The organism is Georgenia wangjunii, assembly GCF_036421975.1.
GTDB lineage: Bacteria > Actinomycetota > Actinomycetes > Actinomycetales > Actinomycetaceae > Georgenia_A > Georgenia_A wangjunii.
In genome coordinates, this window is sequence record NZ_JAZGON010000002.1 from 449,294 (window position 1) to 501,048 (window position 51,755).

The following is a 51,755-nucleotide window of genomic DNA, read 5'->3' on the forward strand; positions in this document are numbered from 1 at the left end:
GTCGGTGTCGCCGCGGCCGGGTTCATCAGCCCCCGCCGGGACGGCGTCGTCTTCGCGCCCAACATCGCGTGGCGCGACTACCCCCTGCGCGAGCGGCTGGCGCGAGCGATCGACCTGCCCATCGTCATCGAGAACGACGCCAACGCCGCGGGCTGGGCCGAGTTCCGGTTCGGCGCCGCACGCGACGCGCACTCGATGGTCATGCTCACCGTCGGCACCGGCCTCGGCGGGGCGATCGTCATCGACGACCTGCTCGTCCGCGGCGCCTTCGGCGCGGCGGGGGAGATCGGGCACATGCGCGTGGTGCCGGACGGGCACTACTGCGGCTGCGGGCACGAGGGCTGCTGGGAGATGTACGCCTCGGGGAGAGCCCTCACCCGAGCCGCCCGGATGGCACTCGTCACGGACGGCGACCGGGCTGAGCGGCTGCGCGCCCTCGCCGCGGCGTCGGGGACCAAGGTCCGCGGCCAGCACGTGACTGCCGCCGCCCAGGAGGGCGACGAGCTCGCCCTCGAGCTCGTCGCGGACCTCGGCAGGTGGATCGGTGCGGGCATCGCCGACCTCGCCGCCGTCCTCGACCCGGAGATCGTCGTCATCGGCGGGGGTGTGGCCGACGCCGGAGAGATGCTCCTCGAGCCGGCGCGTCGCGCCTTCCTCGCGCAGCTGTCGGCGCGCGGGTTCCGCCCCGAGGCGCAGATCGAGATCGCGCGGCTGGGGAACGAGGCCGGCATCGTCGGCGCCGCTGACCTCGCCCGTCACTGACCCGTGCGCCCCCTCGTCCGCTCACGCGTCACGGCGACCGTCGTGGCGGGCGCCGTCATGGGCCTGGTCGCGGGTTGCGACGGGGGAGCGGTCGTCGAGGCCGGCGACGTCACCGTCCTCGTGTCGGAGCCGCTGGGCTACGGCATGGACGCACTCCTCGTAGGGCGGCTCGAGGTCGTCGGCGGGTGCCTGGGAGCAGGCGGCTCCGTCGTCGTCTGGCCGGAGGGCACGCAGGTGGTGAACGAGGACCCGGTGACGATCAGCATCCCCGGGGAGGGGACCTTCACGGTGGGCGACGACGTGGAGGTCGGGGGCGGCTACGTCCACGAGCCCGGGGCCGGCACCTCGGGGTCCGGGCCCTCCGAGGTCGGTGGGGTGGGTGTGCCCGCGGCGTGCGCCGCGCACGGTGTCTTCCTGGCGTCGCCGGGTCGCTGAGCGCGGTTGCGCGCGCGCCACGCCGGCCGCTGAGCCGCTGCGAGCACGTAACGCGCGGCTGCTGAGCGCTGCGCGGACATCGCGGAGCGTTCCCGGTGAGCGGGACCAAGAGCGGGACCGGGAGCGGGACGAGGCCCACGGCGCGCGGCCAGGACCCGCTCCAGGGCACGACCGGGCCGCGGGGAGTGCCTACGGTCAGACGACCGCGCCGTCGTCGTAGTCGTCGGCGTCGCGGCCGGCGGGCATCTGCCACAGGAGGAGCGCCGAGCCGCCGAGGAGCGCGGCGCCCGAGACGACCCACACGAGGCCCGGGGCGCTGCGCCAGACGACGGCGCACAGCACCATGACGACGATCGACGCCGCGACCGCCGACCATCCGAGCGCGACGACGGGGTGCGCGCCGCTGAGGGGCTCAGGGTCCGGCTGCTGGAACCCGTCGACGAGATCGCGCCCGGGGTCGTCGTCGTCCTCGTCGTCCGGGCCCGGCTCGCGCGGCGAGAAGTCACGCGGGCCGGGGACGGGCGGGGTGTACGCCGCGGGAACGGCCGGGGGGTCGTCCTCCTCGCCCGGCGCGGGCGGCAGGTGCAGCTCGCCGAGCCGTGCGGTGAGGTCCGCCCACTGGGCGGCGATGTCGTCCTCGCGGGGGTCCTCGGCTGCTCCGCCGTCGGTACCGCCGTCGCGGGTAGGTCCTGCCATGCCGAGCACTCTAGAGTGCTCGGTGCAGCCGGACGCCCGGGTGCGGGCGAGACGGCGGAGGTGACTGCGTGTTCTACGGGTTCATGAAGGCGACCCTGGGCTCGGTCCTCCGCGTCTTCTACCAGCCGTGGGTCCGCGGCGCGGAGAACGTGCCGGAGTCCGGCCCCGCGATCCTCGCGAGCAACCACCTCGCCGTCATCGACTCCTTCTTCCTCCCGCTCATGCTGCCGCGCAGCATCGTCTTCCTCGGCAAGCAGGACTACTTCACCGGTCGGGGCGTCAAGGGCAAGGTCGTCGCCTCGTTCATGCGTGGCGTCGGGACGATCCCCGTCGACCGCACCGGGGGCCGGGCCAGCGAGGCCGCCCTCGCCACGGGCGTGCGGCGACTGTCCGAGGGGGGACTCTTCGGGATCTACCCCGAGGGCACTCGCAGCCCCGACGGCCGGCTCTACCGCGGCAAGACCGGCGTCGCGCGGCTCGCGCTCGAGTCCGGCGCCCCCGTCATCCCCGTCGCGATGGTCGGCACCGACATCGCGCAACCGATCGGCAAGCGGATCCCGAGCCTGCACCGCATCGGCATCGTCATCGGCGAGCCGCTCGACTTCAGCCGGTACGCCGGGCTGGAGAACGACCGGTTCGTCCTGCGGTCCATCACCGACGAGATCATGTACGAGATCATGCGGCTGTCCGGCCAGGAGTACGTCGACACCTACGCCGCGACGATGAAGGCCCGCCTGGCGGCGAAGAAGGACGGACCCACCCCCGCCCGGCCCGCGCCTGCGGGGCGCGTCGCTCCCGGCGGCCGGCCCACGCCCGGTGTCGTCGCCCCCGTCCCCACGGACGCCGAGCTCGCCGCCGGCAAGGAGCTCCTCGAGGCCGCCGCGGCTCGCGCCGGCGTCGAGGGCGAGCCGGGCAACGCCGACGGCGTCGCCGGGACGAGCGAGAGCGCCGCCGGCCCGGCACCCGGCCCGGCGACCGGGCCCGCCGCCGGCCCCGAGGGCGGCGCCACGCCGACCGCGCCGACGCGCGGCACTGACGGGCCCGACGGCCCCGGCGACGCCCCGGGGCGCCGTCACTAGACTTGCGCCGGGTGCCGAGGCGCCTGCGTACCCGCGGCCACCCACCGGTGGCCCCTCCCTCAACGAAAGGTTGCCGATGTCGGTCCGTCGTGTCGCCCTGCTCACCGCTGGCGGTTTCGCCCCCTGCCTCTCCTCCGCCGTCGGCGGACTCATCGAGCGGTACACCGAGGTCGCTCCCGACGTCGAGATCATCGCCTACCAGTACGGCTACCACGGCCTGCTCACCGGCACGAAGGTCGTCGTCGACGACGAGGCACGGGCCAAGGCCGGCGTCCTCCACCGCTTCGGCGGCAGCCCCATCGGCAACAGCCGCGTCAAGCTGACGAACGCGAAGAACCTCGTCGAGCGCGGCCTGGTCAAGGAAGGCGACGACCCGCTCAAGGTCGCGGCGGAGCAGCTCCGGGCCGACGGCGTCGACGTCCTCCACACGATCGGGGGCGACGACACGAACACGACGGCGGCGGACCTCGCCGCCTACCTCGAGGCCAACGGCTACCACATGACCGTCGTGGGCCTGCCGAAGACGATCGACAACGACATCGTGCCGATCCGGCAGTCGCTCGGCGCCCTCACGGCCGCCGAGCAGGCGAGCGAGTTCGCCCAGAACATCATCGGTGAGCACCGCTCAAACCCGCGCATGCTCATCGTCCACGAGGTCATGGGCCGGCACTGCGGGTGGCTGACGGCGGCCGCCGCGGCGAAGTACCGCGAGTGGCTCGAGACGCAGGAGTGGGCCCCGAGCATCGGCCTGACGAAGGAGCGGTGGGACATCCACGCCGTCTTCCTGCCCGAGCTGGCGCTCGACCTCGAGGGCGAGGCCGGCCGCCTGCGCGCCGTCATGGATGAGATCGGCAACGTCAACATCTTCCTCTCCGAGGGGGCCGGCGTGCCGGAGATCGTGGCCGAGCTCGAGGCCAAGGGCGAGGAGGTCCAGCGTGACCCGTTCGGCCACGTCAAGCTCGACACGATCAACCCGGGCCAGTGGTTCGCCAAGCAGTTCGCCGAGCTCATCGGCGCCGAGAAGGTCATGGTCCAGAAGAGCGGGTACTTCTCCCGCTCGGCCGCGCCGAACGACGAGGACCTCGCCCTCATCAAGTCGATGACGGACCTCGCCGTGTCCTCGGCCCTCGCGGACGTCTCCGGCGTCATCGGCCACGACGAGGAGAACGGCGACGAGCTGCGCGCCGTCGAGTTCCCGCGCATCGCCGGTGGCAAGTCGTTCGACATCAGCCAGGAGTGGTTCGGCGACCTCATGGGCAAGATCGGCCAGCCGGTCGTCGCGGCGGAGCCTGCCGCGCACTGACCACTCGCTGAGTGGTCCGCACGGGCGAGGGCCCGGGGTACGCACCCCGGGCCCTCGCCCGTTCTCGCCCCGCAGGCCGCGCCGACCTGCACGACAGGCCCTCGGCACGACACAGGCGCCCCTGAACGCCCCGCCTGGCGGCCCGCCCCGGAGGTCGCGCCCGGACGACCACGCAAGGAGGTCGCGCCCGGGACGACCACGCGAGGAGGTCGCGCCCGGGACGACCACGCGAGGAGGTCGCGCCCGGGACGACCACGCGAGGAGGTCGCGCCCGGACGGCCACGCGAGCTCCTTCTCCCTGAGCGAGGCGTCTTCGGGCTGATCCCGGCCGTCTCCCCAGGCGCCCGGTCCGTCGACGTTCGTCTAGAGCCCCGTCCCCGGGGCCACCGGATTTTGACCGCGGGAACGGCACCGCACAGACTGCGAGCGAGAGCCGCAGCCGCCTCCGGCGCCTGCGACCTGCTTGCAGACCGGAAGGAACGCTGTTCATGAAGAGGTCAGTCCTCGCCGCGGGGGTGAGCCTGGCGCTGGCCGGCGCCGGCGCCGTCGCACTGCCGTCGCCAGTCCCGGCGGCCGCCGCCCTGCCCGCACCGGAGGTCGTGCCGACGCCGGCGCAGGCCTCCTACACCGGGGAGTCGGTCGCCCTGCCCACGGCCGTCGAGGTCGTCACGGGCCCCAGCACCGACCCGGCCGCGCTCGGCGCGCTCGTCGAGGTGCTCGGCGTGAACGGCGTCACCGACGTCGACGTGCTCGAGCCGGGCGAGGAGGCCTCCGGTTTCGCCGTCGTCCTCGCCGGTGCGGACGACGCGGCGCTCGTGGGCGCGCTCGGCGCGGCCGACGTCCCCCAGGGCGACGAGTCCTACGCCCTCGCCGTGCGCGAGGACGGCGCCGCCGTCGGCGGACGGGACGGTGCCGGCCAGTTCTACGGCGTCCAGACCCTCGCCCAGCTGGCCGGCACGGTCGACGACGCCGCCCACCTCGCCGTCGCGACGATCGAGGACCACCCGGCGATGTCGCTGCGCGGCACGATCGAGGGCTTCTACGGCGAGCCGTGGACCCACGCCGAGCGCCTCGACCACCTCGACTTCCTCGGGTCCGTCAAGGCGAACACCTACATCTACGCGCCCAAGGACGACCCGTACCACCGCGACCAGTGGCGCGAGCCGTACCCCGCGGAGGAGCTCGCCGAGCTCGGCGAGCTCGTCGCACGCGCGGACGCCAACCACGTCCAGCTGACGTTCGCCGTCTCGCCCGGCGTCTCCATCTGCTACTCCGACCCCGAGCACCGGGCGGACCTCAAGGCCAAGCTCGACTCCATCTACGACCTCGGCGGGCGCTCGTTCTACGTCGCGCTCGACGACATCGCGTACACGAGCTGGAACTGCGCGGGCGACGAGGAGACGTACGGCGCCGCCGGCCGGGCGACCGCGGCGGCGGCCCAGGTCGACCTCCTCAACGACGTGCAGCAGACCTGGGTGGCCGAGCGTGAGGGCGTACGCCCGCTGCAGATGGTCCCCACCGAGTACGGCGACCTCGCGGCCACCGCGTACAAGGACGTCATCCGCGAGACGCTCGACCCCGCCGTCGTCATCCAGTGGACCGGCACCGACGTCGTGCCGCGCTCCATCACGAACGCCGACGCGCAGACGTTCGCCGAGCTGTACGGCCGCAACGCCTTCCTCTGGGACAACTACCCGGTCAACGACTTCGGTGACACCGCGGGCCGTCTCCTCCTCGGGCCGTACGCCTACCGCGACAACGGGCTGTCGGAGCACCTGACGGGCATCGTCTCCAACCCCATGAACCAGCCGCACGCCTCGGACCTCGTCGTCGCGAGCGTCGCGGACTTCGCCTGGAACGACACGGCGTTCGACGCCGAGACCTCCTGGCGCAACGTCATCGCGCTCCTCGCGGGGCACGACGCCCGGCTCGCCGCCTCGCTCGAGGTCTTCGCGGACCTCAACCGGCTCGCGCCCACGTTCGGGTCGCAGCCGTGGCAGCCGCAGGCTCCCGCCCTGGCCGCCGTGGCTCGCGAGTTCTGGGCCGGCTGGGACGCCGGGCAGGGTGGCGACGCCCTCGTCGCCCTGGCGGCCTACGCCGACGAGCTCGCCGCGGCACCCGGGGTCATCCGTGCCTCCGCCGACGCCGGGTTCGTCACGGACGCCGACAACTGGCTCGACGCCGCCGAGCTGTGGGGCGACGCGCTCACGCAGGCCATCGCCTCGATCGAGGCCCGCATGGCCGGGGACGCCGCCGGGGCGGACGAGCTCGCCGCGGCCGCCGAGGCCAGCGCGAGCGCCGCCGCGGACGTCCGCGTGGACCCGCTGCGCAACCGCTGGCCCGCGAGCAGCCGCGTCAAGGTCGGCGACGGGGTCCTCGACGTGCTCGTCGCGGACCTGCTCGAGCTCGGCAGCGAGGACGTGAGCGTCACGGCGCCGCAGCGCGTCCTCATCGACGCCGACGGCGCCGCCCGTGTGCCGGTCACCGTCGCCAACCGTTTCGCCACCGGCGGCACCGGCTTCACGGTGACGCTCGCCGTGTCCGACGGTGCGACCGTCGTCCCGGTCGAGGTCGCCATCGGCGACCTCGCGGTGGGCGAGTCGACGACGACGACCGTCGACGTCACCTGGCCCGGCGCGCCGGCGGCCCGCGCCGTCGTCGTCACCGCGACCGTCGACTGGGAGGCGGGCGAGGCCCCCGTGACGACGACGGTCGAGGTCCCGCTCCAGGCGTCGTGCGCGCGCACCGGCACGAGCCCCGTCGGGGTCCACGGGGTGAGCAGCGAGGAGACCGAGGGCGAGGACGCCGGGGCGGTCAACGCCATCGACGGCGACCCGACGACGTTCTGGCACACCGCGTGGTCGGCCTCCGAGCCCACCCACCCGCACACGATCGACCTCGACCTCGGCGAGGTCACGGACCTGTGCGCGCTCACCTACCAGCCGCGTACGGACGCCAGCAACGGCCAGATCGACGAGTTCGAGGTGTACCTCAGCCGCGACGGCGAGAGCTGGGGCGAGCCCGTCGCCGGCGGGAGCTTCGGCGCCGGGCTCGAGGCGCGCTGGGTGCCGTTCCAGGTGAGCACGGCGCGTTACGTCCGGCTCGTCGCGCTCTCCGAGGTCGAGGGCCGCGCCTGGGCGACGGCGGCGGAGATCACCGTCGACGTCGCGGAGCCCGCCCCGGCGCCGACCGAGGAGCCGACGGAGCACCCGACGCCTGCGCCGACGCAGGAGCCGACGGGCGAGCCGACGCAGGAGCCGACGGACGGCCCGACCGGTGCTCCGACCAACCCGGTCCCAGCGCCGACCGGGGCCCCCGCCCCGACGAGCGGTCCCGGCGGGGACCTGCCGAGCACAGGCGCCGGCGGCGCCGGACCCTACGTGGGCGGCGCCCTCGCTCTGCTCCTCGCCGGCCTGGCCGGAGTCGGCGTCGCGCGACGCCGGGCGCAGACGGGCCCCAGCGCGTAGGGCCGCGTCCCCGCGGTCCGCGCGCCGCACGGGCACGCCGTTCATCGACGGGCCCCCTTCCCACCGGCTGGACCGGTGGGAAGGGGGCCCGTCGCGCTCCCGTATCCTTCCGATGTGAGCGTTCAGGCAGATCCCGAGGTCCTCGCCGGTCTAGAGCGGTGGCGTGCGCTCGACGCCACCCAGCAGCCCGCCTGGCCCGACCCCACCGAGCTCCGGCAGGTGACGGCGGAGCTCGCCGTCGCGCCGCCGCTCGTCTTCGCCGGGGAGGCCGACCACCTGCGTGAGCAGCTGGCCCGCGCCGCCCGTGGCGAGGCGTTCCTGCTTCAGGGCGGCGACTGCGCGGAGACCTTCGCGGAGTCGACGGCGGACAACATCCGGAACAAGATCCGCACCATCCTGCAGATGGCGGTCGTCCTCACGTACGGCGCAAGCCTGCCCATCATCAAGATGGGCCGGATGGCGGGGCAGTACGCCAAGCCCCGCAGCAACGACCTCGAGGAGCGCGCGGGCGTGACGCTGCCCGCCTACCGCGGCGACGCCGTCAACGGCCACGCCTTCACCCCCGAGAGCCGGATCCCGGACCCGCGGCGCCTCATGCGGGCCTACCACTCCTCGGCGACGACCCTCAACCTCATCCGCGCCTTCAGCGGCGGCGGGTTCGCCGACCTGCGCCGCGTCCACGAGTGGAACCGCGGCTTCATGGCGAACCCGGCCTACAAGCGCTACGACGCCATGGCGAACGAGATCGACCGCGCCATCCGGTTCATGGCCGCCGCCGGCGCGGACTTCGACGCCCTGCGCACCGTCGACTTCTACTCCAGCCACGAGGCGCTGCTCCTCGACTACGAACGGGCCATGACGCGGATCGACTCGCGCACCGGCGACCCCTACAACACGTCCGCCCACTTCCTGTGGATCGGTGAGCGCACCCGCGACATCGACGGTGCGCACGTCGACCTCCTCTCCCGGGTTCGCAACCCCATCGGGGTCAAGCTCGGCCCGACGACGACGGCGGACACGGCGCTGGCCCTCATGGACAAGCTCAACCCCGCCGGCGAGCCCGGCCGGCTCACGTTCATCACGCGGATGGGCGCGAACAAGATCCGCGACGTCCTGCCCTCGCTCCTCGAGCGCGTCAGCGCCGAGGGCGGGCCGGTGACGTGGGTGTGCGACCCCATGCACGGCAACACCTTCGCCTCGCCGAGCGGGTACAAGACGCGCCAGTTCGCCACGATCCTCGACGAGGTCGCCGGCTTCTTCGAGTCCCACACCGCTGCGGGCACCGTGCCCGGCGGGCTCCACGTCGAGCTCACCGGCGACGACGTCACCGAGGTCCTCGGCGGCAGCGAGGAGATCGACGAGGGGGCGCTGAGCCGCCGGTACGAGACGCTCGTCGACCCCCGGCTCAACCACCAGCAGTCCCTGGAGATGGCCTTCGCGGTCTCGGAGATGCTCCGGAGCCGCTGAGCATGACCTCCCTGCCGACCGGGCCCGGCGGCATCGAGGTGCCGCCGGAGCGCAGCCTGCCCCCCGGTCAGCACCTCCTGCCCGAGGCGCCGGTCATGCACTACGGACCGGTCCCGCGGCGGCGCCCCGAGCGGTGGCGCTTCACGGTGGGGGGCGCCACCGCGGACGGGCGCGAGCACGCCCTCACCTTCGCGGAGGTGCTCGCCCTGCCGCACGTCGACGTCCTCGCCGACCTGCACTGCTCGACCCGGTGGAGCACGCTCGACGAACGGTGGTCGGGGGTGGCCGCCCGGGCCGTCCTCGAGGCCTTCCCGCCCGCCCCCGGCGTCACGGACGTCGTCGTCTTCGCGGAGTACGGCTACGCGGCCAACGTGCTCGTCGAGGACCTCTCCTCACCGCGCGCGGTGCTGGCGACCCACCACGACGGCGCCGAGCTCACCGACGAGCGCGGCGGGCCGATGCGGCTCGTCGTCCCGCACCTGTACAGCTGGAAAGGCCCCAAGTGGGTCCGGGGCTGGAACTACGTCACGGAGGCGGAGCGGGGCTTCTGGGAGTCGCGCGGGTACCACCTGCGCGGAGACGCCTGGCGCGAGGAGCGGTACTCCTACCAGGAGTAGCGGCGCCTGCTCAGCCTCGGCGGTGGGGCGGACCCGGGACTGTGCCGCCCTCAGACGACGGTGAGGACGATCGTCGTCCCCGGGACCGCCGTCTCGCCGGCGGCGGGCGACATCTGGCGCACCGTGCCGAAGAAACCGCCGAGGACCTCGCGGATCTCGACCTCGAAGCCGGCGCCCTCGAGCTGCTCCGTGGCGGGACCCGCCTGCTGGCCGACGACGTCGGGGATCTCGACCGGTTCCGGGCCGAGGGAGACGACGACCGTCACCTCGTCCCCGCGGTAGAGCTGGACGCCGTCGCCGGGGGAGGGCGTCTGGCTGATGACGCGGCCCACCGCGACGGTGGGGGAGTAGGCCTCCTCGATCACGGGGACGAGCCCCGCGGCGTCGAGGTCGTTCTGAGCCGTCTCGGTGGTGGCCCCGACGACGGAGACGAGCCCGACGGGCTCGCGACCCGCGGAGACGACGAGGTTGATGGTCTGCGTGTGCGGCACGACCTGGCCCGCGGCCGGGTCGGAGGACATGACCGTGCCGGCGGGGACGTCGTCGTTCCACGGCTCGTCGACGGCACCGACCTCGAGGCCGGCCTCGGCGAGCGCAGCGACGGCGGCGTCCTCGTTGAGGTCGGCGACGGTCGGGACCTCCACCATGAGGATGCCCTCGGAGACGCGCACGGTGACGGTGCCGTCGCGACGGACTCGCTCCCCGGGGGCGGGCTCCGCCGCGAAGACCTCGCCGCTCGGGGCGGTGTCGTGGTTCTCCCGCTGGACGTCGATGGCGAGGTCGGCGTCGGTGAGGAGCGCGACCGCGCTGTCCTCGTCCAGCCCGACGATCGCGGGGACGGGCGTGTAGGCGCCCGGTCCGGCCTGGAACCACCAGAACGACCCGCCGACGGCGATCGCGGCGAGCAGGGCGAGAACGACGAGCGCGAAGGTGCGCCGCCGCCGGCGGCGCCTGACCGGGCCGACCTGCTCCCCCTCCGGCGCGGGCAGGGAGATCGCGCCGATGGGGAGCGCGACGGTCCCGTGCCCCGTCCCGACGAGGTCGACGCGCGTGGAGTTCGGGTCGTCCTCGACGTCGGCGGGGCTGTCCGGCGACGGAGCGGCGGGCGCGACGTCGGCGCTGCGGGCGAGGGTCACGTCGTCGAGCTCCGCGCGGGTGCGACGCAGGAGCTCGAGGGCGGCACCAGCGTCCGCGGGACGCTCCTCGAGGTCGCGGGCGGTCAGGGCCCCGACCAGCTCGTCGACCTCGACGGGGAGCCAGCGGACCGCGTCGGAGGGCGCCGGGGTGTCGGAGTGGACGTGCTGGTAGGCGACGCGGATGGGCGCGTCACCGCTGAAGGGCTGCGAGCCGGTGATGAGCTCGTAGAGGAGCACGCCGCACGCGTACACGTCGGCGCGCGCGTCGGCGATGCCGGAGGTGACGATCTCCGGGGCGAGGTAGGCGACGGTGCCGAGGACGGTGCCGGTCGAGGCGGCAGTCGCCTCGGTCACGGCCCGCGCGAGGCCGAAGTCGGCCACCTTGGGCCGTCCCGCTTCCGTCATGAGGACGTTCTCGGGCTTGACGTCGCGGTGGACGAGCCCCGCCCGGTGCGCCGCCGCGAGGGCGTCGAGCACGCCGTCCATGACGTCGAGCGCCTCGCCGACGGCGAGCGCGCCCCGCTCGCGCAGGACGGCACGCAGGTTGGGGCCGTCGACGAACTCCATCGTCAGGTACGTCGTCTCGCCCTCGTAGCCCTGGTCGAAGATCCCGACGATCCCGGGGTGGCTGAGCCGTGCGGCGGCGCGGGCCTCCCGGCGGAAGCGGGCGACGAAGTCCGCACCCTCGGCGAGGTGCGGGTGCATGATCTTGAGCGCGACGGGCCGGTCGAGGCGGCGGTCGACGGCCCGGTAGACCGTGGCCATGCCGCCGCGCGCCACCCGCGAGTGCACCTCGTACCGGCCGTCGACGAGACGGCCGATCATGGGGTCCGAGACGGCGGGCTGCACGGTCCGGAGTCTATGGGGCGCGCACGCCAGGGCCGCCGATGACGACGCCGCGGGACCGGGCGTGTTCTCCCGGTCCCGCGGCGCCGTCACATACCGGCCAGGGCGTCTCAGCGGTACTGCGCCATGAGCGCCTGGATCTTGGCGACGTAGTTGCGCGTGTCCGGGTACATCCCGTTGCGCGTCACGCCGGCGAGCCCCTGGTAGTACCCCGCGATCGCCGTCGCCTGGTTCGGCGCGGCGCGGAGGAGCTGGCGCAGGATCGCCACACCGGCCACGACGTTGTCGTCGGGGTCGAGGAGGTTGAGGTCGCGCCCGACGAGGTCGGACGCCCACTCACCGGAGCTGGGGATGACCTGCATGACGCCGATGGCGTTGGCCGGGGAGACGGCGCGCGCGTCGAACCCGGACTCGGTCTGCGCGACGGCGAGAGCGAGCGCGGGGTCGACGCCCATGCTGCGGGCCGTGCTGGCCACGCGGGCGCGCATCTCGTCCCGGGACGGGACCGGCAGCGACAGGAGCGTCGCCTTGTTGACGTTCGCGGCGCCGACGACGTGCTGGGGGTAGGTGCGCCCGAGGAACGTGTCACCGACGAGGCCGGTCGGCGCCGACGCGCTCGGTGCGCTGGGCGCCGACGGCGCGGATGCCCCGGGGATCGTCAGGCGCTGCCCGACCATGATGAGCGCGCGCGAGTTGAGGCTGTTCGCCGAGACGATCGCCGAGACGGACGTGCCGTAGCGCTTGGCCAGCCCGGAGACGGTCTCGCCGCGGGCGACGGTGTGCGTGCCCGTGGTCGGTGCGCTCGGTGCGGGCGCCGCCGGCGCCGGGGCCGCGGGGGTGCTCGGAGTAGCCGCCGCGGCCCCGGGGATGCTCAGGCGCTGGCCGACGAGGATGAGGGCGCGCGAGTTGAGACTGTTCGCCGAGACGATGGCCGAGACCGACGTGCCGTAGCGCTTGGCCAGCCCGGAGACGGTCTCGCCGCGGGCGACGACGTGGCTGCGGGCCGCCGGAGCCGGCGTGCTCGGTGCCGGTGCAGCGGAGCCCGGGACCGGGATCCGCAGCATCTGCCCGACCCGGATGAGGGCGCGGGAGTCGAGGCGGTTCTCGGCGATGATCGCCTGGATGCTCGCCCCCGTGCGGAGCGCGATGTGGCTGACGGTGTCGCCGGCCTGGACGCGATAGGTCATCGCGACGGGAGCCGTCGGCAGGGACGCCGGCGCCTTGATGCGCGGCAGCGCGAGCGCCGTCGCACCGACGGTGGCCGCCGGGGTCGTCGAGTGCCGGACGGCGGGCGCTGCCGCACCGGCCGGTACGGCCATGGCAGCGACGGTCGTGGCGGCGAGGGCGAACCCCAGGCCAGCGCGTCCGGCGCCCTTGGTCGCCGCGCGGGTGCGCGAGCGGGCCTCGGTCATCGATCCTCCAAAGTGACGAGCGCACGGTGGACCGACGGTGGGGCTGACGGCACCAATGTGACTCGTGGGGTCCATGTTACGAATGTGATCGCGTGTGACCCTAGCGACAAACTGCCGACGGCGTAAAGGCGTAGCGCCTCTCATAGGCTGGGCGCGTGAACGACAACGACATGACATCCGCTGGATGGCTCTCCCTGCCCGAGGTGGCCGAGGCGATCGGCGTGGAGCTGCGCGACGTCCGCAGCATGGTCCGCGAGAGCAGGCTGGCGGGCGTCCGGCGCGGGGAGTCGAACGCCTACGCCGTCCCGGCGGAGTTCATCCGCACGAAGGAGGAGGACCCCGAGGAGCCCGGCCCGCTGCCCGCGCTGCGCGGCACGCTCATCACGCTCGGTGACTCCGGGTACTCCGAGGAGGAGGCCGTCCGCTGGCTCCTGCGCCCGGACGACACCCTCGGCGTCCCGCCGGTGCAGGCGCTGCGAGCCGGACAGATCCACGCCGTCCGGCGGATCGCGCAGGCGCTGGCCTTCTGAGCGGCGTGCCCGGTCCCGGCTAGCGGTGTCCGCTGAGGCCGCTGGCGACCTCCCGACGGGCGGCAGCGGCGCGTCGTCAGGCGGTCCTGGCCGTGATCGCGTCGGCAAGGCGGACGAGCTCCGAGCGCACGGGCTCAGGCAGGTCGACGCCGTCGAGTGCGGCCAGGCCCGCGCTGCACCGCCCGGCGATGAGCTCCTCGTGCGCCGCCACGGCCCCCGACGTGACGAGGATCTCCTGGAGCTCGGCGACCTCGTCGCCCGTCAGGTCGGCCCGCCCGACCTTCTCCCGTAGCCGGTCGCGCCCGGCTGCGCCCGTCCGCGCGAGCGCGAGGGCGAGGAGGACGGTGCGCTTGCCCTCACGCAGGTCGTCGCCCGCGGGCTTGCCGGTGACGGCGGGGTCCCCGAAGACGCCGAGGACGTCGTCGCGCAGCTGGAACGCCTCGCCCAGCGGCATCCCCACGCTGCTGAGCCGGCGGAGGTCGTCCTCTCCCGCCCCGGCGAGCGCCGCCCCGAGGACGAGCGGGTGCTCGACGCTGTACCGGCCTGACTTCGTGCGGATCACCTGAAGGGCGCGCTCGACGGCGTTCTCCTCGGCCTGCGCCCAGGGGAGCGCCTGGGCCCGGACGTCGAGGTACTGCCCGACCGCCACCTCGCTCGTCATGAGGTCCCACACCGCACGGGCCCGTTGCCCGGAGGAGGGACTGACGAGGGCGCGGGCTCGGTCCATCTCCATCGACGACACGACGAGGAGGAGGTCGCCGAGGAGGATGGCACCGGCCTCGCCGTGGTGGTCGCTGTCCCCGGCCCAGCGGGCCTCGGCGTGCTGGGCGGCGAAGCGTCGGTGGACGGCGGGCATGCCGCGGCGCGTGAGCGAGGAGTCCATGACGTCGTCGTGGACGAGGGCGGCGCCCTGGAAGAGCTCGATGGCGCAGCCGGCCAGGACGACAGGTGATCCCTCGGTCGGGGGCTCGGGCGAGAACGCGGACCAGCCGGCCGCGCAGAACTGGGCGCGCAGTCGCTTGCCGCCGGCGAGGAGGTCCCGGGCGGGAGCGAGAAGCTCGTCGAGCGTCTCGCCCAGCGCCGCGAAGGGCGCGGTGTGCTCGGAGAGCGCCTGAGGCACGCGGGTGGAGACAAGCTCTCGGATCGCGGCGGCCGTCGTGGTCGTCATCCCGGAAGCGTAGGGCGCGGAAGGCGGATCGGGCGCGAGATGCCTGCTTCCTCCACACCGCCGGCGCTCCGGTGGTCGTCCACACCGTGCTCTCCGCCGGCGCCGCGGTGGGGTGCCGCGGGTGTGCGATCAGCGCATGGACACAGAGACGGTCTTCAGGATCAGCGAACCCCGCGAGCTCCTCGCGTACATCCCGTACCGCCTGGGCTTCCGCCCACGCGAGTCCCTCGTCCTCCTGAGCCTGCGCCAGCCACGCAACCGGCTGGGTCTCGTCATCCGCGCGGACCTCGTGGACGTCGGGCACGCCGTCGTCGGCCGGCACGTCGCGAACGGCCTCGTCGACCACCTCCGCGCGGACGGCGCGCGGTACGGCGTCGCCGTCGTCTACAGCGAGCACCCGCGGGAGGAGCTCGCCCGGGACCCGCTCGTCGTGCGCGCCCTGCAGAACCTCCGGACCGTCAGTGACTGGTTCGGCCCGCCGGGGCCGTGGGTCGTCGGTCCGCAGGGGTTCGGGTGCTGGGGCGACGGCGTCGAGTGCGATCCCGCTGCGGCACCGTTGCGCGAACTCGAGTCCACCCAGGTCGGGGCGGCGATGGTCCTCCACGGGCGCGCTGTGGTCGAGAACCGCGAGGAGCTTGCCGTCGAGCGGTCGAAGGACGGCCCGCGGCGGCGAGCAGCCGTGCGCGCGGCCAGTGCTGCCCGGCGCCACTACCGGGAGGTGCGCAGGCGGTGCGGCGGTGGGGCACCGGGACCGGGCGCCGCCTTCGGGCCGGCGCGCGGCACCGCCGCCGCCCCGCAGCCGCACGCCGTCCTCGACGAGGCCGCCGCCGGGGCGGGCGAGGTTGTCAAGGGCACGAGATCGCGAGGGGCGGGCCGAGCGTCCGGTGCGGCACAGGCCGAGATGGTGGCGTGGAGGCTGGGCGAGACCGAGCGGTGGGAACGGCTCCTCGCGCTGGCGACGGGTCCGGACGAGCTCCCCGCCGCGGAGCTCGGGCGCATGCTCGTCGGACTGTCCGACGTCGTCGTCCGCGACGCCATCATCCTGTCGATGGTGGGGCCGCTCCCGCCATGGCTCGACCGGGACGAGGCCGCCGCCTGGGCCCTCAGGGCGGTGTTCGAGCCCGGTGGTCCACCACCGCCGGACGAGGCCACCACCCGCGCCGCGTTCGTGCTGCGGGAGACGGCGGCCAACGCGGCGCGCGGGGGCGCGGCCCCTGCCCTCGTCCTGCTCGCCTGGCTCGCGTGGTGGGAGGGGGAGGGGGCGCGGGCCGACGTCCTCGCGCTGCAGTGCCTCGCGGAGCACCCGGGGCACCGGCTGGCCTCGCTCGTGTCCCGGGCGGTCCAGTGCGGCTTGCCACCCGGCTGGGTGAGGCAGGGGTGAGCGCGCCAGCCCCCGTGCCGTCCCCAGGCATCAGGTAGCCTGCGACGAACCGCCGGGCTCCGGCGGATCCGCCGAGGAAGGAACGTGGCATGGCCATCGTCGTGGGCTACATCTCCACGCCCGAGGGTGAGGCTGCGCTCGAGGCAGCGGTCGTCGAGGCGCGCCGGCGCGATGCCCGCCTCGTCGTCGTCATGTCCCGCCGCTCCCGTCCCGAGGACCACGCCGTCGTCGAGGCCGAGGTCGACCACGTGCGCGACGTCCTCGACGAGACCGAGCTCGCGTACGACGTCCGTCGCACCGGCCGCAGCAACGACGTCGTCGAGGACATCGTCGGTGCAGCCGAGGAGGCCGGTGCCGACCTCGTCGTCATCGGCCTGCGCCGCCGTTCACCCGTCGGGAAGCTCTTCCTGGGCTCGAACGCCCAGCGCATCCTGCTCGACGCCCCGTGCCCCGTCCTCGCGGTCAAGCCCGCGCAGCAGGGCAACGAGGCGTCCGCCGCCAGCTGACGAGACCTGGGAGCCGGCCCGGCACAGTCACGGTGGCGTGATGCGTGCGCATCCGGGCCGCGGAGCGGCGGGGCGGGCGGGAGCGAGGGCGGCCGCGGAGCGGCGGGGCCATGGCGCGACGGCGGCCGCGGAGCGGCGGTGCCGTTGGGGCAGGTGCTGGTTTCCGCGGCGCCGCGCCGATTCCCGCACGTGCTGTGGGAACAAGACGGGCGTGCGTGCGGTTGAGACAAGTGCCGCTGCGGTTGGCGGGCTGTGCGCACCGCCTCTCGCGCGGCCGGATCACGCAGGCCAGCGGTTATAATTGTAGGACCGCGACGTTCGTGATCGCCCCCTCCTCGTTCCCCGCCGAAAGGTTCTCTGTGTCGTCCGTGCAGAACACGCCCACCAGCCCGAGCGCGAAGGCGGCCGCACCGACGAGCCGCCGGACCGCGACGGCGCCCGGCCAGGCCCCCGCGCCGGTGAAGAAGGGTCCCGTTCGCAAGACCGCGGCTGCCAAGCCCGCTACGACGGGGGCCGACGTCCCCGCCGACGCCACGTCCCCGAGCAGCACGAGCACCACGAAGAAGCCCGCCGCCAAGAAGCCCGCGACGCGGGCGAAGGCCACCAAGGCCGACGCCGCGACCGCCGACGCCGTCCAGAGCGTGGCGGCCACGGAGGTCGCCGACTCCGCCGCCGACGCAGCGCCCGCCGACGCGGCGCCCGCCAAGGCTGCGCCCCGCAAGCGCGCCGCCACGACCCGCGCGAAGAAGGCGCCCCTCAAGGCCGTCCCGGACGCCCAGGAGGCCGAGGCTGCGGCCCCCGAGACCGAGTCGCCCGCGGCCGCCGAGGAGGGCAAGGTCAAGGAGGAGACCGGCTTCATCGTCTCCGACTCCGACGACGAGGACGCCCCGGTCCAGCAGGTCGTCACCGCCGGTGCGACCGCTGACCCGGTCAAGGACTACCTCAAGCAGATCGGCAAGGTTGCCCTCCTCAACGCGGAGCAGGAGGTCGAGCTCGCCAAGCGCATCGAGGCGGGCCTCTTCGCGGAGGAGAAGCTGAGCGACGCCGCGAGCCTGCCTGCGAAGGCCCGCCGTGAGCTCGAATGGATCGCCAACGACGGGCGGCTGGCCAAGAACCACCTCCTCGAGGCGAACCTGCGCCTGGTCGTCTCCCTCGCCAAGCGCTACACCGGTCGCGGGATGCTCTTCCTCGACCTCATCCAGGAGGGCAACCTCGGCCTCATCCGTGCGGTCGAGAAGTTCGACTACACCAAGGGCTACAAGTTCTCCACGTACGCGACGTGGTGGATCCGTCAGGCGATCACCCGCGCCATGGCCGACCAGGCCCGGACCATCCGCATCCCGGTCCACATGGTCGAGGTCATCAACAAGCTCGCCCGCGTCCAGCGCCAGATGCTCCAGGACCTGGGCCGTGAGCCCACGCCGGAGGAGCTGGCCAAGGAGCTCGACATGACGCCCGAGAAGGTCGTCGAGGTCCAGAAGTACGGCCGCGAGCCGATCTCGCTCCACACGCCGCTGGGCGAGGACGGCGACAGCGAGTTCGGTGACCTCATCGAAGACTCCGAGGCGGTCGTCCCCGCGGACGCGGTCAGCTTCACGCTCCTCCAGGAGCAGCTCCACATGGTCCTCGACACGCTCTCCGAGCGGGAGGCCGGCGTCGTCTCGATGCGGTTCGGCCTCACCGACGGTCAGCCGAAGACCCTCGACGAGATCGGCAAGGTCTACGGCGTCACGCGTGAGCGGATCCGCCAGATCGAGTCGAAGACGATGTCGAAGCTCCGTCACCCGAGCCGGTCGCAGGTCCTGCGCGACTACCTCGACTGAGTCGCCTGCACGAGCCGAGGCCCGCACCGTTCTCCGCAACGGCGCGGGCCTCGCTGCATCCGCGGTTCCGCCACACCTGCGAGCGGAGCGCGGCCAGGGGGAGCCCCGGGGCTGCGCGGCAGCCAGGCGCTCGACCTCTCGACCAGGGGGAGCCACGCCGCGGCCCGGGGCCGGCGTCAGCAGGGGCGGGCTCGCCGTACGACGAGGGCGGGCCCGCGGCGTAGCCAGGGAGCCGGCCCCGGCACGCAGACCCGGCCGCGCGCGGATGGCGACGGCGCTGCGATGCCCTGCCGGGCTCGGGCGGCGGGCACCCTCGGCGCGGGGCAACGCGTCGGCCGGCCTCGGGCGGCGGGCCTGCTGCCGGCCTCAGGCGGCGGGGGTGTCGCCGTCGCCCCGGTGAGGGCTGTCCGGGGAGGGGGCGGGGTCGCCGGGCGACGCCGGACGCTGCTCGTCGGCCCGGACGAGGAAGCTGCGGCCGTCGCTGCCACGACGCATCTCCCACTCGCCGCCCAGCCCGGCGAGGGGGTCGGCAGCCGCCGGCCGCGGGTCGCCCATCCGCGAGATCTGGGCGGGGCCGAAGACCTTGACCAGCTGCGTGACCATGCGGTCGGAGATCGACGGCTTCACCTGCTTCACCGGCTTCGGGCGGTCAGTCACTCGCGGTCTCCAGACTCGTCGTGCCCTGGTGGTGGGCGTTCTCAGGACGCGCACGCGCCGCGGTCAGCGCGCGGCCCCGTGCCCATTGTCTCCTGTCCCGCCAGGGCCCCGGCCCGGAGGGGAGCCGGCAGCCAGGGTGCGTGCCCAGGTCGGCGCCGGACCTCGCCGCGGACACTGGGCTGGCCACCGCGTGGCCTACGATCGCGGCGTGACCGACCTGCGACGCGCCCTTCCGTCCGACATCACGCCGCACGTGCCGACCGCCGTCGGTGCCGTCGCGGCGGGAGCGCTCACCCTCGTGGACCCGGCCCGCCTGAACCCGGCAGGGCGGTTCGCCCTGCGTTCGGCCATGGCCAGTGTCGCGGGGGTCGGTGCCTGGACGGCCTTCGGGACCGACCCCGAGACCTCCGCCGAACCAGGACGACGGGCCGCGTACACCGCCGCCGTCATCGGCTTCATGTACGGGCTCGCCGAGCTGGGCGAGGTCATGGACGCCGCGACCGAGCGCGGTCTGCGCCGGATCGGCGCCCGTCAGCCGCGCCTCGTCATGGCGCTCGCCACCGTCGGCCTCGGCCTCGCCACGGCCGTCGCGGACCACCGCGCCGCCCGCGACGCCCGGTCCGCGGACGACGCGCCCGAGCCCCTCCACCGCGACGTCCCGCCCCGGGTGCGCGCGCTCATCGGCGCGGTCCTCGCGCGCACCGAGGAGTTCGACTCGCTTCGCCTGCGGGCGCAGGTCGCTGCGGCGACGCAGGAGGTGTGGGGCGACGACGACGGGGGCCCCGTCGTCGTCCTCGCGACGCCCGACGACGTCCCGCTCGCCGTCCCCCACAGCTTCACCTTCCCGGTGAGCGCGCGCTTCGTCTCGGCGCGGGGGGTGCCCTGCGTCGTCCGCCTCGGCGTCGAGGGCGGCCGGCTGCAGTGGGCCGCCCTCGACGTCGACAGCGAGCTGTGGGACCCGGTCGCGGACGACTGGGACGCCGGTGACGGCGACCCCGATCCCCTCGCGGACGTCACATGGCCGAGTCTGGACGAGGTCACCTTCGTCACGGAGCGCTCCGGACGACCCTGAGCCCGGGCGCCGGACGCCCGCGCGAGCGCCCGCCCAGCGGCGCTCGAGGGCGGCGCCGCGGGGGTGCCCGCGGCCGTGGGTGCCGACGGGGCGGGAGGGTCCTCGGGTCGCCTACCCGAGGATGCGGAACCCGTTCCAGCCCTTCCCGATGACGGCGGTGCGGGCGAAGTTGCCCCGCCCGTCCCCCGGGTAGAGACGCAGCTCGCCGCCGCTGGTCCGGGCGATGAGGTCCGCGTCGCGGTCCCCGTTGAAGTCACCCGGGCAGGCACGCCGGACCGGAAAAGGCGTAGCCATGGCCGCGCGCGTCGCCCTACCCTCTGGCCCATGACGACGCTCGCACCCGGCACGACCGCCCTCGGGCTCACCTGGCGGCCTCTCGCACCAGCGGACGTCCCCGCGTGGCACGGCCTCGTGGAGGACATCGAGCGGGTGGACGAGCCCGCGGAGCGCTACACCCCCGAGGACCTTCAGGACGAGCTGCTCGACGGCTCGTGGAAGGACCCGGCGCGGGACACGCTCGCGGGTCTCGACGAGGGCGGGGTCCCCCGTGCCTTCGCCCAGGTCGAGGTGCGTCCGGGCGACACCCGCAGCGTGCGGGCCTTCTGCTGGGGCGGTGTCCACCCCGACTGGCGCGGCCGCGGGGTGGGGCGGGCGGTCCTCGCGTGGCAGGAGGAGGTGGCGCGCGCGAAGGTCGCCGCCGCCGGCAAGGACGTGCCGGCGCGCGTCGTCGTCCAGGCCGAGGAGGAGCTCGCGGACCGTCGCCGGCTCCTCGAACGGTGCGGGTTCACGGCGGCGCGGTGGTACTTCGACATGACGCGGCCCCTCGATGCCGAGCACCCCGTCCCGGACATCGCCCTCGACGACGGTCTCCGCCTCGTGCCGTACGAGCCCGCCCTGAGCGAGGCGGTCCGCGCGGCGCACAACGAGGCGTTCGCCGAGCACTGGGGGAGCGAACCGCGCGCGCAGGAGGACTGGGAGCGGGCGAGCGTCGGCGCGCGGACCTTCCGGCCGGCCTGGAGCTTCGTCGTCCTCGACGGCGAGGAGGTGGCCGGCTACACCCTCGCGTCCGCGTACGAGCAGGACTGGGCGGCCCAGGGCTACTCGGCGGGGTGGACGGACCTGCTCGGGGTGCGCCGCCCGTGGCGGGGACGGCGGCTCGGGGCCGCCCTCCTCGCCGCCTCGATGCGGGCGTTCGCCGCCGACGGCATCGAGCGCGCCGACCTGGGCGTCGACAGCGAGAACGCCACGGGCGCGCTCGCGCTGTACACGCGGCTCGGGTACGCACCGGTGCGGCGGACGATCACGTACGTCAAGGACGTCTGAGCCCTGCCCCCGGGCACGGGACCGCGGTGCCCGTCGGCTGGCCGTCCGGTCGCCGGGACAGACGCACGACGCCGGTGGTCAGCCGATCGGCTGACCACCGGCGTCGCGGTGGTGCGTGAGCGCGCCCTCGGGAGGGATCAGCGCTAGGTCGAGCGGGCGCTCAGCGCCCGGAGTCCTCGTGGAGACGGTGCGTCTCGTCCTGGATGGCGGTGGCGACGCCCTCGAGGGCCTCGCCGTGCTTGCGGGCGTGGTGGGCGCAGAAGAGGAGCTCGCCAACGCTGAGCGCGACCCGGACGTACGCCTGGGCGCCGCAGCGGTCGCATCGGTCCTGTGCGGTCAATGGGGCAGTCATCGTTGCAGTCACATCAGCATGTAACCACCCTCGGCGCCGTTCCATACCCGTGAACGGGGTGAGTTCGCTCCGGGCGGACTCCGGCGACCGTCGGCGCCCGCTCCGTCCCCAGCCCGCGCGGCAGACCGCCGCACCGCTCACGACTCCTTAGGATCGACCGGTGCCTCCCAAGTCGACCGCGTCCCCCGAGCTCTACACCGCCCGTCACCTCTCCGTCCTCGAGGGCCTCGAGGCGGTGCGCAAGCGCCCCGGCATGTACATCGGCTCCACCGACTCCCGCGGGCTCATGCACTGCCTGTGGGAGATCATCGACAACGCGGTGGACGAGGCGCTCGAGGGCCACGGCGACGCGATCGACATCGTCCTGCACCCGGACTCCTCGGTGGAGGTCCGCGACAACGGCCGCGGCATCCCCGTCGACACGGTCGACTCCGTGGGCCTGAGCGGCGTCGAGGTCGTCTTCACCAAGCTCCACGCCGGCGGCAAGTTCGGCGGCGGCTCGTACGCCGCCTCCGGCGGCCTCCACGGCGTCGGCGCCTCCGTCGTCAACGCCCTGTCCGCGCGGCTCGACGTCGAGGTCGACCGTGGCGCCAAGACCTACCGGATGAGCTTCCACCGTGGCGAGCCGGGAGTCTTCGACGACCGCAGGGGCACCGGCCCCGAGTCGCCGTTCGCCCCGTTCACCGAGGGCAGCGAGCTGGCCGTCGTCGGGAAGGTCGCCCGCGCGAAGACCGGCACCCGGGTGCGCTACTGGGCCGACCGCCAGATCTTCCCGACCTCCGCGCACTTCTCCTACGAGGACCTCGTCGACCGCGCGCGGCAGACGACGTTCCTCGTCCCCGGCCTGACGATCACCGTCCGGGACGAGCGTGCCCTGCCCGGGACGCCCGGCGCGGACGGACCGGTCGAGGAGGTGTTCCGCCACGACGGCGGCGCGGTCGACTTCGCCGACTTTCTCGCCCCCGACGCCTCCGTGACCGACACGTGGCGGCTCACCGGCTCCGGCACGTTCACCGAGACCGTCCAGGCCCTCGACGGCGCCGGGCACCTGAGGCCCAAGGACGTCGAGCGCACGTGCGAGGTCGACATCGCCCTGCGGTGGGGCATCGGCTACGACACCCACGTGCGCTCGTTCGTCAACATCATCGCCACGCCGAAGGGCGGCAGCCACCTCACCGGCTTCGAGCAGGGCCTGCTCAAGTGCGTCCGCAAGCACATCGATGCCAACGCCCGCCGCCTCAAGGTCACCGCGAAGGACCCGAAGATCGAGAAGGACGACGTCCTCGCGGGTCTGACCGCCGTCGTCACCGTCCGCCTCCCCGAGCCCCAGTTCGAGGGGCAGACGAAGGAGGTCCTCGGCACGGCGCCCGTGCGCGCCATCGTCGCCCGGGTCGTCGAGAAGGAGCTGGGCGCGCTCCTCGCCTCGCCCAAGCGGTCGGAGAAGCTCCAGTCGGCCGCCCTCCTCGAGAAGGTCGTCGGCGAGATGCGCGCCCGCGTCTCCGCGCGGCTCCACAAGGAGATCTCGCGGCGCAAGAACGCCCTCGAGACGTCGACGCTGCCGGCAAAGCTCGCGGACTGCCGCACCGACGACGTCGGGCGCAGCGAGCTCTTCATCGTCGAGGGTGACAGTGCACTGGGCACCGCCAAGCTCGCCCGGCAGAGCGACTTCCAGGCGCTGCTGCCCATCCGGGGCAAGATCCTCAACGTCCAGAAGGCCTCCGCGGGAGACATCCTGCGCAACGCCGAGGTCGCCTCGATCATCCAGGTCCTTGGCGCCGGGTCGGGACGCACCTTCGACATCGACGCCGCCCGCTACGGCAAGGTCGTCCTCATGACGGACGCCGACGTCGACGGCGCACACATCCGCACCCTCCTGCTCACCCTCTTCTTCCGGTACATGCGCCCGCTCGTCGAGGCCGGCCGGGTCTTCGCCGCCGTGCCGCCCCTGCACCGGGTCGAGCTCACGGGGGCGGGCGGCAAGAAGGGCGAGAAGCTCTACACGTACTCCGAGACCGAGCTCCACACGCTCCTGCGTCGCCTCGACCGCCAGGGCAAGCGCTACAAGGAGCCGATCCAGCGGTACAAGGGCCTGGGGGAGATGGACGCCGACCAGCTCGCCGAGACGACGATGGACCCCGCGCACCGCACCCTGCGCCGGGTGAGCATGGCCGACGCCGCCGCCCTGGAGAACGCCGAGCGGGTCTTCGAGCTCCTCATGGGCAACGACGTCGCCCCGCGCAAGGACTTCATCGTCGCGGGCGCCCGGGACATCGACCGCGACCGCATCGACGCCTGACGGCCACGCGCGCCGCACCTGAAGGCGGGTGCGGGGGGCCGGGCCGCGGCCGGCGGGAGGGGCTGGCCCTCCCACCGGCCCTGAGGGCCCGGCCGGGCGCCCGGGCGCAGGACGGCCACGGTGCGCCCCCTTAGAATCCTCCGCATGCCTTCTTCCCTCGCCGACCGCGCAGCACCCCCCGAGCACGTCGACCTCCCGGGGACCCACCTCGGCCTCACGTGGCGCCCGCTGACGACGCAGGACGCCGAGGAGGCCCTCGCGCTCGTCCGGCGCGGCGAGGCGGTCGACGACCCGATCCACCCCATGGCGGCCGAGGAGCTCGCCAACATGCTGGCCCGGCCCGAGCACGGGATCGAGGCCGACAGCCTCGGCGGGTTCGACGGCGACGGCCAGCTGCGTGCGGCGGCGCTCGTCCACGCCCCGCCCGGGGACGAGTCCCACGCGCGGGTCTTCGTCGCGGCGTCGGTCGACCCGCAGTGGCGGGGCCGCGGGATCGGCCGGGCGCTACTCACGTGGCAGGACGGCCGGGCGCGCCAGATGCTCGCCCAGATGGACCCCTCGCTGCCGGGGCGCATCGCCGCCTACGTGGACGAGCACCACACGGACCGCCGCCGGCTCTACGCCGCGGCGGGCTTCGGACTCACGCGCACCTACCAGGACATGCGCCGGGACCTCAGCGAGCCGCTCCCCGAGGTGTCGGTGCCTGCGGGCGTGCAGATCGTCGCGTGGACCCCGGACCTGGACGACCAGGTGCGCCGCGCCCACAACGAGGCGTTCCGCGACCACTGGGGGTCCCAGCCCGTGGAGGAGGGCGCGTGGGGGAAGATCCACCGCGCGCTCGTGCCCGAGTGGAGCATGGTCGCCCTCGCGGACGACGACGTCGCCGGCTACGCGCTGACGTCGCGGCACGAGCACCAGTGGGACGCCCTGGGCCACTCCGAGGGGTTCATCGAGCTCCTCGGGGTCTTGCGGCCCCACCGGGGGTCCGGGCTCGCACGGACGCTCCTCGCCTCGGCGATGGAGGCCATGGCGCGCGACGGGATCGACGTGGCCGCGCTCGACGTCGACACGGAGAACCCGTCGGGGGCGCACCACTTCTACGAGCGCATGGGGTTCCGCCCCGATCGCTCGCGCCTGCTCTACACCATCGAGATCTGAGCCCGACGGAGGACCCGTGCGACCGAGGTGGGTTCAGCGGGCCGTGAGGCCGTATCGTCGCACCATGCCCGAGGACCTCCCCGACGCCCAGCGCGCGCAGACGGCTCGCCCGCCGTCGCCGCTGCCGGCGCCCGTCGGCGACCACGGTCTCGCGTGGCGCTCGCTGAGCCTCGCGGACAACGTCGCACTCGTCGAGCTGCTCGCACGCATCGAGGAGCACGACAACCCGCCGTACCGCACGACGGTGGAGGAGTCGGCGGAGAACTTCGCCCAGGCCGGCAACGAGGCCGCCCACGACATGCTCGGCGGGTTCGACGCGGACGGCGTCATGCGCGCCTTCGGCATGGTGCGGATCCGCTCCGGTGAGGGGGGCCTCGTCCGCGCGCTGTGCGAGGGCGGGGTCGACCCGCGCTGGCGCCGCCGCGGCATCGGCACCGCGCTCCTCGCGTGGCAGGTCGAGCGGGCGCGCCAGCGCGTCGGTGACGACCGCGACGTGGCGGCACGGATCGTCGTCCACGTCGAGGACGGCATGGACGACGCCGTCAGCCTCCTGCGCCGCGCCGGGTTCGCGGCCCGTCGCTGGTACACCGAGATGCGCCGGGACCTCGCGAAGGAGATCCCGCAGGTCCAGCTGGGCGCCAACCTCCGCGTCGAGCCGTGGCAGCCCTCGCTCGACGACGCCGTCCGCCGTGCCCACAACGAGGCGTTCCGGGACCAGTGGGGCGCCGAGCAGCACACGCCCGAGACGTGGACGCAGGGGCGCACGTTCTTCGCTCCCGAGTGGAGCTTCGTCGCGCTCGACCGCACGAGCGACCGGGCCCGCGTCGCGGGGTACCTCATGTCCGGGCGGTACGAGCTCGACTGGCCCGCGCAGGGCTGGACCGAGGGGTACACCGAGGTCCTCGGTGTCCGCCGCGAGTGGCGCGGCAAGCGCATAGCCACGGCCCTCCTCACGACCGCCATGCGGGCCTACGCTGCCGATGGCATGCAGTACGCCGGGCTCGGCGTCGACCGCGCGAGCCGGACGGCGCCGCTCGGGCTCTTCACGCACCTCGGCTACGAGCCGACGCGTGGCTCGGCGATGTACACGCTCGAGATCGGCGCGACGCCGCCCCCGGGCTCCGCGGACTAGCCCGACCAGGGCTCGCGGGCGCGCGCCGCGGCCGCGGCTCCTGCCCAGGTCACGCCGCTCCTCGGCCTCGGGCACCCCGACGGGCGTCACGAGGACGCCCGCCACCGCGGACCCGACCGGATGGCCGAGGGGTCAGCCGATCGCCGCGACCGGTACGGGTAGCGCGTGGCCTGAGCCGTCGCGCCGCTCCTCGGGCTCGGGCAGCTCGACGGGCTGGCCACCGGCCGCCGTCGCGCGCACCGGCCCGACACCGACCCACGCCTGGACGAGAGTGTCCTCCCCGCGCAGGAAGCGGTGGGCGCGCACGCCCCCGGTGGCCCGCCCCTTGGCGGGGTAGCGGTCGAGCGGGGTCACCTTCGCCGTCCCGGGCACGGTTCCGGGCAGGGCGTTGGACGTCCCCGCCACGGTGACGACGAGGCTCCGGGAGACGTCGTCGGGGCCGATCGCGGCGACCGTGAGGACGCGGGCGTCGCCGCCGAGGCGGATCCCGGCCATGCCCCCCGCCGTACGCCCCTGCGGGCGCACGGCGGCGGCGTCGAAGCGGAGGAGCTGGGCGTCGGAGGTGAGGAGGACGAGCCGGTCCTCGTCGGTGGCGTGCACGGCCCCGACGACGGAGTCGCCCTCCTTGAGCGTGATGACGCCCCACGAGTCCCGGTTCCCCGGCCGGTCCGCCATGCTCACCCGCTTGATGGTGCCGCCCGCCGTGGCGAGCGTGAGCGTCGGCGCGTCCTCGTCGAGGCGGGCGAGGCCGAGGACCTCCTCGCCGGGCTCGAGGGAGACGAGCTCGGCCACGGGTGCGCCGCCGGACAGGCCGGGAGCGGCGTCCGTCGGGGGCAGGGCCGGGGCGTCGAGGACCTCGAGGCGCACGATGCGCCCGGCGCTCGTGACGAGCCCGACGTGACCGCGGGTCGTGGCGGGCACGGCCGAGCGGATCGAGTCGTGGGCGCTGCGCGGGCCGTCGCGGCGCGGCTTGTCCTGGGCGCGCGCGAGGAGGCCGGTGCCGCCCATGAGCACCCAGCAGGGCGCGTCCGGGACCTCGAGGGGCACGGCGGAGCCCCGGGAGGCGGAGGCCGCCTGCGCGGCCGGGCCGCCGGTCTGCTCGAGGAGGACCGTGCGCCGGGCCGTGCCGTGGTCGGCTGCCACCTGGGCGAGCTCGTCGGAGACGTGCCGCCGCAGGAGCTGCTCGTCGGCGAGGATGGCCTCGAGCTCGGCGATCTCGCGGACGAGCTCGTCGCGCTCCGCCTCGAGCTCGAGGCGGGAGAACTTCGTCAGCCGGCGGAGCCGGAGGGCGAGGATGTACTCCGCCTGCGGCTCGGAGAGGTCGAAGACGGTCATGAGCCGGGCGCGGGCCGCGTCGGCGTCGTCCGAGGTGCGGATGACGGCGATGACCTCGTCGATGTCCGCGATCGCGACGAGCAGGCCGGCGACGAGATGGGCGCGCTCGATGCGCTTGGCGAGGCGGTGCTCCGTGCGCCGGCGCACGACGCTGAGGCGGTGCCCGACGTAGACGACGAGGAGCTCGCGCAGCCCCAGGGTCCGCGGCTGACCGTCGACGAGCGCGACGTTGTTGATGCCGAAGGACTCCTCCATCGGCGTGTACCGGAAGAGCTGCTCGAGGACCGCCTCGGGGTTGAACGCGTTCTTCACCTCGATGACGAGGCGGAGGCCGTGCCCGCGGTCGCTGAGGTCGACGACGTCGGCGATGCCCTGGAGCTTCTTCGCCTGGACGGCGTCCTTGATCTTCTCGATGACGCGTTCGGGACCCACGAGGTAGGGCAGCTCGGTGACGACGATCCCGCGCCGGCGGGCCGTGATGCTCTCCATGTGCGTCGTCGCCCGGGTGCGAAAGCTCCCCCGGCCGGTCGCATAGGCCTCGCGGACGCCGTCGAGCCCGACGATCTTGCCGCCGGAGGGCAGGTCGGGGCCGGGGACGAACCGCATGAGCTCGTCGAGCGTCGCCTCGGGCCGGGCGATGAGGTGGCGCGCGGCCGCGACGACCTCGACGAGGTTGTGCGGCGGCATGTTCGTCGCCATCCCCACGGCGATGCCGGAGGCCCCGTTGACGAGGAGGTTCGGCAGGGCCGAGGGCAGGACCTCGGGCTGCATGAGCTGGTTGTCGTAGTTGGGGACGAAGTCGACGACGTCCTCGTCGAGGCCCGCGGTCATGACCATCGCGGCCGCGGCGAGCCTGGCCTCCGTGTACCGGGGGGCCGCAGGTCCGTCGTCGAGCGAGCCGAAGTTGCCGTGGCCGTCGACGAGCGGGACGCGCAGGGAGAACGCCTGCGCCATGCGGACGAGGGCGTCGTAGATCGCGGTGTCGCCGTGGGGGTGCAGCTTGCCCATGACCTCGCCGACGACGCGCGCCGACTTCACGTACCCGCGCTCGGGCCGCAGCCCCATCTGGTCCATCATGAAGAGGATGCGCCGCTGGACGGGCTTGAGGCCGTCGCGGGCGTCGGGCAGGGCGCGCGAGTAGATGACCGAGTAGGCGTACTCGAGGAACGATCCCTGCATCTCGAGGGAGACGTCGATGTCGACGATGTTCTCGGGCACCGGCGCGGTGTGGGTCGGAGGGGTCCGGCGTGGCATGGGGTCGATTCTCCCCGACGACGGGGCGTCGGTGCGCCAGCCGCGCGGGCGCGCCGGGCACCCACGCGGAGCGCGAGCACGACGCCCACGAGCGGTCCCTAGGGTGGGGGCCGGAGGTGGGGCATGGGCGGGAGCGCGCTGGACAGCGTCCTCGGCGACCTCGCGTGCCCGCTGTGCGGCGCCGCACTGGCGCGGGCCGGCTCGGCGCTGCGGTGCGCCGAGGGGCACGCCTACGACGTCGCCCGGCAGGGCTACGTCACCCTGCGCAGCGGCGCCTCCGCCGGCACGGGGGACTCGGCGGCCATGGTCGCCGCCCGCGAGGCGTTCCTCACCCGGGGGCACTACGCCCCGATCGCCGGCGCCCTGACCGAGGCCGTGGGGGCCGCCCTCGGCGTCGTCGTCGGCGCGCCGGCTGCCCCTGCCGCCCCTGCCCCTGCCGCCCCTGCGCCTGGCGCCGGGGCTCGCGCCACCTCGCCTGCCACCGACCCAGCTGCCCCTCCTGTCACCGCGCCCGGCACCGGGTCACGCGCCGCCGCACACGAGGCCGGCCCGCTGTGCGTCGACCTCGCCGGCGGCACGGGCCACTACACGCGCGCCGTCCTCGAGGCGCACCCCGGGGTGCGCGGGGTGTGCCTCGACGTCTCCGCCCCGGCGCTGCGCCGCGCCGCCCGCGCCCACGAGCGCCTCGCCGCGGTCGGCGCCGACGTGTGGCGGCCCCTGCCGCTGCGGGACGATGCCGCCGCGTGCGTCCTCAGCGTCTTCGGTCCGCGCAACGTCGCCGAGATCGTCCGGGTGCTCACGCCGGGCGGGCGGCTCGTCGTCGTCACGCCGACGCCGCGGCACCTGCACGAGCTGGCCGGGCCCCTCGGCATGATCGGCGTCGACCCGCGCAAGGACGAACGCCTCGCGACCCAGCTCGAGGGCCTCACCCTCGCCGCGCGGCAACCTCTCGAGTACGAGGTCGCCATGAGCCGCGCGGACGCGTGCGACGCCGTCCTCATGGGGCCGAGCGCCCACCACGTCGAGGAGGCCGCCCTGCGCGCCCTCGTCGACGCCCTCCCGGAGCCCGTCCGGGTCACGGTCTCGGTCACCCTCACCGCGTGGACGACGGGTCCCACGCCCGGCCCCGACCCCCGAACTAGGCTGGCGCCATGAGCGAGGACGCGTCGGCCGGCACCGCGGCCTACCCCACGCACTGGGAGGCCGACGTCGTCCTGCGGGACGGCGTCCCCATGCACATCCGGCCGATCCGTCCCGACGACGCCGACGCCCTCCAGCGGATGCACCTGCGCCAGTCCCCGACGTCGGTCTACTACCGGTTCTTCGTCCCCATGCAGCGCCTGAGCGAGCGCGACCTCCACCGCTTCACCCACGTCGACCACACCGACCGCGTCGCCCTCGTCCTCACGAGCGGCGAGGAGATCGTCGCCGTCGGGCGCTTCGACCGGCTCGACGCCCGGGAGGAGGCGGAGGTCGCGTTCTACGTCGCGGACTCCGAGCACGGCCGCGGCCTCGGCTCGGTCCTCCTCGAGCACCTCGCGGCCGCGGCGCGCGAACGGGGGGTGTCCCGCTTCACCGCCGAGGTCCTGCCCGGCAACGCCCGCATGATCTCGGTCTTCCGGGACGCCGGCTACGAGGTGAGCCAGGTCTTCGACGACGGCATCATCGCCGTCGCGTTCGACATCGAGGAGACCGGCCGGTCGTGGACCGTCATGGCCGAGCGCGAGCAGCACGCGGAGTCGCGCAGCATGCGGGCGCTCCTGTCCGCGGGGTCCGTCGTCGTCGCCGGCCTCGGCGGGGACGAGCACGTCCTCGCCGAGCAAGCCGCGGTGGCAGCGCGCTCCGGGGGCTTCACGGGACCCGTCCACCTCGTCGGCGTCGCGGGGTCGACGGCGCAGAGCCTCGCCGACGTCACCGGTCCGGTCGAGCTCGCCGTCCTCTCCGGCCCCGCGCGCGACGTCGTCGCCGCGATCGAGGAGTGCCGCCGCCTCGAGGTGCACGCCGCCGTCGTCCTCTCCGGCGGGTTCGCGGAGGCGTCGGCCGAGGGGGAGGAGCTCCAGCACGAGCTCGTCCGCCGCACGCGCGCCGCCGGGATGCGCCTCGTGGGTCCCGCCTCGTTCGGCGTCATCGCGGCCGGGCCGCACGGGCGGCTCAACGTCACGGTCCGTCCCGAGGTCCCCGACGGCGACGTCGGTCTCTTCTGCCAGTCCGCGGCCGCCGGCGTGACGATGGTCGGCGCGGCGCAGCGGCGGGGGATCGGCCTGCACAGCCTCCTCTCGGCCGGCAACCGCGCGGACGTCTCCGGCAACGACACGATGCAGTTCTGGCAGGACGACGACGCCACGCGCGTCGTCGCCGTCAACCTCGAGTCCATCGGCAACCCCCGCAAGTTCTCGCGCATCGCCCGGCGCCTGAGTGCATCGAAGCCCGTCATCGCCGTCGTCTCGGGCCAGACGGGCCAGGTGGTCCCGCCCGGGCACACGGTCCGCACGACGCGCGAGCCGCAGCGGGCCCTCGCCCAGATGCTCGAGCAGGCGGGCGTCATCCGGGTGCGCGGCGTCCACGAGATGCTCGACCTCGCGCAGCTCTTCTCCGCGCAGCCGCTCCCGGCCGGGCCGCGGCTCGGAGTCCTGTCGAACTCGGGCGCCCTCACGTCCCTCGTCGTCGGCGCCGGCCGCGCGCACGGCCTGCGCGCGGCGGACCTCAGCATCGGGCTGCCCCCGCTGGCGGGCGCGGACGCCTACGCGCAGGCGCTCGAGACGATGTGCGCGCGCGACGACTGGGACGCGCTCGTCGTCATCCACGCCCCGCCGATCGGCGGGACCGGTCCCGAGCTCGCGCGGGCCATCGCCGCCGCCGCGGCGGCGGACGGGCGCACGGTCCTCGCGTGCGTCGACGGCCCGCACGGCCTCTGTGCCGAGCTGAGCGCCCCCGGCCCGGACGGGACCGTGCGCACGGTGCCGGCGTTCGCGACCGCCCCCGACGCCGTCGCCGCGCTCGCCGGTGCCGTCGAGTACGCCACGTGGGTGGCGCAGGACCGCGGCGAGCTCGCCGACCCGGCCGGTATCGCCCCGGCCCGGGCACGCGAGCTGCTCGCCCCCGCCCTGCGCGACCTCCCGCCCGGGACGACGCGGCGCCTCGACGCGGGGGCGGCGGCCGACCTGCTCGCCTGCTACGGCCTCGGCGTCATCCCCTTCCGGCGGGTGCGGGACAGCGCCGAGGCGGTGGCGGTGGCCGAGGAGCTGGGGTGGCCCGTCGCGCTCAAGACGAGCGACGAGGTCCTGCGTCACCGCGCCGACCTCGGCGGGGTGCGCCTCGACCTCGGCAGCCCGGCCGAGCTGCGCGAGGCGATGCGGCAGATGCGCACGAACCTCGAGCCGATCCTCGGCCCCGCCGTCCGGTTCGACGTCCAGCCGATGGCCCCGGCGGGGGTCGCGTGCGTCGTGCGGGGCACCGAGGACGCCCTCTTCGGCCCGGTCGTCTCCTTCGGGCTCGGCGGGGACGCGGTCGAGCTCCTCGACGACATCGCGTTCCGGATCCCGCCGCTCACCGACGTCGACGTCGCCGGGATGATCCGCTCGGTCAAGGCGTCGCCCCGCCTCTTCGGCCACCGCGGCCTGCCGACCTTCGACGTCGCGGCTCTCGAGGACGTCCTCGCGCGTGTGTCGGTCCTCACGGACGACCTCCCCGAGGTCGCCACGATCGTGCTCAACCCGGTCCTCGTCGCCCGCTCGGGTGCGGCGATCCTCTCGGCCGTCGTCGAGGTCGCGCTGCCCGGGCGCGCGGACAGCGGGCGCCGGGTGCTGCCGGGTGCGGGCGCGAGTGGTGCCAAGATGGAGCCGTGGCCCACCGCGACATGACGACCGACCTCGCCAAGGAACTGCGTTCCGACCTCGACCGTGCCGGGTACTACCCCGCGCTCGTCAGCGGCGTCCTCGACGTCGCGCTCGCCGGCGAGTCGGTGCTCGCCTTCCTCGTCCACCCGGAGACGACGTTCGACTCGAGCGAGGTCCGGCGGCACCTCACGGCCCTGACCCTCACGCCGACGCGCCTGGTCATCGCCCACGTCGACGACGTCGCGGGCCACGACGTGCCGTCCGCAGCCGCGACGACGGAGGCGGTGCCGCTGCGCCAGATCAGCTCGGTGGCCCTCACGCACGGCGTGACGGAGCCGGCGCGCACGCGCGGCGGCGTCGACGCCCAGGAGCTGACGATCGCGGTGAGCTGGGGCACCGTCCAGCGCGTCGACCTCGAGCCCGCCACGTGCGCGGACCCCGCCTGCGACGCCGACCACGGCTACACCGGGATGCTCACGCCCGAGGACGTCGTCGTGCGGGTGAGCGCGCAGGCCGAGGGCGCCGACGCGCTCGCGCGCGCGCTCGCCTTCGCCCGCGCGCTGTCCGCCGCGACCGTGGGAGCGGCGTGACGGAGCTCGACGCCGACGTCGTGGGGGCAGGAGCCCGGACGCCCGCCGACCTGCGGCTCCCCGACTACGGCGGCGCCTGCCTGCGGGCGGTGCTCCCGGCGGCGCTCGACGCGCTCGGCGCGGAGACGACGAGCGGTGGGCGGACGTCGGCGCAGGACCGCGAGCTCCTCGGCCTGCCGCGGGCGCGCAAGGTGTGCGTCGTCCTCGTCGACGGACTTGGCGCGCAGATGCTCGCCGAGCGCGGCGGGCACGCCCCGTTCCTGCGCTCCCACCTCCCCGACTCCCTCACCCTGACGAGCGGCTACCCCTCGACGACGGCGACGAGCCTGACGATGCTCGGCACGGGGGAGACCCCGGGCGCCACCGGCATGCTCGGGTACACCGTCCGCAACCCCGCCGACGGCGCGCTGCTCAACCTCATCACGTGGGAGGACGCGGGCCTCCACCCGCGCGAGTGGCAGCGTGTGCCGACCCTCGTCGAGCGGCTCGGCGCGCCGCCCGCGGGCCCGGACATCGTCTCGGTCGGCCCCGCGCGCTTCGTCGGCTCCGGCCTGACCGAGGCGGCGCTGCGCGGGCCGCGGTTCGTCGCCGCGGGGAGCCTCGCCGACCGGGTGGACGCGACCGTGCGCCTCCTGCGCAAACCGAGCGCCGCCGACGCCGTCTACCTCTACTGGGGCGACGTCGACAAGGTCGGGCACCACCACGGGTGGGGCTCCTGGCAGTGGGGCGAGGAGGTCGAGGCGGCCGACGCCGAGCTCGCCCGGCTCGCCCGTGAGCTGCCCCGCGGCACGCTCCTGCTCATCACCGCGGACCACGGCATGGTCGACCTCGTCGACGACTCTCGCGTCGACGTCGCGACGACGCCGGAGCTCGCCCGCGGCGTCGACCTCGTCGCCGGGGAGCCGCGCGCCGTCCACGTCCACTGCGAGCCGGGCCAGGCGGAAGCGGTCGCCGCCCGGTGGAGCGACGTCCTCGGGGAGAGCGCCTGGGTGCTCCTGCGCGAGGAGGCGGAGGCGGTGGGCCTCTTCGGCGCCCTGCTCGAGAAGAACCGCACCGTCGTCGGGGACGTCGTCGTCGCGGCTCGCGGCAGGCGGGCGATCGTCGACTCCCGGACCCAGACGCCCGGCTCGATCGCCCTCGTCGGCGTCCACGGCTCGCTCACGCCCGCCGAGCTGCTCGTGCCGCTCGTCCGCGTGGTGGTCTGAGGTGGCCGAGCTCGTCTTCTTCTCGGGGACGATGGACTCGGGCAAGTCCACCCTCGCGCTCCAGGTCGACTACAACCACAGCCAGCGCGGCCGCGAGGGCCTCATCTTCAGCCGCAACGACCGGGCTGGGACCGCCGTGCTCTCCTCGCGGCTCGGGCTGCGCGCCGCGGCGGTCGAGGTGGGGGACGACACCGACTTCTGGGGCGAGGTCGTCCGCCGCCGCACCCACGGCGGCCGCGTCGACTACCTCGTGTGCGACGAGGCGCAGTTCTACGCCCCGGCGCAGGTGGAGCAGCTCGCCCGGCTCGTCGACGAGATGGGCGTCGACGTCTTCGCGTTCGGCATCACGACCGACTTCCGGACGCGGCTCTTCCCGGGAGCGGCGCGGCTCGTCGAGCTCGCGGACCGCGTGGAACGGCTCCAGGTCGAGGCGCTGTGCTGGTGCGGGGCACGGGCCACCCACAACGCACGCACGATCGACGGCGTCATGGTGACGAGCGGCGAGCAGGTCGTCGTCGGGGACACCGCCGGGGCGAACGCGCGGGAGGGCGTCGCGGGGTACGAGGTCCTCTGCCGACGGCACCACACGAGGCGGGTCACCGCCGTGACGGCGGGCGCGGCGGAGCTCAGCCCCTCCACCCTGCCGCTCGGCTGAGGCCCGGTCAGCGAGCCTGGCAGCCCGACGTCGTTGAGTCCGGCCCGCGGCGGCCGTGCGGCTGAGCCCGGGGTTCTACCGCGGCGTGCCCCCGGTGCGGCCCGTCACTCCGGCTTGGCGCCGAAGACGATCTCGTCCCAGCTCGGCACGCTCGTCCGGCGTCCCTTGGCCCGCGAGCGTCGCTTGAGCGCGTCGTCCGACGAGGGCGCAGCGCCGCCCGTGCTGCTGCCGGGGGCGCCACCGGCGGGGGTCCGGCCGCCGGACGCCGTGGCGCCGCGCGAGGTGGACCGGCTCGCGTCGGCGGCGGCGTCGGCCCTGCCGCCGCCGGTGCCGTCACCGGCGCCGGCGGCCCGGTTCCCACCGTCGCGCCCCTGCGGCTCGTGCCCGGACCCGGCGGGACGCTGCTCCGGCGAGCCCGACGGTGCGGCGTCGTCCCCGCGGCCGGTGGCGCCGGCGCTCGGGGCGCTCGTGCTCGTGGCGCCCGCGGGGTGGCGTGCGCTCTCGTCCCGGCGTGCCCGCGCGGGCATGGCGAGCACGTGGGCGTCGCGCGCCTCGTCGGGGCGCGACGCCGGCGGGTGGGCGGCCGGGGGGAGGTCCCAGTCGCCGTCGTCGTCGAAGCCGGGTCCGAGGTCGAGCTCCTGCCGGGTGCCGCGGCTCGCACTCAGCTCGGCGAGGAGGTCGTCGGTGGAGGGAGAGGTGTCGGCGCCCTCGGCGGCGCTGTGCGCGGAGGGGTTGTGCCGGTCCTGGACGCGGGCGTCGACAGCTGCGAGGACGGGGCCGAGGTCGCCGTCGGTCTCGACGTCGTAGACGCGGACGGGGCTGAGGTGGCGCCTGGTGCCCGGGCCGGTGCTCGCGCCGCCCGAGGAGAACTCCGTCTCGGAGAGCCAGCGGCTCTCGTCGTCGAGCGCGTGGACCGCACGGGAGGTCATGTCGGCGTGCCAGCGCGCCTCACGGTGCCGGTCGCCCGCCTCGAACGTGACGACGACCTCCCACGTCTTGCCGGCGCGGCGCACGGCGTCCCACGTCAGCTCCGACGTCGCCACCCCGCGCGCGGCGAGGCGGTCGACGACGAGGTCGCCGAGGACGGGCGCGTCCTCGGCCCGACCGATGTGGAAGTTGCGTGCCTGCTGGACCACCCAGGTGCGCTCGGCGACGACGGGGCCCTCGTAGCGGCGCACGTGCTCGACGGGCAGCCCGGCCTCCTCGGCGACCTCCTCGGCCGTCGCGCCGGCCCGGATCTTCGCCTGGATGTCCTTGGGCCGCAGCGTGGAGGCACCGGCGGCGCGGAGCTGCTCGAGCTGGGGCCTGTCACGGCGCACAGCGGCGCGCAACGCGTCGTTGACGCGCAGCTGGTAGCGCTGACCGTCCGGTCCGGTGAGCATGAGGTGCTCACCGTCACCGAGCAGGCCGCGCAGTTCGAGCTCAACCATGGGTCCCCCTTCGAGGTATGCACGCCAGGGTGCCATCCAGCTGGTGCGCGGGCGCGCATTCCCTGCGGTGTGTTCGCCACGGGTGCGGGCGGCGGTGGATCATGGCGGCCGGACGCACCAGTGGCACGACGAGGAGGACGCATGGACGGCACGACCGTACGGCACGCGGGGCAGGCGGAGGGCACGAGCGGGGACGAGGTGCGCGAGCTCATGGCGCTCGCGGAGCGGCTGGCGCGCGAGGCCGGCGACCTCGTCGGCACGGCTGCGCGCGAGAAGACCGCGAGCGTCGCCCTGACGAAGTCGAGCGTCGTCGACGTCGTCACCGAGGTGGACCAGGCGGCCGAGGCGCTCCTGCGCGAGCGGATCACGGCCGCCCGACCGACGGACGGCATCCTCGGAGAGGAGGAGGCGGCCCTCGTCGGGACGTCCGGCCTCACGTGGGTGCTCGACCCCATCGACGGCACCGTCAACTTCCTCTACGGCCTGCCGAGCTTCTCCGTGAGCGTCGCCGTCGTCGCGGGGGAGCCGGACCCGGCGACGTGGACCCTTCTCGCGGGCTGCGTCTACGCGCCGGCCACCGGCGCGACGTGGACCGCCGGCCGGGGGCTCGGCGCGTACGCGGACGGCGAGCGGCTGCGGCTCGGCACGCCCCCTCCGCTCGGGCAGGCGCTCGTCGGCACGGGCTTCTCCTACACCGAGGACGGACGTCGCGGCCAGGCAGAGGTGCTCACCCGCGTCCTGCCCCGGGTCCGCGACATCCGGCGGCTCGGGTCCGCGGCGATCGACCTGTGCCTCGTCGCGCAGGGCCGGCTCGACGCGTTCTACGAGCGCTACCTCAACCCCTGGGACATGGCCGCGGGCGCGCTCGTCCTCGCCGAGGCGGGGGGCGTCGTGCGCGGGCTCGGCGAGGCGCCCGCCGGCTCCGCCATGACGATCGGCGGGCACCCGGACGTCGCCGCGGCGCTGGCGGCCGTCATCGCCGGTGACGACGCGGCCTAGGCCGGCTGGGAGGCACGGGCGCCGAGCGGGGCCCGCGCGCGCCAGGTGCGCGGGTGGCGGGGCCGGCGCTCGTCGCCACGCCGAGGGTGAACGGATGCGGTGGTCCGCATCGTCATGGTGCACAATCCCGGTGCTGCGGGAACAACTTGGGCGCCGTTGCGTTGCTCAGGTTGTTGGCGCGCGGCGCCACCACCCTTTCCACCGATGAACAGAACCGGAGCGTGACGTCTTCCATGGCGACCGACTACGACGCACCCCGCAAGAACGAGGAGGACACCTCCGAGGACTCCATCGAGGAGCTCAAGGCCCGGCGGGCCGAGAAGAACTCCGGTGCGGTCGACGAGGACGAGGCCGAGGCGGCCGAGGGCTTCGAGCTCCCCGGGGCAGACCTGAGCGGCGAGGAGCTCTCCGTGCGCGTCCTCCCGCGCCAGGCGGACGAGTTCACCTGCTCGCGGTGCTTCCTCGTCCACCACCGCAGCCAGCTGGCCTACGAGGACGGCGGCCAGCTCGTCTGCTCGGAGTGCGCGGCCTGAGCAGCGGCACGTAGCGCCGCGGCAAGCTCGCGCGGCCTGCGCGTGCAGACCAGCCAGTAGGGGGCCGGGTCGCTCGCGTCGAGCACCGGCACCCGGACCGCCGCGTCCGACCACGGACGTTGGCACACGAAGGCCCGGGCGTCGGCCCCTGGCCCCAGCGCGGCGCGCAGCCCATCACGATCGAGCTCCTCGGGACTCCCGAGGAGCTCGACGTCGATGTGGGCTCGGCCGGCCCGCAGCGAGGGCACCCGTCCGCCGTCGACGACGACGAGCGGCGCCGCCACCACGAGGGCGACGACGACCGCCGTGGCGACCGTGACGGCGACGACGGCCGCGAGCGGTGGGCTGAACGGCCAGACGATCAGACCGGTCGAGGCGCCGAGGAGCGCGCCGACGACGACCACCGGCGCGCTCGGCGTCAGTCGCTCACGGAACAACGGGGCGGGTGAGTCGGAGAGGGCCACGGGACAACTGTGCCAGCCGCGCCGCGACGCGCCGCCACCGGCCCACGGGCAGACCGGCGGAGAACGGTCCGCGCGGAAGTCAGTACAGTCGTTCCCCGTGAGTACCGACCACGGCGTGGACGTCGCGCTACGCATGCTCGACCCCGAGCTGCCTCCACCCGCGTACGCGCACCCCGACGACGCGGGTGCGGACCTCCACGCCCGCACCGACGTCGTCCTCGAGCCGGGTGAGCGGGCGGTCGTCGCGACGGGTGTCTCGATCGCCCTGCCCACCGGCTGGGCGGCGTTCATCCACCCGCGCTCGGGCCTTGCCGCCCGGCACGGCCTCACGGTCGTCAACGCACCAGGCACGGTGGACGCGGGCTTCCGCGGCGAGATCATGGTGACGCTGCTCAACACCGACCGCGAGCACACCGTGCGGCTCGCACGGGGCGACCGGATCGCCCAGCTCGTCTTCCAGCGCGTCGCCCGCGCACGCTTCGTCGACGTCGAGGAGCTGCCGGCTTCCGTGCGCGGGACGGGCGGGCTCGGGTCGACCGGCGGGTGGTCGCCGTCCGACGCACCAGAGGTACAAGGAGAAGAACGATGAGCCTGTTCTCGAGGCGCAAGAAGAACGCCCCCGACTCCGACGTCGAGACGACCACCGACGCCACCGAGCTCGCCGACGACACCGGCGCCGCCGAGCCCGCCGGCACCGGCCCCTGGGACGTCTCCGACGTGCCGGTGCTCGGCCCACGGATCGACCTCGGCGCGCTGCGCGTCCCGGCGCGCAGCGGCATGCAGCTGCGCATGGAGGTCGAGAAGAACACGAAGCAGGTCGTCGCGGCGAGCCTGTCCGCGGGCGGGTCGGCCCTCCAGCTCCAGGCGTTCGCCGCTCCCCGCACCGCGGGGCTCTGGGACGAGCTGCGCCCGGAGATCGCCGCCTCCGTGACCGCCCAGGGCGGCACCGCGGACGAGGTCGAGGGGCCGTTCGGCCCTGAGCTGCTCTCCCGCCTCCCGGTCCGCACGCCCGAGGGCCGGTCCGGCCACCGGGCAGCCCGGTTCGTCGGCGTGGACGGCCCCCGCTGGTTCCTGCGCGGCGTCTTCACGGGCAAGGCCGCCATCGACCCCGACGCCGCGGCCGAGCTCGAGGAGATCTTCGCCGGCGTCGTCGTCGTCCGTGGCACGGAGGCCCGCGCCCCGCGCGACGTCCTCTCGCTCGAGGTGCCGGGTACCGCCGGCGCGTCCGCGGAGGCCGACGACGACGAGACACCCGACCCCACCAAGCGCGGCCCGGAGATGACGGAGACCCGATGACCGGTAGCGGCGGGACGTCGCCCGCGGGCGCGGGGGAGCGTCCCGCCGCCCGCGACGGCGGCGCCGCCGCGCGTCAGGACAGGGCGTCCGCGCCCCAGGTCGGCGCCGCCGGCCGCGCGGACGGCGCCCCGGCGTCCGACGTCAGTGGCCCCGTGCGGGGGGCGGGCGCCCTCGCCCCCGCCGCCGACGAGGTCAGTGCCCCGGTACCCGCGGCTGCACGCGAGGTCGCCGCGTCCGCACGTGCGGGCGACGCCGGCGGCGAGCCCGGTGCGGCAGCCGGCCAGCAGCGCACCGCCCGGGCCGAGCGGCCCCCGGCCCTTCCGGGAGGGCGCTCGCGCGGCCTCCAGCGGCTCCTCGCCTCGACCGCCGAGCTCGACGCCGAGGACGAGCGCGCGGCGGCGTGGAGCCGCGGCGCGACCCCGCTCGCCGAGGTCCGCCCCCGCACGCGGGTCAAGGTCGCCGGTGTCCTCAGCGCGGTGACGTACCGTCCCAAGGAAGGGATGCGCGCCCTCGTCGGCCGCCTCTACGACGGCTCCGCCAGCGTCGACCTCGTGTGGCTCGGCCGGCGGACCGTCCCCGGGATCGAGCCGGGCCGCCGCCTGCTCGCCGAGGGCATGGTCTTCGCCGGGCGTGCCCGCCCTACCATCTTCAACCCCGCCTACGAGCTCATCCCCGAGGAGCCCCGCCCATGACCGAGCGACCGACCACCGGCGCGGCCGACCGTGGCACCCCGGACCACGCCGCCCCGGACCACGGCGCGACGGACGCGGGCCCGGACCACCACCGCGCCCCCGCGGTCGATCCCGCGACGGCACGCACCACCACGGCTGCCGGCGCGGCGTCCCCCGCCGGGGAGGAGGGCGAGGGCGCCCCGTCCGCCGCCACGACCGACCCCGCCGCCCCCGCCGCGCGGGCCGGGGTGCACCAGCTCATCGGCGAGGACTTCTCCCTCTCGGAGTCGATCGGTGGGCTCCGCGGGGTCATCGAGTCGATCCTGCCCGGCGCGGTGTTCGTCATCGTCTTCGTCGCGACCCGCGAGCTGACGCCGCCGCTCGTCGCCTCGCTCGCGGTCGCCGTCGTCCTCATGGCCGCGCGGCTCATCGGGCGCACGCCCGTCACGCAGGCCGTCGGTGGCCTCTTCGGCGTCGGCATCGGCGTGTTCTGGGCCTGGCGCTCGGGCGAGGCGCAGGACTACTTCGCGTTCGGGCTGTGGACCAACGCCGCCTACGCGGTCGCGCTCATCGTCTCGGTGCTCGTGCGTTGGCCCGCCGTCGGCGTCGTCGTCGGTCTCCTGCGCCAGGAGGGCACGGCATGGCGCACCGACCTGGCCCAGCGGCCCCGCCTGCGCCGCTACACGCTCGCGACGTGGCTGTGGATCACGATGTTCGTCCTGCGCCTCGCGGTCCAGCTCCCGCTCTACCTCAGCGCCGAGGTCGCCTGGCTCGGCACCGCTCGGCTCGTCATGGGCGTGCCCCTGTGGGCGCTCACGCTGTGGGCGACGTGGGTCCTGGTGCGGGAGCCAGCAGCTCCTGCAGCGCCCGAGCGTCAGCCTCTCCCTGAGCGCTGACGACGAGGAGCAGCTCGTCACCGGCCTCGAGGGTGTCGTCGGGGCTCGGCGCGATCGGACGGTCGGCACGGATGATGGTCGCCAGCACCGTCTCGGACGGCCACGCCACCTCCCGCACCCGGCGCCCGACGACGGGGGAGTGCTCCGGCAGGGTGAGCTCGTGGATGCTCGCCCCCGAGGCGTGGAACGTGAAGATGCGGACGAGGTCGCCGACGCTGACGGCCTCCTCGACGAGCGCCGTCATGATCCGCGGCGTCGAGACCTGGACGTCGACGCCCCACGCCTCGTCGAACATCCACTCGTTCTTCGGGTTGTTGACCCGCGCGACGACGCGCGGGACGCCGAACTCCGTCTTGGCCAGGAGCGAGACGACGAGGTTCGCCTTGTCGTCACCCGTGGCGGCGACGACGACGTCGCACTCGTCGACCCCCGCGTCGGCGAGGCTGGAGATCTCGCACGCGTCGGCGAGGATCCACTCGGCGTCCGCGACGCTGGCGATCCGCATGGCGGCGGGCTGACGGTCGACGAGCGTGACCGAGTGCCCGTGGGCGAGGAGCTCGCGGGCGATCGAGCGCCCGACGCTGCCGGCGCCGGCGATGACGACGCGCATCAGTCCTCCCGGGCCGGCGGGTCGGCCAGCACGCGCTGCACGGCGTCGATGCGGTCGGTCGCCACGAGCACGTGGACGACGTCGTTCTCCTGGATGAGCGTGCCCGTCACCGGGACGATGCCGACGCCGAGCCGCGTGAGGTAGGCGACGCGGGCACCGCTCAGCTCCTCGAGCCGGGCGAGCGAGGCGCCCACCCACGCGCGGTTGAGGTCGGTGCGCACGAGCGAGACCTGGCCGGAGGCGTCCCGGTACTCCGAGACGGCGCCCATGGGCAGGAGGCGGCGCAGCACCTGGTCCGCCGTCCACCGCACGGTCGCGACCGTCGTGATCCCGAGGCGCTGGTAGACCTCCGCGCGGCGCGGGTCGTAGATCCGGGCGACGACGTTGTCGACGCCGAACGTCTCCCGCACGACGCGCGCGGCGAGGATGTTGGAGTTGTCGCCGCTCGAGACGGCGGCGAATCCGTAGGCGTCCTCGATCCCGGTCTGGGCGAGGGCGTCGCGGTCGAAACCGAGGCCGGTCACCCGGCGCCCGTCGAAGCTGTCCGGGAGCCGACGGAACGCGTCGGGGGCCTGGTCGAGGACGGCCACCGAGTGGCCGTTGGCGTCGAGCTGGGTCGCCAGCGTGGCGCCCACCCGTCCGCAACCCATGATGACGAAGTGCACCCCGTGACGGTACTCCGTGCACGCACCTCGCGGGTGGCTAGCATGGACCCTCGTGCCGAGTGTCGCGGAAGCCGTCAAGCGGGTCCTCGTCGGGCGCCCGGTCCGCAGCGAGCGGCTCGCCGCGCCCGCGCTGCCCAAACGACTCGCCCTGCCGGCCTTCTCGGCCAACGCGCTGTCCTCCGTCGCGTACGCACCCGACGAGATCCTCCTCACCCTCGCCGTCGCCGGGATGGCCGGGCTCGTCGTCGCCCCCTGGGTGGGCGTCGCCGTCGTCGTCGTGCTCCTCACCGTCGTCGCCTCCTACCGCCAGACCGTGCGTGCGTACCCCTCGGGCGGCGGGGACTACGAGGTCGCGCGCGCGAACCTCGGCCCGCGCGCCGGGACCGCCGTCGCCAGCGCGCTGCTCGTCGACTACGTCCTCACCGTCGCCGTGTCCATCTCGGCCGCGGCGCAGTACGTCACGGCGGTGACCCCGGCGCTGGACGGCCGCGCCGTCGGGGTGGCGGTGGCGCTCATCGGTGTCCTCGTCCTCGTCAACCTGCGCGGGGTGCGCCCGTCCCGCCGCTCGTTCGCCGTCCCCGTCTACCTCTACATGGGCCTCATCGGGGCGACGGCGGTGGCCGGGTTCCTCCAGCACCTCGCCGGGACGCTCGCCTCGGCCGAGAGCGCCGGCACCGAGCTCGTCGCCGCGGACCATCTCGACTCCGGACTCACCGGCCTCGCCGGTGCCGTCCTCGTCCTGCGAGCGTTCTCCTCGGGGTGCGCGGCGCTCACCGGGATCGAGGCGCTGAGCACCCGGGTACCGGCGTTCGCCCGGCCCCGTGCGCGCAACGCGAGCGCGACCCTCCTCCTCCTCGGCGTCATCGCCTCGGTCATGCTCCTCGCCGTCCTCGTCCTCGCGCGCGCCACCGGCGTCACGCTGAGCGGCACCGGGGTGGGCGACGCGGCGGACGCGACCGGCGGTGGTGAGGCGGCCGGCGCGGCGGCCGGGCCCGAGACGGACCCGCCGGTCATCGGCCAGGTGGCGGAGGCGGTATTCGCCGAGGCCCCGGTCATGGCCCTCGCGATCATGGCGGTCACCGCCGTCGTCCTCGTCCTCGCGGCCAACACGGCGTTCACCGTCTTCCCCGGCCTCGCCTCGGCGCTCGGCAAGGACAACCTCCTGCCGCGCCAGCTCCACGCACGCGGTGACCGGCTCGTGTTCTCCAACGGCATCCTCACGCTGGGGGCGGCGGCCCTCGTCCTCGTCGTCGCCCTCGACGCGTCGGTCACGCGGCTCATCCAGCTCTACATCGTCGGCGTCTTCCTCTCCTTCACGCTGAGCCAGCTCGGGATGGTCCGGCACTGGGGCGAGGAGCTGCGCACGTGCGCCGACCCCGCGCAGCGCACGCAGATGGCCCGCTCCCGTGTCATCAGCGCGCTCGGTCTGGGGATGACGGCGCTCGTGCTCGCCGTCGTCCTCATCACGCGGTTCGCCCACGGCGCGTGGGTCGCGCTCGCCCTCATGGCTGTCGCGTACGTGACCATGCGGGGCATCCACCGCCACTACGCCCGCGTCTCCGCCTCGCTCGTCCTGCACGACCCGCACGCGGCGCGCGCCCTGCCCGCGCAGGTCCACGCCGTCGTCCTCGTCTCGGGCGTGCACCAGGCGGCGCTGCGGGCCGTCGCCTACGCGCGCGCCACGCGGCCGTCGACGCTCGAGGCGATCACGGTCGCGGTCGACCGTGACACCACGGACATGCTGCGCCGCGCGTGGGAGGAGGTCGACCTGCCGGTGCCGCTCACCGTGCTGGACTCCCCGTTCCGCGAGGTCACGCGACCGGTGCTCGACCATGTGCGCTCGATCCGCCGTGACTCCCCGCGGGACCTCGTCGTCGTGTTCATCCCGGAGTACGTCGTGCACCGCTGGTGGGAGCGGTTCCTCCACAACCGCAGTGCCGCGCGGCTGCGCACCCGGCTGCTGCAGACCCCGGGCGTCGTCATCTCCACGGTGCCGTGGCAGTCGGTGCCGGACCGCACCCACGGGCACTGACCGGGCGGCTCGGGGCAGCCGTCCCGCACGGCCCGGCGAGGGGGTGCGCGATGCGTGCCTGGGGGAAGCTGTCACGCACGGCCCGGCGAGGGGGTGCGCGATCTGCGTGCCTGGGGGAAGCCGTCCCGCACGGTCCGGCGAGGGGGCGCGATGCGTGCCTGGGGGAAGCCGTCCCGCACGGCCCGGCGAGGGGTGCGCGATGCGTGCCTGGGCGAAGCCGTCACGCACGGTCCGGCGAGGGGGCGCGCCATGTGCGTGCCCGCGGGCTCGGCCGCCGTCGTGCCGCCGCACGCTTCCGCGGTGACCCGGGGCACAGGCGACCCGTGACGCGATCCGCCCGGAGGCGCGGGAGGATGGGGGAGTGAGCGAACTCCTCGAGGTACGTGTCGGTCCCCCCGCGCACGGGGGCCACTGCGTCGCCCGGGCCGATGGCCGCGTGATCTTCGTCCGGCACGCGTTGCCGGGCGAGCTCGTGCGCGTCAGCCTGACGGACGGCGGTGACAAGCGACGGTTCTGGCGCGGCGACGCGGTCGAGATATCCGAGCCCTCCGCGGACCGCGTGCCCTCCGTCTGGCCCGAGGCTGGCCCGGGCGGGGTGGGCGGCGGCGAGCTCGCACACGTCGCGCTCGGGGCCCAGCGGACATGGAAGACGACGGTGCTCCACGACACGATGCGCCGGATCGGCCACGTCGACCTCGCCGAGGCCGGGCTCGCGCACGTCGCGGTCGAGGCCCTCCCCGGGGACGACGAGCGCAACGGCCTCGGAACCCGCACCCGGATCGACCTCGTCGTCGGTGCCGACGGCCGAGCCGGCATGTTCGGTCATCGCAGCCACGACGTCGTCGCGATCACCTCGATGCCGCTCGCCGTGCCTGCGATCGAGGACCTCGGCCTGTTCGCGGAGCCGTGGGGTGGGCTCGCCCCCGGGGCCCGTCTCGACGTCGTCGCGCCGAGCCAGGGATCGCCGGTCGTCCTCGTCGACGGCGTCCCGGTCGGCGACGGCGCCGACCTGCGCGGTGCACCACGGGCAGCCGCGCCGTCGGACGCCGTCGACCTCAGCGGCGCGGGTACCGGCCGGGGCGGCGTGCGGCAGACCCACGCCAACCGTGGTGAGGGGTCCCGGGGCGCTGCCGGCCGAGGCGCGGGACGAGGCGGCAGCGGGCGGGGCCACGGCCCCGCCGACGTCCGAGGCCGGGGTGCTGCCGGGCGAGGCGGCGGGGCTGCGGACGGTCGGGGCCGCGACGGCCGCCAGGCCGGGCGCCCGGCCGGTTCTGCCCACCCCGGCGACGCCGGCCGCGGCGACGCCGGCCGCGGGCCTCATGGCGCGGGTGCGCTCGCCCTCTCGGGTGCGGGTGCTGCGCCCGCGCGCACCAGCATCCGCGAGGTCGTGGCGACGCCCTTCGGCGCGATCACCTACCGGGTGGGTGCCGGCGGCTTCTGGCAGGTCCACCGGGAGGCGCCCGCCGTGCTCACGGCCGCGGTGCTCGACGCCGCGGACCCGCAGACCGGCGAGCGCGTCCTCGACCTCTACTCGGGCTCGGGGCTCTTCACCGTGCCGCTCGCGCACGCCGTCGGTGAGGCGGGTCGGGTCGACGCCGTCGAGGGCGACGAACGGGCCGTCAAGGACGCCCGGCGCAACCTCCACGCGCACCCCAACGCCGTCCTCCACGCCGAGCGCGTCGACGAGGCGTCGCTCGGTGCGATCGCGGGGGACGGGGCGGAGGTGGACGTCGTCGTCCTCGACCCCCCGCGTTCGGGCGCGGGGGCTGCGGTCATGGGCGCGCTCGCCGCACTGGGCCCGCGCCGCATCGTCTACGTCGCGTGCGACCCCGCGGCGCTGGCCCGCGACGTGGCCGCCGTCGCTGCGCACGGGTACCGGCTGCGCGGCCTCCGCGCTTTCGACCTCTTCCCCCACACCCACCACTTCGAGTCGGTCGCCGTCCTCGAGCGCGACCTGACGGCGGGGAGGGCCGGGCACGCAGCGGGGTGAGAGGCGTCGTCGGTGGCGCCCTCCTCGCCGTCCGCACGGCCTGTCGGCTGGACATCCGCCCAGGACGAAGTATCTTGATGTCGAGATAGTTTCTGAGACATCACCGCGCGTGCGTGGGACGATGGGCGGTAGCGCGCCCTGGCGCGAAGCCCCGTCCGGAGCACCTGAGCACTGAGGAGTACATGTGAGCAGCGTCGACACATTCGGAGCGAAGTCCACCCTGGACGTCGGAGGGAAGAGCTACGAGATCTACCGGCTCGACGCCGTCGACGGCCTCGAGCGACTTCCCTACAGCCTCAAGGTGCTCGCGGAGAACCTCCTGCGCACGGAGGACGGCCTCAACGTCACGGCGGACCACGTGCGGGCGCTCGCGAGCTGGGACGCGACGGCGGTCCCGAGCACCGAGATCCAGTTCAGCCCCGCGCGCGTGGTCATGCAGGACTTCACCGGCGTGCCGTGCGTCGTCGACCTCGCGACGATGCGCGAGGCGGTCGCCGAGCTCGGCGGCGACCCCGCCAAGATCAACCCGCTCACGCCCGCCGAGCTCGTCATCGACCACTCGGTCGTCATCGACGTCTTCGGCCGCTCCGACGCGTTCGAGCGCAACGTCGAGATCGAGTACGAGCGCAACCACGAGCGCTACCAGTTCCTGCGGTGGGGCCAGACGGCGTTCGACGACTTCAAGGTCGTGCCGCCCGGCACGGGCATCGTCCACCAGGTCAACCTCGAGTACCTCGCCCGCACCGTCATGACGCGCGAGGTCAACGGTGTGACGCAGGCGTACCCCGACACGTGCGTCGGTACCGACTCGCACACGACGATGGTCAACGGGCTCGGCGTCCTCGGCTGGGGCGTCGGCGGCATCGAGGCCGAGGCGGCCATGCTCGGCCAGCCCGTCTCGATGCTCATCCCGCGCGTCGTCGGCTTCAAGCTCTCCGGCTCCATCCCGTCGGGCGCGACCGCCACCGACGTCGTCCTCACGATCACCGAGCTCCTGCGCAAGCACGGCGTCGTCGGCAAGTTCGTCGAGTTCTACGGCGAGGGCGTGGCCGAGGTCCCGCTCGCCAACCGCGCGACGATCGGCAACATGAGCCCCGAGTTCGGCTCCACCGCGGCGATCTTCCCGATCGACGACGTGACGATGGGTTACCTGCGCCTCACCGGCCGTGACGAGGACCAGATCGCCCTCGTCGAGGCCTACGCCAAGGAGCAGGGCCTGTGGCACGACCCGAGCGTCGAGCCGGTCTTCTCGGAGTACCTCGAGCTCGACCTCTCGACCGTCGTCCCCTCGATCGCCGGCCCGAAGCGCCCGCAGGACCGCGTCGCGCTCACCGAGGCCAAGGACGCCTTCCAGGCCGCGGTCAAGGACTACGCCCACCACCCGGAGGCGGAGCAGGACACCGACGGCCTCGACCACAGCGTCGAGGAGACGTTCCCGGCGTCCGACCCCATCGCGGCGGGCGAGCACGCCAACGGCAACGACGAGCCGCGCGAGCCCGGGCACAGCACGAACGGGCGCCCGAGCAAGCGCGTCGCGGTGACCATGGCCGACGGCACGCAGACCGAGATCGACCACGGCGCCGTCGTCATCTCCTCGATCACGTCGTGCACGAACACCTCCAACCCCTCGGTCATGCTCGCCGCGGCCCTCCTCGCGAAGAACGCGGTCGAGCGCGGTCTGCAGGTCAAGCCGTGGGTGAAGACGTCGATGGCGCCGGGCTCGAAGGTCGTGACGAACTACTACGAGAAGGCCGGCCTGTGGCCGTACCTCGAGAACCTCGGCTACCACCTCGTCGGCTACGGCTGCACGACGTGCATCGGTAACTCCGGTCCGCTCCCCGAGGAGGTGTCGGCCGCGGTCCAGGAGAACGACCTCGCCGTCGTGTCGGTGCTCTCCGGCAACCGCAACTTCGAGGGCCGCATCAACCCCGACGTCAAGATGAACTACCTCGCCTCGCCGCCGCTCGTCATCGCCTACGGCCTCGCCGGGACGATGGACTTCGACTTCGAGCGGGAGCCGCTGGGCCAGGACTCGGACGGCACGGACGTGTTCCTCACCGACATCTGGCCCACCCCGGCCGACGTCCAGGCCACGATCGACTCGTCGATCGACCAGGGCATGTTCATCAGCGACTACGCCGACGTGTTCGCCGGCGACGAGCGCTGGACCTCGCTCGACACGCCCGAGGGTGACACCTTCGCGTGGGCGGACGACTCCACGTACGTCCGTAAGCCCCCGTACTTCGAGGGCATGAAGATCGAGACCGAGCCGGTCACCGAGATCGTCGGCGCCCGTGTGCTCGCCAAGCTCGGGGACTCGGTGACGACGGACCACATCTCGCCCGCAGGTTCGATCAAGCCGGACAGCCCGGCTGGTCGGTACCTCGCCGAGCACGGCGTGGCCCGCCGCGACTTCAACTCCTACGGCTCGCGCCGCGGCAACCACGAGGTCATGATCCGCGGCACCTTCGCCAACATCCGGCTGCGCAACCAGCTCCTCGAGGGCGTCGAGGGCGGGTACACGAAGAACCTGCTGACGGGTGAGCAGGAGTCGATCTTCGACGCCGCGCAGGCGTACGCCGAGGCGGGCGTCCCGCTTGTCGTCCTCGGTGGCAAGGAGTACGGCTCGGGCTCGTCGCGCGACTGGGCTGCCAAGGGCACGTCGCTCCTCGGGGTCCGCGCCGTCATCACGGAGAGCTTCGAGCGGATCCACCGTTCGAACCTCATCGGCATGGGCGTCCTCCCGCTCGAATTCCCGGCGGGCGAGAACGCGGACTCGCTCGGGCTCGACGGCACGGAGACGTTCGACATCAGCGGCGTCACCGCGCTGAACGAGGGCGCGACGCCGGGGACGGTCGCCGTCCGCGCCACCAAGACCGACGGCGCGGTCGTCGAGTTCGACGCCGTCGTGCGCATCGACACCCCCGGTGAGGCTGACTACTACCGCAACGGCGGGATCCTCCAGTACGTCCTGCGCTCGCTCGTCAACGCCGCCTGACCCGGCTGAGCGTCGCTCTCCGCAGGCCCCGCCCGGTTCGTCCGGGCGGGGCCTGCGGTGCACCTGGCCGGTGCGCGTGTCGTCCGAGGTCTGCTCGGTGCGTGATCGGTGCGTGATCGGTGCGATCGGGCGACCGGGCGACCGGGCGTCCGGGCGGGGGCCCGGTCACGCCGCTACGGTGCCGCGGCAGGTCGGTGTCTCGGTGCCCTTCACCGGCCCGACCGCTCGGAGTAGCGTGCGGCCATGGCAGACGACGTCGTCGGTGAGTACGGGCAGCCCGAGTTCGACTGGTCGATCCTTCAGCGGCCCTCGGCCCTGGCGATGGTCCGCGGGCAGCTCGGCTTCTCGTGGCTCGAGGTCGAGGCACGGTTGCGGTCCCTCACGCAGGAGGAGTTCGACCGCGAGCCGGCCCCGGGGGCGTTCCGCGTCGTGCGACGCGGCGACGAGCGGTCCGAGCGTGCGATCGGCACGGGGGAGTGGGTGGTCGAGTGGCCCGCCGCGGGCGACGGCGGCGGGACGCGCACGATCGGCTGGCTCGTCGCTCACCTGACGGAGACGTTCTTCGAGCGGTGGGAGTGGACGTTCGGTGAGCGGTCACGGCGTCGGGACGACCTCGCCTTCTCCGGAGAGGTCGGACGCGCGGTCGACGGGCTCAGCCGGTGCGTCGGCGCCTGGAGCGCGGGGATAGCCGCGCTCGGCGAGGACGACGCGTTCACCGTCGGCCTGAGCCAGGCCACGGAGATCGACGCGGCGGCGCCGTTCGGGCACCTCGTGCTCCACCTCAACCGCGAGCTCATCCATCACGGCGCCGAGATCGCGGCACTCCAGGACATCTACCGCGCCCAGGGCTGACGGGCCGCCTCGGACGCCTGCCCGTCAGATCGACGACGATCAGCTCTCGCTGCGGTGCGTGTGGCTCCTGCCTCCTCAGAAGGGCGGATCGCCGACGTCGAAGAGGATGGGCGCGTATGTGGGGGGGCGAGTGCGCGAGCTCCGTCCGGCGGGGAGAGCGGTCCGGCCACGACCTGGACGGGTCGTTCCGCTGACGGTGGGCGGGGCTGTCCCATGGGTCGAGGTGGGCACTGTCGCATGAGTCGCAGGGCGGGCGGTCCTGCCCGCTCGGGGTGAGCCGTCGCTCTGGAGCGAGGCAGCAGCCGGCACGCTGGGCGCAGGTGGCGCTGTCCCGGGGGCTGTTCGGACCAGCTCACCGGCACGAGGCACGGTTGTCTCACGAGAGGCAGACGCGACTGTTCCCTCGGGCGTGGACGGAGCTGTCCCTACAGGCGTAGACGGCGCTGTCCCTTCGAGCGTGGACGGAGCTGTCCCTACAGGCGTAGACGGCGCTGTCCCTTCGAGCGGGGACGGAGCTGTCCTCCTGAGCGTGGACGCACCTGTCCCCACGGTTGCTCGAACCGTCCTGGCCGCGGTGGACGGAGCTGTCCCGACGAGCATGGGTAGACCTGTCCCATTGGCCGTGCCCAGGGCCGTGCCAGTGGTGCCGGGTCGCGGAGGCGCGAGTCCGTCGGGTTCTGGCGTGCCTGCCTTCTTGCGGCGTTTCGGCGGTCTCTCGTGGGTGGTGGTGTCGATGTGGGTGCCGTGGCGGTCGTGGAAGGCGTGGCCGCCGGGCAGGGTGGTGATGCGGATGTGGTCGGCGTGGACGCGGTGGTGGTGGTAGCTG

At 74.5% G+C, this 51,755-nt stretch carries 42 protein-coding genes and 1 pseudogene (1 of these 43 cut by a window edge); 31 read left to right on the forward strand and 12 right to left on the reverse strand.

The annotated features are described in order from the left end of the window. Together V2J63_RS06000 and V2J63_RS06005 are read left to right on the forward strand one after the other, a co-directional pair. Window positions 1–762, forward strand: the 3' portion of a protein-coding gene (locus V2J63_RS06000) for an ROK family glucokinase (RefSeq protein ID WP_331230142.1). It extends 177 nt beyond the left edge of the window; 762 of the gene's 939 nt are visible here — the last part of the coding sequence; its start codon lies beyond the left edge, outside the window; its stop codon occupies window positions 760–762. Window positions 763–765: 3 nt separating this feature from the next. Further along, window positions 766–1,197, forward strand: a complete 432-nt coding sequence (locus V2J63_RS06005; protein ID WP_331230097.1) for a hypothetical protein — start codon at window positions 766–768, stop codon at window positions 1,195–1,197. 195 nt (window positions 1,198–1,392) lie between these two features. On the opposite strand, the gene V2J63_RS06010 is transcribed toward V2J63_RS06005, so the two are convergent. Then, window positions 1,393–1,893, reverse strand: a complete 501-nt coding sequence (locus tag V2J63_RS06010) for a hypothetical protein (RefSeq protein ID WP_331230098.1) — start codon at window positions 1,891–1,893, stop codon at window positions 1,393–1,395. 83 nt (window positions 1,894–1,976) lie between these two features. Between V2J63_RS06010 and V2J63_RS06015 the strand changes: the two are divergent. From V2J63_RS06015 to V2J63_RS06035, 5 genes and pseudogenes are all read left to right on the forward strand, one after another. Beyond that, window positions 1,977–2,741 (forward strand): annotated as a pseudogene (locus tag V2J63_RS06015) (lysophospholipid acyltransferase family protein); the annotation flags it as partial. A gap of 307 nt (window positions 2,742–3,048) precedes the next feature. After that, window positions 3,049–4,275 (forward strand): pyrophosphate--fructose-6-phosphate 1-phosphotransferase, encoded by a 1,227-nt coding sequence (locus V2J63_RS06020; protein ID WP_331230099.1) that lies wholly within the window; start codon window positions 3,049–3,051, stop codon window positions 4,273–4,275. A gap of 488 nt (window positions 4,276–4,763) precedes the next feature. Then, a complete protein-coding gene (locus V2J63_RS06025; RefSeq protein ID WP_331230100.1) occupies window positions 4,764–7,742 on the forward strand; it encodes a beta-N-acetylglucosaminidase domain-containing protein in 2,979 nt (992 codons plus the stop codon). 114 nt (window positions 7,743–7,856) lie between these two features. Then, window positions 7,857–9,209 (forward strand): class II 3-deoxy-7-phosphoheptulonate synthase, encoded by a 1,353-nt coding sequence (locus V2J63_RS06030; protein WP_331230101.1) that lies wholly within the window; start codon window positions 7,857–7,859, stop codon window positions 9,207–9,209. 2 nt (window positions 9,210–9,211) lie between these two features. Further along, complete coding sequence (locus V2J63_RS06035; RefSeq protein WP_331230102.1) at window positions 9,212–9,826, forward strand: molybdopterin-dependent oxidoreductase; 615 nt, start codon at window positions 9,212–9,214, stop codon at window positions 9,824–9,826. Window positions 9,827–9,876: 50 nt separating this feature from the next. Here the strand turns inward: V2J63_RS06035 and pknB are convergent, their stop codons facing one another. Both pknB and V2J63_RS06045 read right to left on the reverse strand, forming a co-directional pair. Continuing rightward, window positions 9,877–11,811: a Stk1 family PASTA domain-containing Ser/Thr kinase gene (pknB, locus tag V2J63_RS06040; protein ID WP_331230103.1), complete on the reverse strand. Its 1,935-nt coding sequence runs from the start codon at window positions 11,809–11,811 to the stop codon at window positions 9,877–9,879. Window positions 11,812–11,918: 107 nt separating this feature from the next. Beyond that, complete coding sequence (locus V2J63_RS06045; RefSeq protein WP_331230104.1) at window positions 11,919–13,220, reverse strand: lytic transglycosylase; 1,302 nt, start codon at window positions 13,218–13,220, stop codon at window positions 11,919–11,921. 155 nt (window positions 13,221–13,375) lie between these two features. Between V2J63_RS06045 and V2J63_RS06050 the strand changes: the two genes are divergently transcribed. After that, the gene (locus V2J63_RS06050; protein ID WP_331230105.1) at window positions 13,376–13,750 is read left to right on the forward strand and encodes an Rv2175c family DNA-binding protein; all 375 of its coding nucleotides are present in this window, start codon (window positions 13,376–13,378) and stop codon (window positions 13,748–13,750) included. 76 nt (window positions 13,751–13,826) lie between these two features. Here V2J63_RS06050 and V2J63_RS06055 read toward each other — a convergent pair whose 3' ends face one another. Further along, on the reverse strand, window positions 13,827–14,918 hold the full coding sequence (locus V2J63_RS06055; RefSeq protein ID WP_331230106.1) for a polyprenyl synthetase family protein: 1,092 nt from the start codon (window positions 14,916–14,918) through the stop codon (window positions 13,827–13,829). Between the two features lie 136 nt (window positions 14,919–15,054). Here V2J63_RS06055 and V2J63_RS06060 point away from each other — a divergent pair, with 136 nt between their 5' ends. From V2J63_RS06060 to V2J63_RS06070, 3 genes are all read left to right on the forward strand, one after another. Next, complete coding sequence (locus tag V2J63_RS06060; RefSeq protein WP_331230107.1) at window positions 15,055–16,299, forward strand: DUF4192 domain-containing protein; 1,245 nt, start codon at window positions 15,055–15,057, stop codon at window positions 16,297–16,299. An 89-nt stretch (window positions 16,300–16,388) separates the two neighbouring features. Continuing rightward, window positions 16,389–16,805: a universal stress protein gene (locus V2J63_RS06065; RefSeq protein WP_331230108.1), complete on the forward strand. Its 417-nt coding sequence runs from the start codon at window positions 16,389–16,391 to the stop codon at window positions 16,803–16,805. Between the two features lie 368 nt (window positions 16,806–17,173). Beyond that, the gene (locus tag V2J63_RS06070) at window positions 17,174–18,628 is read left to right on the forward strand and encodes an RNA polymerase sigma factor (protein WP_434056288.1); all 1,455 of its coding nucleotides are present in this window, start codon (window positions 17,174–17,176) and stop codon (window positions 18,626–18,628) included. A gap of 366 nt (window positions 18,629–18,994) precedes the next feature. Here V2J63_RS06070 and V2J63_RS06075 read toward each other — a convergent pair whose 3' ends face one another. Beyond that, entirely contained in the window at window positions 18,995–19,285 is a 291-nt protein-coding gene (locus V2J63_RS06075; protein ID WP_331230110.1) for a hypothetical protein, read from the reverse strand. A gap of 208 nt (window positions 19,286–19,493) precedes the next feature. Between V2J63_RS06075 and V2J63_RS06080 the strand changes: the two genes are divergently transcribed. Continuing rightward, window positions 19,494–20,357 carry a hypothetical protein gene (locus V2J63_RS06080; RefSeq protein WP_331230111.1) on the forward strand — a complete coding sequence of 288 codons (864 nt, stop codon included), beginning with the start codon at window positions 19,494–19,496 and terminating at the stop codon, window positions 20,355–20,357. 111 nt (window positions 20,358–20,468) lie between these two features. On the opposite strand, the gene V2J63_RS06085 is transcribed toward V2J63_RS06080, so the two are convergent. Next, complete coding sequence (locus tag V2J63_RS06085) at window positions 20,469–20,651, reverse strand: hypothetical protein (protein WP_331230112.1); 183 nt, start codon at window positions 20,649–20,651, stop codon at window positions 20,469–20,471. Window positions 20,652–20,681: 30 nt separating this feature from the next. On the opposite strand from V2J63_RS06085, the gene V2J63_RS06090 reads away from it, so the two are divergent. Continuing rightward, window positions 20,682–21,680: a GNAT family N-acetyltransferase gene (locus tag V2J63_RS06090; RefSeq protein ID WP_331230113.1), complete on the forward strand. Its 999-nt coding sequence runs from the start codon at window positions 20,682–20,684 to the stop codon at window positions 21,678–21,680. Window positions 21,681–21,840: 160 nt separating this feature from the next. Here V2J63_RS06090 and V2J63_RS06095 read toward each other — a convergent pair whose 3' ends face one another. Next, a complete protein-coding gene (locus tag V2J63_RS06095) occupies window positions 21,841–22,032 on the reverse strand; it encodes a DUF7455 domain-containing protein (protein WP_331230114.1) in 192 nt (63 codons plus the stop codon). 160 nt (window positions 22,033–22,192) lie between these two features. Between V2J63_RS06095 and V2J63_RS06100 the strand changes: the two genes are divergently transcribed. The 3 genes from V2J63_RS06100 to V2J63_RS06110 all read left to right on the forward strand — a co-directional run bounded on the left by V2J63_RS06100 (window position 22,193) and on the right by V2J63_RS06110 (window position 26,618). Beyond that, complete coding sequence (locus tag V2J63_RS06100) at window positions 22,193–24,328, forward strand: DNA gyrase/topoisomerase IV subunit B (RefSeq protein WP_491062219.1); 2,136 nt, start codon at window positions 22,193–22,195, stop codon at window positions 24,326–24,328. Between the two features lie 144 nt (window positions 24,329–24,472). Then, entirely contained in the window at window positions 24,473–25,486 is a 1,014-nt protein-coding gene (locus V2J63_RS06105; protein ID WP_331230115.1) for a GNAT family N-acetyltransferase, read from the forward strand. Window positions 25,487–25,550: 64 nt separating this feature from the next. Then, window positions 25,551–26,618, forward strand: a complete 1,068-nt coding sequence (locus V2J63_RS06110; RefSeq protein WP_331230116.1) for a GNAT family N-acetyltransferase — start codon at window positions 25,551–25,553, stop codon at window positions 26,616–26,618. Window positions 26,619–26,750: 132 nt separating this feature from the next. Here V2J63_RS06110 and V2J63_RS06115 read toward each other — a convergent pair whose 3' ends face one another. Continuing rightward, window positions 26,751–29,207: a DNA gyrase/topoisomerase IV subunit A gene (locus V2J63_RS06115; RefSeq protein ID WP_331230117.1), complete on the reverse strand. Its 2,457-nt coding sequence runs from the start codon at window positions 29,205–29,207 to the stop codon at window positions 26,751–26,753. Window positions 29,208–29,330: 123 nt separating this feature from the next. Between V2J63_RS06115 and V2J63_RS06120 the strand changes: the two genes are divergently transcribed. From V2J63_RS06120 to V2J63_RS06140, 5 genes are read left to right on the forward strand one after another with little or no spacing between them, the layout of a single operon-like run. Further along, on the forward strand, window positions 29,331–30,362 hold the full coding sequence (locus V2J63_RS06120; protein WP_331230118.1) for a putative RNA methyltransferase: 1,032 nt from the start codon (window positions 29,331–29,333) through the stop codon (window positions 30,360–30,362). Next, window positions 30,359–33,067: a bifunctional acetate--CoA ligase family protein/GNAT family N-acetyltransferase gene (locus V2J63_RS06125; protein ID WP_331230119.1), complete on the forward strand. Its 2,709-nt coding sequence runs from the start codon at window positions 30,359–30,361 to the stop codon at window positions 33,065–33,067. Before V2J63_RS06120 ends, V2J63_RS06125 begins: the two co-directional genes overlap by 4 nt. Beyond that, entirely contained in the window at window positions 33,064–33,633 is a 570-nt protein-coding gene (locus V2J63_RS06130; protein ID WP_331230144.1) for a DUF5998 family protein, read from the forward strand. Before V2J63_RS06125 ends, V2J63_RS06130 begins: the two co-directional genes overlap by 4 nt. Next, window positions 33,630–34,838 carry an alkaline phosphatase family protein gene (locus V2J63_RS06135; RefSeq protein ID WP_331230120.1) on the forward strand — a complete coding sequence of 403 codons (1,209 nt, stop codon included), beginning with the start codon at window positions 33,630–33,632 and terminating at the stop codon, window positions 34,836–34,838. The genes V2J63_RS06130 and V2J63_RS06135 overlap by 4 nt, the downstream gene beginning before the upstream one ends. A 1-nt stretch (window position 34,839) precedes the next feature. Continuing rightward, window positions 34,840–35,493: a thymidine kinase gene (locus V2J63_RS06140; protein ID WP_331230121.1), complete on the forward strand. Its 654-nt coding sequence runs from the start codon at window positions 34,840–34,842 to the stop codon at window positions 35,491–35,493. A 104-nt stretch (window positions 35,494–35,597) separates the two neighbouring features. On the opposite strand, the gene sepH is transcribed toward V2J63_RS06140, so the two are convergent. Next, window positions 35,598–36,923, reverse strand: a complete 1,326-nt coding sequence (sepH, locus tag V2J63_RS06145) for a septation protein SepH (protein ID WP_331230122.1) — start codon at window positions 36,921–36,923, stop codon at window positions 35,598–35,600. A gap of 141 nt (window positions 36,924–37,064) precedes the next feature. Here sepH and V2J63_RS06150 point away from each other — a divergent pair, with 141 nt between their 5' ends. Next, window positions 37,065–37,922 carry an inositol monophosphatase family protein gene (locus tag V2J63_RS06150; RefSeq protein WP_331230123.1) on the forward strand — a complete coding sequence of 286 codons (858 nt, stop codon included), beginning with the start codon at window positions 37,065–37,067 and terminating at the stop codon, window positions 37,920–37,922. A 233-nt stretch (window positions 37,923–38,155) separates the two neighbouring features. Further along, window positions 38,156–38,455, forward strand: a complete 300-nt coding sequence (locus V2J63_RS06155) for a DUF4193 domain-containing protein (protein WP_331230145.1) — start codon at window positions 38,156–38,158, stop codon at window positions 38,453–38,455. Here V2J63_RS06155 and V2J63_RS06160 read toward each other — a convergent pair. Beyond that, the gene (locus tag V2J63_RS06160; protein WP_331230124.1) at window positions 38,410–38,919 is read right to left on the reverse strand and encodes a DUF3093 domain-containing protein; all 510 of its coding nucleotides are present in this window, start codon (window positions 38,917–38,919) and stop codon (window positions 38,410–38,412) included. The genes V2J63_RS06155 and V2J63_RS06160 overlap by 46 nt on opposite strands. Before the next feature lie 97 nt (window positions 38,920–39,016). Here V2J63_RS06160 and dut point away from each other — a divergent pair, with 97 nt between their 5' ends. The 4 genes from dut to V2J63_RS06180 are packed head-to-tail and all read left to right on the forward strand — an operon-like array spanning window position 39,017 to window position 41,782. Then, the gene (gene dut / locus V2J63_RS06165) at window positions 39,017–39,508 is read left to right on the forward strand and encodes a dUTP diphosphatase (protein WP_331230125.1); all 492 of its coding nucleotides are present in this window, start codon (window positions 39,017–39,019) and stop codon (window positions 39,506–39,508) included. Continuing rightward, window positions 39,505–40,215: a DUF3710 domain-containing protein gene (locus V2J63_RS06170; RefSeq protein ID WP_331230126.1), complete on the forward strand. Its 711-nt coding sequence runs from the start codon at window positions 39,505–39,507 to the stop codon at window positions 40,213–40,215. Before dut ends, V2J63_RS06170 begins: the two co-directional genes overlap by 4 nt. Beyond that, on the forward strand, window positions 40,212–40,907 hold the full coding sequence (locus V2J63_RS06175; protein WP_331230127.1) for an OB-fold nucleic acid binding domain-containing protein: 696 nt from the start codon (window positions 40,212–40,214) through the stop codon (window positions 40,905–40,907). Before V2J63_RS06170 ends, V2J63_RS06175 begins: the two co-directional genes overlap by 4 nt. Continuing rightward, window positions 40,904–41,782, forward strand: coding sequence for a DUF3159 domain-containing protein (locus V2J63_RS06180; RefSeq protein WP_331230128.1), 879 nt, complete (start codon window positions 40,904–40,906; stop codon window positions 41,780–41,782). Before V2J63_RS06175 ends, V2J63_RS06180 begins: the two co-directional genes overlap by 4 nt. On the opposite strand, the gene V2J63_RS06185 is transcribed toward V2J63_RS06180, so the two are convergent. Both V2J63_RS06185 and V2J63_RS06190 read right to left on the reverse strand, forming a co-directional pair. Then, entirely contained in the window at window positions 41,700–42,392 is a 693-nt protein-coding gene (locus tag V2J63_RS06185) for a potassium channel family protein (RefSeq protein WP_331230129.1), read from the reverse strand. The two genes, V2J63_RS06180 and V2J63_RS06185, sit on opposite strands and share 83 nt — an antisense overlap. Next, window positions 42,392–43,042 carry a potassium channel family protein gene (locus V2J63_RS06190; protein ID WP_331230146.1) on the reverse strand — a complete coding sequence of 217 codons (651 nt, stop codon included), beginning with the start codon at window positions 43,040–43,042 and terminating at the stop codon, window positions 42,392–42,394. The genes V2J63_RS06185 and V2J63_RS06190 overlap by 1 nt, the downstream gene beginning before the upstream one ends. Before the next feature lie 67 nt (window positions 43,043–43,109). Between V2J63_RS06190 and V2J63_RS06195 the strand changes: the two genes are divergently transcribed. The 4 genes from V2J63_RS06195 to V2J63_RS06210 all read left to right on the forward strand — a co-directional run bounded on the left by V2J63_RS06195 (window position 43,110) and on the right by V2J63_RS06210 (window position 50,929). Then, window positions 43,110–45,089: an APC family permease gene (locus tag V2J63_RS06195; RefSeq protein WP_331230130.1), complete on the forward strand. Its 1,980-nt coding sequence runs from the start codon at window positions 43,110–43,112 to the stop codon at window positions 45,087–45,089. 361 nt (window positions 45,090–45,450) lie between these two features. Beyond that, on the forward strand, window positions 45,451–47,079 hold the full coding sequence (locus V2J63_RS06200; protein ID WP_331230131.1) for a class I SAM-dependent RNA methyltransferase: 1,629 nt from the start codon (window positions 45,451–45,453) through the stop codon (window positions 47,077–47,079). Window positions 47,080–47,263: 184 nt separating this feature from the next. Further along, a complete protein-coding gene (locus V2J63_RS06205; protein ID WP_331230132.1) occupies window positions 47,264–50,077 on the forward strand; it encodes an aconitate hydratase in 2,814 nt (937 codons plus the stop codon). Window positions 50,078–50,320: 243 nt separating this feature from the next. Beyond that, complete coding sequence (locus V2J63_RS06210) at window positions 50,321–50,929, forward strand: DinB family protein (RefSeq protein WP_331230133.1); 609 nt, start codon at window positions 50,321–50,323, stop codon at window positions 50,927–50,929. The last annotated feature ends 826 nt before the right edge of the window (window positions 50,930–51,755 follow it).

Excerpts from the sequence above, each read along its gene's own strand:
- V2J63_RS06010 (WP_331230098.1), bottom strand. The coding sequence starts at position 1,893 with ATGGCAGGACCTACCCGCGACGGCGGTACCGACGGCGGAGCAGCCGAG.
- V2J63_RS06020 (WP_331230099.1), top strand. The coding sequence starts at position 3,049 with ATGTCGGTCCGTCGTGTCGCCCTGCTCACCGCTGGCGGTTTCGCCCCC.
- V2J63_RS06025 (WP_331230100.1), top strand. The coding sequence starts at position 4,764 with ATGAAGAGGTCAGTCCTCGCCGCGGGGGTGAGCCTGGCGCTGGCCGGC.
- V2J63_RS06035 (WP_331230102.1), top strand. The coding sequence starts at position 9,212 with ATGACCTCCCTGCCGACCGGGCCCGGCGGCATCGAGGTGCCGCCGGAG.
- V2J63_RS06045 (WP_331230104.1), bottom strand. The coding sequence starts at position 13,220 with ATGACCGAGGCCCGCTCGCGCACCCGCGCGGCGACCAAGGGCGCCGGA.
- V2J63_RS06055 (WP_331230106.1), bottom strand. The coding sequence starts at position 14,918 with ATGACGACCACGACGGCCGCCGCGATCCGAGAGCTTGTCTCCACCCGC.
- V2J63_RS06060 (WP_331230107.1), top strand. The coding sequence starts at position 15,055 with ATGGACACAGAGACGGTCTTCAGGATCAGCGAACCCCGCGAGCTCCTC.
- V2J63_RS06065 (WP_331230108.1), top strand. The coding sequence starts at position 16,389 with ATGGCCATCGTCGTGGGCTACATCTCCACGCCCGAGGGTGAGGCTGCG.
- V2J63_RS06085 (WP_331230112.1), bottom strand. The coding sequence starts at position 20,651 with ATGGCTACGCCTTTTCCGGTCCGGCGTGCCTGCCCGGGTGACTTCAAC.
- V2J63_RS06090 (WP_331230113.1), top strand. The coding sequence starts at position 20,682 with ATGACGACGCTCGCACCCGGCACGACCGCCCTCGGGCTCACCTGGCGG.
- V2J63_RS06095 (WP_331230114.1), bottom strand. The coding sequence starts at position 22,032 with ATGACTGCCCCATTGACCGCACAGGACCGATGCGACCGCTGCGGCGCC.
- V2J63_RS06105 (WP_331230115.1), top strand. The coding sequence starts at position 24,473 with ATGCCTTCTTCCCTCGCCGACCGCGCAGCACCCCCCGAGCACGTCGAC.
- V2J63_RS06110 (WP_331230116.1), top strand. The coding sequence starts at position 25,551 with ATGCCCGAGGACCTCCCCGACGCCCAGCGCGCGCAGACGGCTCGCCCG.
- V2J63_RS06115 (WP_331230117.1), bottom strand. The coding sequence starts at position 29,207 with ATGCCACGCCGGACCCCTCCGACCCACACCGCGCCGGTGCCCGAGAAC.
- V2J63_RS06120 (WP_331230118.1), top strand. The coding sequence starts at position 29,331 with ATGGGCGGGAGCGCGCTGGACAGCGTCCTCGGCGACCTCGCGTGCCCG.
- V2J63_RS06125 (WP_331230119.1), top strand. The coding sequence starts at position 30,359 with ATGAGCGAGGACGCGTCGGCCGGCACCGCGGCCTACCCCACGCACTGG.
- V2J63_RS06130 (WP_331230144.1), top strand. The coding sequence starts at position 33,064 with ATGACGACCGACCTCGCCAAGGAACTGCGTTCCGACCTCGACCGTGCC.
- sepH (WP_331230122.1), bottom strand. The coding sequence starts at position 36,923 with ATGGTTGAGCTCGAACTGCGCGGCCTGCTCGGTGACGGTGAGCACCTC.
- V2J63_RS06150 (WP_331230123.1), top strand. The coding sequence starts at position 37,065 with ATGGACGGCACGACCGTACGGCACGCGGGGCAGGCGGAGGGCACGAGC.
- V2J63_RS06155 (WP_331230145.1), top strand. The coding sequence starts at position 38,156 with ATGGCGACCGACTACGACGCACCCCGCAAGAACGAGGAGGACACCTCC.
- V2J63_RS06170 (WP_331230126.1), top strand. The coding sequence starts at position 39,505 with ATGAGCCTGTTCTCGAGGCGCAAGAAGAACGCCCCCGACTCCGACGTC.
- V2J63_RS06175 (WP_331230127.1), top strand. The coding sequence starts at position 40,212 with ATGACCGGTAGCGGCGGGACGTCGCCCGCGGGCGCGGGGGAGCGTCCC.
- V2J63_RS06180 (WP_331230128.1), top strand. The coding sequence starts at position 40,904 with ATGACCGAGCGACCGACCACCGGCGCGGCCGACCGTGGCACCCCGGAC.
- V2J63_RS06185 (WP_331230129.1), bottom strand. The coding sequence starts at position 42,392 with ATGCGCGTCGTCATCGCCGGCGCCGGCAGCGTCGGGCGCTCGATCGCC.
- V2J63_RS06190 (WP_331230146.1), bottom strand. The coding sequence starts at position 43,042 with ATGGGTTGCGGACGGGTGGGCGCCACGCTGGCGACCCAGCTCGACGCC.
- V2J63_RS06210 (WP_331230133.1), top strand. The coding sequence starts at position 50,321 with ATGGCAGACGACGTCGTCGGTGAGTACGGGCAGCCCGAGTTCGACTGG.